The 40,397-nt window shown below is 70.6% G+C and carries 35 protein-coding genes and 1 pseudogene (1 of these 36 only partly in view); 10 read left to right on the plus strand and 26 right to left on the minus strand.

Annotation, left to right across the window (positions count from 1 at the left end):
• A protein-coding gene (locus ABD164_RS07405; RefSeq protein ID WP_344294998.1) for an ATP-binding protein crosses the window boundary here: on the minus strand, positions 1 to 323 show its 5' end (the start). The gene continues 1,009 nt to the left of window position 1, outside the view; the window shows 323 of its 1,332 coding nt (coding positions 1-323); it begins with the start codon at positions 321 to 323; the stop codon falls past the left edge of the window.
• Between the two features lie 115 nt (positions 324 to 438).
• On the opposite strand from ABD164_RS07405, the gene ABD164_RS07410 reads away from it, so the two are divergent.
• Entirely contained in the window at positions 439 to 2,043 is a 1,605-nt protein-coding gene (locus tag ABD164_RS07410; RefSeq protein ID WP_344295000.1) for a PspC domain-containing protein, read from the plus strand.
• Between the two features lie 2 nt (positions 2,044 to 2,045).
• Entirely contained in the window at positions 2,046 to 2,531 is a 486-nt protein-coding gene (locus ABD164_RS07415) for a tetraspanin family protein (protein ID WP_344295002.1), read from the plus strand.
• 205 nt (positions 2,532 to 2,736) lie between these two features.
• On the opposite strand, the gene ABD164_RS07420 is transcribed toward ABD164_RS07415, so the two are convergent.
• The 10 genes from ABD164_RS07420 to gabT form a co-directional block, all read right to left on the minus strand.
• Positions 2,737 to 3,927, minus strand: coding sequence for a UDP-N-acetylmuramate dehydrogenase (locus tag ABD164_RS07420; protein WP_344295004.1), 1,191 nt, complete (start codon positions 3,925 to 3,927; stop codon positions 2,737 to 2,739).
• Position 3,928: 1 nt separating this feature from the next.
• The gene (locus ABD164_RS07425) at positions 3,929 to 4,375 is read right to left on the minus strand and encodes a MaoC family dehydratase (RefSeq protein WP_344295006.1); all 447 of its coding nucleotides are present in this window, start codon (positions 4,373 to 4,375) and stop codon (positions 3,929 to 3,931) included.
• Positions 4,375 to 4,821, minus strand: a complete 447-nt coding sequence (locus ABD164_RS07430) for an FAS1-like dehydratase domain-containing protein (protein ID WP_344295007.1) — start codon at positions 4,819 to 4,821, stop codon at positions 4,375 to 4,377. Before ABD164_RS07430 ends, ABD164_RS07425 begins: the two co-directional genes overlap by 1 nt.
• Positions 4,822 to 4,844: 23 nt before the next feature.
• Positions 4,845 to 5,477 carry a DUF937 domain-containing protein gene (locus ABD164_RS07435; protein WP_344295009.1) on the minus strand — a complete coding sequence of 211 codons (633 nt, stop codon included), beginning with the start codon at positions 5,475 to 5,477 and terminating at the stop codon, positions 4,845 to 4,847.
• A gap of 200 nt (positions 5,478 to 5,677) precedes the next feature.
• Complete coding sequence (locus ABD164_RS07440) at positions 5,678 to 7,201, minus strand: APC family permease (protein WP_344295091.1); 1,524 nt, start codon at positions 7,199 to 7,201, stop codon at positions 5,678 to 5,680.
• Positions 7,202 to 7,274: 73 nt separating this feature from the next.
• A complete protein-coding gene (locus ABD164_RS07445; protein WP_344295011.1) occupies positions 7,275 to 8,153 on the minus strand; it encodes a universal stress protein in 879 nt (292 codons plus the stop codon).
• Positions 8,153 to 9,535, minus strand: a complete 1,383-nt coding sequence (locus ABD164_RS07450) for a flavin monoamine oxidase family protein (RefSeq protein WP_344295013.1) — start codon at positions 9,533 to 9,535, stop codon at positions 8,153 to 8,155. The genes ABD164_RS07445 and ABD164_RS07450 overlap by 1 nt, the downstream gene beginning before the upstream one ends.
• 178 nt (positions 9,536 to 9,713) lie before the next feature.
• Positions 9,714 to 11,183, minus strand: coding sequence for an NAD-dependent succinate-semialdehyde dehydrogenase (locus ABD164_RS07455; protein WP_344295015.1), 1,470 nt, complete (start codon positions 11,181 to 11,183; stop codon positions 9,714 to 9,716).
• A gap of 65 nt (positions 11,184 to 11,248) precedes the next feature.
• The gene (locus ABD164_RS07460; RefSeq protein WP_344295017.1) at positions 11,249 to 12,643 is read right to left on the minus strand and encodes a Glu/Leu/Phe/Val family dehydrogenase; all 1,395 of its coding nucleotides are present in this window, start codon (positions 12,641 to 12,643) and stop codon (positions 11,249 to 11,251) included.
• Entirely contained in the window at positions 12,640 to 14,010 is a 1,371-nt protein-coding gene (gene gabT, locus ABD164_RS07465; RefSeq protein ID WP_344295019.1) for a 4-aminobutyrate--2-oxoglutarate transaminase, read from the minus strand. The genes ABD164_RS07460 and gabT overlap by 4 nt, the downstream gene beginning before the upstream one ends.
• 383 nt (positions 14,011 to 14,393) lie before the next feature.
• Here gabT and ABD164_RS07470 point away from each other — a divergent pair, with 383 nt between their 5' ends.
• The 3 genes from ABD164_RS07470 to ABD164_RS07480 all read left to right on the plus strand — a co-directional run bounded on the left by ABD164_RS07470 (position 14,394) and on the right by ABD164_RS07480 (position 17,207).
• Positions 14,394 to 16,016: a PucR family transcriptional regulator gene (locus ABD164_RS07470; protein ID WP_344295021.1), complete on the plus strand. Its 1,623-nt coding sequence runs from the start codon at positions 14,394 to 14,396 to the stop codon at positions 16,014 to 16,016.
• A 172-nt stretch (positions 16,017 to 16,188) separates the two neighbouring features.
• On the plus strand, positions 16,189 to 16,383 hold the full coding sequence (locus ABD164_RS07475; protein ID WP_344295023.1) for a DUF1918 domain-containing protein: 195 nt from the start codon (positions 16,189 to 16,191) through the stop codon (positions 16,381 to 16,383).
• A 62-nt stretch (positions 16,384 to 16,445) separates the two neighbouring features.
• Positions 16,446 to 17,207: an SGNH/GDSL hydrolase family protein gene (locus ABD164_RS07480; protein WP_344295024.1), complete on the plus strand. Its 762-nt coding sequence runs from the start codon at positions 16,446 to 16,448 to the stop codon at positions 17,205 to 17,207.
• A 75-nt stretch (positions 17,208 to 17,282) separates the two neighbouring features.
• Here ABD164_RS07480 and ABD164_RS07485 read toward each other — a convergent pair whose 3' ends face one another.
• The 5 genes from ABD164_RS07485 to ABD164_RS07505 form a co-directional block, all read right to left on the minus strand.
• Entirely contained in the window at positions 17,283 to 17,780 is a 498-nt protein-coding gene (locus ABD164_RS07485; RefSeq protein WP_344295026.1) for an FBP domain-containing protein, read from the minus strand.
• Between the two features lie 28 nt (positions 17,781 to 17,808).
• The gene (locus ABD164_RS07490; RefSeq protein ID WP_344295028.1) at positions 17,809 to 18,642 is read right to left on the minus strand and encodes a hypothetical protein; all 834 of its coding nucleotides are present in this window, start codon (positions 18,640 to 18,642) and stop codon (positions 17,809 to 17,811) included.
• An 87-nt stretch (positions 18,643 to 18,729) separates the two neighbouring features.
• On the minus strand, positions 18,730 to 19,635 hold the full coding sequence (locus tag ABD164_RS07495; RefSeq protein ID WP_344295030.1) for a bile acid:sodium symporter family protein: 906 nt from the start codon (positions 19,633 to 19,635) through the stop codon (positions 18,730 to 18,732).
• A gap of 77 nt (positions 19,636 to 19,712) precedes the next feature.
• Positions 19,713 to 21,074 carry an aminotransferase class V-fold PLP-dependent enzyme gene (locus ABD164_RS07500; RefSeq protein WP_344295032.1) on the minus strand — a complete coding sequence of 454 codons (1,362 nt, stop codon included), beginning with the start codon at positions 21,072 to 21,074 and terminating at the stop codon, positions 19,713 to 19,715.
• The gene (locus ABD164_RS07505; protein WP_344295034.1) at positions 21,071 to 22,477 is read right to left on the minus strand and encodes an NtaA/DmoA family FMN-dependent monooxygenase; all 1,407 of its coding nucleotides are present in this window, start codon (positions 22,475 to 22,477) and stop codon (positions 21,071 to 21,073) included. Before ABD164_RS07505 ends, ABD164_RS07500 begins: the two co-directional genes overlap by 4 nt.
• Positions 22,478 to 22,688: 211 nt before the next feature.
• Here ABD164_RS07505 and ABD164_RS07510 point away from each other — a divergent pair, with 211 nt between their 5' ends.
• The 3 genes from ABD164_RS07510 to ABD164_RS07520 are packed head-to-tail and all read left to right on the plus strand — an operon-like array spanning position 22,689 to position 26,937.
• Positions 22,689 to 24,035: an MFS transporter gene (locus tag ABD164_RS07510; RefSeq protein ID WP_344295036.1), complete on the plus strand. Its 1,347-nt coding sequence runs from the start codon at positions 22,689 to 22,691 to the stop codon at positions 24,033 to 24,035.
• Positions 24,032 to 25,870, plus strand: coding sequence for a glycoside hydrolase family 2 protein (locus ABD164_RS07515; RefSeq protein WP_344295038.1), 1,839 nt, complete (start codon positions 24,032 to 24,034; stop codon positions 25,868 to 25,870). Before ABD164_RS07510 ends, ABD164_RS07515 begins: the two co-directional genes overlap by 4 nt.
• Positions 25,867 to 26,937 (plus strand): LacI family DNA-binding transcriptional regulator, encoded by a 1,071-nt coding sequence (locus ABD164_RS07520; RefSeq protein ID WP_344295040.1) that lies wholly within the window; start codon positions 25,867 to 25,869, stop codon positions 26,935 to 26,937. The genes ABD164_RS07515 and ABD164_RS07520 overlap by 4 nt, the downstream gene beginning before the upstream one ends.
• Before the next feature lie 26 nt (positions 26,938 to 26,963).
• On the opposite strand, the gene ABD164_RS07525 is transcribed toward ABD164_RS07520, so the two are convergent.
• From ABD164_RS07525 to ABD164_RS07550, 6 genes are all read right to left on the minus strand, one after another.
• Complete coding sequence (locus tag ABD164_RS07525; protein ID WP_344295041.1) at positions 26,964 to 28,853, minus strand: DEAD/DEAH box helicase; 1,890 nt, start codon at positions 28,851 to 28,853, stop codon at positions 26,964 to 26,966.
• A 109-nt stretch (positions 28,854 to 28,962) separates the two neighbouring features.
• On the minus strand, positions 28,963 to 29,505 hold the full coding sequence (locus ABD164_RS07530) for a hypothetical protein (RefSeq protein ID WP_344295043.1): 543 nt from the start codon (positions 29,503 to 29,505) through the stop codon (positions 28,963 to 28,965).
• Positions 29,506 to 29,618: 113 nt separating this feature from the next.
• The gene (locus ABD164_RS07535) at positions 29,619 to 31,271 is read right to left on the minus strand and encodes a cytochrome b/b6 domain-containing protein (RefSeq protein WP_344295045.1); all 1,653 of its coding nucleotides are present in this window, start codon (positions 31,269 to 31,271) and stop codon (positions 29,619 to 29,621) included.
• 3 nt (positions 31,272 to 31,274) lie between these two features.
• Positions 31,275 to 32,261: an electron transfer flavoprotein subunit alpha/FixB family protein gene (locus ABD164_RS07540; RefSeq protein ID WP_344295047.1), complete on the minus strand. Its 987-nt coding sequence runs from the start codon at positions 32,259 to 32,261 to the stop codon at positions 31,275 to 31,277.
• A 10-nt stretch (positions 32,262 to 32,271) separates the two neighbouring features.
• Positions 32,272 to 33,057: an electron transfer flavoprotein subunit beta/FixA family protein gene (locus ABD164_RS07545; protein ID WP_344295049.1), complete on the minus strand. Its 786-nt coding sequence runs from the start codon at positions 33,055 to 33,057 to the stop codon at positions 32,272 to 32,274.
• Between the two features lie 98 nt (positions 33,058 to 33,155).
• Positions 33,156 to 34,286, minus strand: a complete 1,131-nt coding sequence (locus tag ABD164_RS07550; protein WP_344295051.1) for an acyl-CoA dehydrogenase family protein — start codon at positions 34,284 to 34,286, stop codon at positions 33,156 to 33,158.
• A gap of 233 nt (positions 34,287 to 34,519) precedes the next feature.
• On the opposite strand from ABD164_RS07550, the gene ABD164_RS07555 reads away from it, so the two are divergent.
• Both ABD164_RS07555 and ABD164_RS07560 read left to right on the plus strand, forming a co-directional pair.
• Positions 34,520 to 35,104 (plus strand): TetR/AcrR family transcriptional regulator, encoded by a 585-nt coding sequence (locus ABD164_RS07555; RefSeq protein ID WP_344295053.1) that lies wholly within the window; start codon positions 34,520 to 34,522, stop codon positions 35,102 to 35,104.
• Positions 35,101 to 36,276 (plus strand): SGNH/GDSL hydrolase family protein, encoded by a 1,176-nt coding sequence (locus tag ABD164_RS07560; protein ID WP_344295055.1) that lies wholly within the window; start codon positions 35,101 to 35,103, stop codon positions 36,274 to 36,276. The genes ABD164_RS07555 and ABD164_RS07560 overlap by 4 nt, the downstream gene beginning before the upstream one ends.
• A 44-nt stretch (positions 36,277 to 36,320) precedes the next feature.
• Here the strand turns inward: ABD164_RS07560 and ABD164_RS07565 are convergent.
• The 4 genes and pseudogenes from ABD164_RS07565 to ABD164_RS07580 form a co-directional block, all read right to left on the minus strand.
• Positions 36,321 to 36,874: pseudogene (locus ABD164_RS07565) on the minus strand (amino acid ABC transporter ATP-binding protein); the annotation flags it as partial.
• Positions 36,875 to 36,956: 82 nt separating this feature from the next.
• Positions 36,957 to 38,720 carry a sulfatase gene (locus tag ABD164_RS07570; protein ID WP_344295056.1) on the minus strand — a complete coding sequence of 588 codons (1,764 nt, stop codon included), beginning with the start codon at positions 38,718 to 38,720 and terminating at the stop codon, positions 36,957 to 36,959.
• Positions 38,721 to 38,740: 20 nt separating this feature from the next.
• Positions 38,741 to 39,964 (minus strand): MFS transporter, encoded by a 1,224-nt coding sequence (locus ABD164_RS07575; protein WP_344295058.1) that lies wholly within the window; start codon positions 39,962 to 39,964, stop codon positions 38,741 to 38,743.
• Positions 39,961 to 40,397, minus strand: a 437-nt coding sequence (locus tag ABD164_RS07580; RefSeq protein ID WP_344295059.1) for a family 1 glycosylhydrolase, incomplete at its 5' end; no start/stop codon positions are given. The genes ABD164_RS07580 and ABD164_RS07575, both read right to left, overlap by 4 nt.

Genomic DNA, 40,397 nt, shown 5'->3' on the forward strand with positions numbered 1-40,397 from the left:
GGCGACCATGGCGTCAGTGCCCACAGCCAGAGATAGAGCAACAACCCCGCCCCAGCCGCGAGGCTCCCGACGATGAAGGCGGTGCGCACGATCCACACCGGCCAGCCGAGATGCTCAGCGAGGCCCGCCGACACGCCGGTTGCGACGCATGCGCGTGGTCGGGTCATCCGTCGCTCGGTCGCGGCGGTCGCGGCGGTCGCGGCGGTCGCGGCGGTCGCGGCGGTCGCCGCTTCACCTGCGCTCCCGCCGCCGGGCAGGCCCGATGCAGCGGGCGTGCCCGGCCCCGGGGCATCCGCCGCCCGTGCCGAACCGCTCGTCTCCATGCCTGCAATCCAAGCAGACGGCGCCGCGCGCGCAGCAGGCCGAGCACCCCACTCAGGGTCGAATCAGGGATTCACCCCATGGCGGGCGCCCGACCGACGCTGCCAGCATCGAGGCATGGAGACGAACCAGACCGCCCCCGGGGCAGGCCCAGTGCCGGAAGATGCGCAGGGGGACTCCGCGTCCGCCGGCCCGCAGGCCGAAGGGGCGGTCGGTTCGGCTTCACCGACGGATGCCTCGGGCCCCGGCTTCTACGCCTGGCTTCGCCGCCTCGGGGTGCCGCGTCGGGCCGGATGGCTCGGCGGGGTGTGCGCCGGCGTCGGCGCCCGACTGGGCATCGACCCGATCATCGTGCGCGGCATCGTGGTCGTGGTCGCGGTGCTCGGCGCCCCGCTCGTGCTGCTCTACGCCATCGCGTGGCTGCTGCTGCCCGACACCGACGGCAACATCCAGCTCGAGCGCCTCACGCGCGGCATCGTCGACCCCGCGATCGTCGGCATCGCCGTCATGGGCGTCATCGGCTTCATTCCGCTCGTGCAGGGCGGATGGCTCGGCTGGCGCTGGTGGCCCGACTGGCAGGTCTCCGACCCGATCTTCGGGTTCAACCTCACATGGCCGCTGCGCGTGCTCTGGGTGCTCATCGTGGTCGCGGCGATCATCGCGCTCGTCGTCTGGCTGGCCCGCCGCTCGGCCGCCGGCCCGCAGACCGCTGGGGCCTCGCCGGCTTCCCCGGCCTACGGTGCGACGGATGCCGCGGCGCCGGCGACGGCCGCGACCCCCGCCTTCACCGGGGCTGCCGCTGGCGCCGCGACGGCGCCGGCCGCGACATCCGCTGCGGCATACCCGACCACCGAACCGCCGGTGCCCGCCGTCGGAGCCGATGCCGATGCCATCGCCGAGTGGCGCGCCCAGCATGAGGCGTGGCGCCTTTCGCACGCCGAGTGGAAGGCCGGCCAGGCCGAGGCCGACCGGGCCGCCCGCGCTCGCGCCGCCGAAGAGAACAAGGCTCGGGCGCTCGAGCTCACCGCACAGGCCGAGGCCGCGCGCGCCGTGCGCCGGGCGAGCCGCCCGCGCACGAGCGCAGCGTATGTCGTCACCGTGCTCGGCGTCGCGATCATCGGCGGAGCCATCGCCGCGCTGCGGGCGCTCGGCGTGCCCGATACGGCCGGCTTCGCGATCCCGATCGCGTTCGCCGTCGCGACGCTCGCCATCGCGATCGGCATGCTGATCGCGGCCCTGCGTCGACGCCGTGCGGGATTCCTCGCCTTCACCGCGATCGTCGCCACGGTCGCGATGCTCACCGCCACCACAGTTGCCGCGATCATGCCGCAGGGCGTGCTCGTTCCGCCCGGATACGGCATCTCGCTCGACCGCTCGCAACGTCTCGTGCAGCCGTTCGGCGACGCCTACATGTACGCCTTCCCGACCGGCGCCGGTGACACACCCGTCGTCGAGCTGACCCAGGGCACCGGCGACACCTGGCTCACGATCGACGAGAACGCGAGTGTCGTGCTCTTCGCAGCCGATGCAGGGGATGTGCGCGTGTACTCGGTCGCCCCCGACGGCATGATCACACAGGTGCAGGTCGACCCCGACGACCGGGTGCTCACGCTCGGCGGCGACCCCATCTTCAGCGACCGGGCCGAGAGCGATGCCGACGTGCACCTCGTGCTGAACCAAGGCGCCGGTGACGTGCACATCGAGATCCACGAAGGAGCATGACCGTGACCGACACCACGAACCCGGGCGACGCGAGCTCGCGCGACACGAGCACCCGCGACACGACACCACCCGACTCGAGCGTCGGCAACGCCGACCGCACCACGACCGTGCTTCCCGAATGGGTCACCGCGGGACAGACGTCGACCGGCGAAACCTCGGCCGACGACGGCCCGTCCACGGCAACTCCGGCCACGACCGCGCCCGTGCCACCTCCCGCCCCTGCGCCCGCGCCGCCTTCGGCCGACGTGGTCGAGCGCCCGACCATCCGCTGGGGAGCCCTCGTCTGGAGCCTGCTCTTCGGTGCGACCGCCGGGTTCACGCTGTGGGTGCTCATCGACCCGTCCCGCCGGCTCGCCGTCGGCGAGTGGCTCACGACCCTCAACCCACTCGCGGCCGGGCTCTACGGTCTCATCGCGCTCGGGGTGATCCTGGCCCTGTTCGGCATCGTCGGCCTCATCCGCCGCGGCGAGCGCGCCCGCCACGCTTGAGCCCGCCACGCGCCCGCCCCGCTCCGGCGCCCGCGCGCCGCGCCCCGCGCCCCGCGCCCCGCTTCCACAGGCGCGTGGGAGCAAGGTTGTCGCGCCAGAGCACAGTTCGAAGGCTGCTCCGACGCCCGAACCTTGCTCCCACGCGCATCTGGAAGCGGCACGGCACGGCGGCGGGCGCGCGGCGCGGGCGGGCGAGCGGGCGCCGCTACAGCTCGACGCCCACGAGCACGGGCTCGGGCCGCAGCACGATGCCGAACTCGGCCTGCACGCGCTGCTGCACGAAGCGCGCGAGCTGTACGACCTCGTCGGCGCGGGCGTCTCCGCGGTTGGTGAGCGCGAGGGTGTGCTTCGACGAGATGGCGGCCCGCGATCCGGGCAGCGCGAATCCGCGACCGATGCCCGACTGCTCGATGAGCCACGCCGCCGAGAGCTTCACGAGCGGCTCGGCGTCTGCGGCATCCGATTCGATGACCGCGGTCTCGAGCGACGCCTGATGCTCGAGGAACGCGTCGAGGGGCGTGGCCGAGGCGATCGTCGCGAGCGGCGTGACCTCGTCGGGCGCCTCGGGGTCGAGGTACCAGCGTGGCGCCGCCGCCGGCAGCGTGCGGGCGGTGTGCTCGCCCACGATCGGGTTGGTGAAGAACGAGCCGGCGCTCACCGAGTCGGGGTCGGCGGGGTCGAGCACCATGCCCTTGCTTCGACGCAGGGCGAGCACCGCCTCACGCACCCGAGCGATCGGCACCCGGTCGCCGAGGTCGACGTGCAGGGCGTCGGCGAGCTGGGAGTACGCGATCGGCTGCCCGAGGGCCTCGCCGAGCACCGCGAACTCGGAGGCCGTGTCGTGCAGGTCGAGCTCGATCGAGACGACGATGCCGCGCATGCCCTGTTTCAGCACCGAGGTGCGGTAGCCGAGCTCGAGTTCGTCGGCGGTCATGCGGCGGGGCGCTTCGGCTCCCTCGTCGAGGAACTCGATCGCCACGAGCGTCGCCTCGAGCTCTTGACCGTAGGCGCCGATGTTCTGCACCGGCGCTGCGCCGACCGCGCCCGGAATGCCCGAGAGCGCCTCGATGCCCGAGTACCCGTGCTCGACGGTCCACGCGACGAGGTCGTCCCACGTCTCGCCGGCCTGAACCCGCAGGCGCACGGATGACTCGTCAGGGCCCTTCGGCAGCACCTCGATGCCCTTCGTGGCGATGCGGATGACGATGCCGTCGAAGCCCTCATCGCCCACGAGCAGGTTCGAGCCGCCGCCGAGGGCGAGCCACGGGACATCCGTCGACCAGGCCTCGCGCGCGAGATCGACGAGGTCACGCTGGGTGGTCGCGGTGACGAGCCGGTGGATCGGGCCGCCGACCTGCAGCGTCGTGAGATCGGCGAAACGGATGTCGCTGCCCATGTCAGCCGAGCGCGACGCGCACTTGCGCCTTGCCGAGCACGGTGTCGCCGCCGAGCTTCACCGTGAGGTCGATGCGCGCGACCGTGGCGGACTCGTCGAGCTGGCCGACCTTGGCGACGACGGTGACGAGCGCGCCCGACTCGGGGTCGACGACGACCGGGCGGGTGAACCGCACCTGGTAGTCGGCGACGCGGCCGGGGTCGCCCGCCCAATCGACGACCGGCTGCACGGCGAATCCCATGGTGAGCATGCCGTGCGCGAGCACGCCGGGCAGGCCCACTTCACGAGCGACATCGTCGCGGTAGTGGATGGCGTTGAAGTCACCTGAGGCCCCGGCGTAGCGCACGAGCGAGTCGCGGGTGAGCGCGAACTCGCGCTCGGCGACGACGTCGCCGACGACGAGCGCGGCGAAGTCGGGGGTGGTGGTCGCGGCGGTGGTGTCGGCCATCAGTCTTCTCCTCGGATGACGAGCGTCGAGATCGAGGTGACGACGTGCGCGCCCGATGCGTCGGTGATGGATGACTCGGCCGTGACCATCGAGTGCGCACCGAGGCTCTTCACGCTCGACACGGTGAGTGTTGCGGTGAGCAGGTCGCCCGCGACGATCGGCCGCGTCGAGGTGAAGCGCTGGTCGCCGTGCACGACGCGCGAGAAGTCGATGCCGGCATCGGGGTCGGCGAGCAGTTGCGCGAGCGAGAGCTCCTGCACGACGACCGCGAAGGTCGGCGGGGCGACGACATCGTCGTAACCCGCGGCACGCGCAGCCTCGGGGTCGAGGTTGATCGGATTCGTCGCGAACACGGCGCGCGCGAACTCGCGCACCTTCTCGCGACCGACGAGGTATGGCTCGGTGGGCGGGAAGACCCGCCCCTGCAGCTCGGGGTTCAGTGGCACCCCGACAGTCTAAGCGGGGGCCCTCAGCGCTTGCCGCCGCCGAGGAGTCCGCCGAGGATGTCGCCGAGTCCGCCGCCCGAGCCGCCCGAGCCACCTGCACCGCCGCCGCCGAGCAGCCCGCCGAGCAGGTCGCCGAGGCCGCCACCGCCGCCACCCGCGGCGCCACCACCACTGCCACCACCGAGCAACCCGCCGAGGATGTCGCCGATGCCGCCGCCGCCGCTCGCGTCGGCCTGGGCCTCGGGCGCCTGCTGCTTCTTCTGGAACTGCCCCGCGAGGAAGCTCATCACGATCGGTGCGAGGATCGGCAGCAGCTTGACGACGACCCCGCCGATGCCGCCGCCCGACTTCGTGTCGAGCGCGTTCACGACCTGGTCGGTATTGCCGCCGAACACGTTCTTCACGATCTTCTCGCCGTCGGCCTCGTCGACGTCGCCGAGGTTCACGCCGCCCTGCACGAGCTTGGGGTCGTGCTGCGCCACCGCCTTCTCGAGCGACGCCGCGCCGGCCGGGTCGGTCGCGTTCGCGCCCATGCCCGCGAGCAGCGCCGGCAGCGCCTCGTTCACCGCGCTCGACGCGGTCGCCTCGTCGACGCCGAGCTTCGCGGCGATGTCGCCCATCGGCAGATCGGCGATGATGTCATCGATTGCAGCCATTGCGAACTCCCCATTCTTCACGCCCCGCCATTGCGGCGCCCCGGGTTCACCGTATCGCCGCGGACCGGCCGGGCGGAAGGGACATCCGCTCATCTCACGCTCGGAGACCGCGAGCCATCGCTACTCAGGAGAATCGGCCCCATCCCTGCCTCACAGCGAGCATGGGGTCGAATCTCCTGAGGTACGCACGGTGACCCCGCTCAGTCCTCAGCGGTCGCCCGCGTCAGCGTCTCGCCGCGGAAGAAGCCGGGGCGTGTGCGCCACTGCCACAGCATCACGACGACACCGCCGAGCAGTACGACCATGCCGAGCACGAACACCAGGCCGAGGCCGAAGATGTTCGAGCCGCTGCCGTAGTCGGGGTTCATGCTGTCGATGAGCGTGGTGAAGAACAGCACGCCGAGGATCACGCCGCCGACGAGCGGGAACAGCAGGGTGAAGAATACGTTGCGCACGGAGCGCCACCACACCTTGCGGAAGAACCACACACAGGCGAAGGCGGTGATGCCGTAGTAGAAGCAGATCATCATGCCGAGCGCGGTGATCGTGTCCCACAGCACGTCTTCGCTGAGGAACCGCATGACGGCGTAGAACACCGACGCCACCACGGCCGACACGATGGTCGCGTAACCCGGCGTGAAGAACCGCGGGCTCACCTTCGCGAACTTCTCGGGCAGGGCGCCGTAGTGGCCCATCGCGAGCAGCGTGCGCGCCGGCGAGACGAACGTCGACTGCAACGACGACGCCGACGAGGTGAGCACGGCGAGCGAGACGAGCACCGCGAGCGGACCGAGGATGGGGCCGGCGAGGTGGAAGAACACGTTGTCTTGGATGTCGGGGTTGCCGAGTCCGAACTCGCCGGTGCCGACGCCGGCGTAGGCGATGAGCGCGACGGCGATGAGCAGGTAGAGCACCACGATCGTGACGACCGTGATGGTGGCCGCGCGACCGGGGGTCTTCTCCGACCCGCGAGTCTCTTCGTTCATGGTGAGGGTGACGTCCCACCCCCAGAAGATGAAGATCGAGAGCGAGAGCCCCGCGGCGAACGCCGAGAACGACTCGACCGCGAACGGGTTGAACCAGCTCAGCTCGATCGCCGTCGCGTCGAACGCGTTGCCGTTCGCGACCTCGACGAGCGCAGCGCCCGCGAAGAGTACGAGCACGAGCACCTGGAAGCCGACGAGCCAGTACTGCAGCTTCTGCGTGGTCTGCATGTCGCGGTACGAGACCCACGTCGCCGCGGCGACGAAGAGCAGGCACACGGTGACGTTGATGAGCGGGTTCGCCGCGAGGCCGGCGATCTCGGGGTTGCCGGTGAACTGCGAGATCAGCAGGAACAGGAAGTCGACGGCGATGCCCGCGAGATTCGAGAGCACGAGGATCGTGGCGGCGATCAGCCCCCACCCGGCCATCCAGCCGATCCACGGGCCGAACGCGCGGGTCGCCCACGTGAACGAGGTGCCCGAGTCGGGCATGCGCCGGTTGAGCTCGCGGTAACCGAAGGCGACGAGCAGCATCGGGATGAACCCGACGAGGATGATCGCGGGCACCTGCACCCCGACCTCCGACACGGTCGGGCCGAGGGCGGCCGTGAGCGTGTAGGCCGGAGCGATGCACGAGATGCCGATGACGATCGCGCCGATGAGGCCGACCGAGCCGGCCGAGAGCCCCTTCTTCGTGATGCCGTGCTCGGCGCCGTCGACGGCGAGGGTCGCCTCGGTCATCGGCGGCTGATTGTCGGGCTGTTGCGTCATCGCATTTCTCTTTCAGGGGGTCGTGGTGCGCGGCACCACGACGTCAGGGGGTCGTGGAGCGCGGCACCACGATGAGCGGCACCGGCAGTTCGCGAAGCATCTTCGCGGCGGTGGATCCGAGGAACAGGTGGTGCGGCGTGGCGAGCCGGCTCGAACCGACGAGCACGACCTCGCCGGCATGCCACTCGAGGTCACGCACCGACTGCTCGATGGTCGCGCCGGTCGCGGTCATGACGGTCGCGTCGACGCCGGCCGGCAGCGCGCGCTGCGCCTCGACGAGCACCTCGTCGGCGTGCGCGGTGCTGGTGAGGTCGGCGAGCTCTTCGTCCATGCCCGACGGGAGGTCGATGGGCACGAGCGACAGCAGGCGCAACGGCGCGTGCGCCGAGCGCGCGAAGCGAACGGATGCCTCGAGCACGGCACTCGACCCCGCACGCGTGCCGATCGCCGCCGTGATGCGGGTAACCCCCTGTGAGGGTGCGACCTCGCGAGCGCCCGCGGGCGCGAGCGCCACCGGCACATCCGACGAATGCAGCAGCGCACTCGCGACCGAGCCGACGCGCATGCGGCCGAGCAGGCCGCCACGGGCCGCGCCGACGACGATGAACGACGCGCCGAACTCGTGCGCGGCCGCGATGAGCCCCTCAGCGAACGAGTCTGCGTAACGGATGTGCAGCGACTGCGCGATGTCGTCGTCGAGCGTGGCCGAGGCCTCGGCGAGCCACGTGCGCGAGCGCTCCTTGACGTAACGCTCATAGCCGGTGTCGGGCGGCACGACGCCGCCCCGCGCCTCGATCGGCAGCACCATGACCACCTCGAGCAAAGCCTCGGTCGCGGCGGCGAGCCGGGCACCGAGGGCGAGGGCGTCTGCGCCCGACTCATCGGCCGTGTAGCCGACGACAATGCGGCCGGGCACGGCCATCAGCGACCCTCGAGGATCGTGCCGGCGACGAGACGACCCATGCGGATCGCGCCGTCGACGTGCTGGTAGCCCTTGCCGGCCATGTCGCTGCACGCGAAGTGGATCGGGCCGACGGGCGCGCGCAGGTCGGCGCCGTACCGCGCGAGGCCGCCCATGTCGAAGCTCGCGGCGTAGGCGCCGCGGGTCCACTCCTCGCTGCCCCAGTCGCTCTCGTAGTACACGACCGGGGTGAGTGCCTGCTCGCCGTAGTAGTGCGAGAGCGACTCGAGGATCTTCGCCTTGCGCTCTTCAGGCGTGAGCGAGAAGACGCCGTCGGCCTCTTCATCGGAGACGAAGCCGACGAGCGTGCCGCGCGGGTCGTCGTGGTTCGTGTTGTCGTAGGCCTCGTGCACGAGCTCGTACGGGCTGAACGCCGTGCCGCTGAGGCCCGAGTCGCGCCAGAAGGGCGTCTCGTAGACGGCGTGCACCTTGATGACGAATCCCATCGACAGGTGCTGGTGCAGCTGGTGCTGGCGGCGCGGCAGCGGTGGCTCGTACGAGATGCGGCTGATGAGGATCGGCGGGACCGCGAGGATGACCCGGTCGGCATGCACCTCGAGCGAGTCGGTCATTGCGACGACACCGTGGCCCGGGGCATCCGCTCGCCCGTCGGAAGGCTGCGCCCAGCGGATCGTGCGCACCGGCTGGTTCAGGCGCACCCGGTCGCCGAGGCGCTCGGCGAGGCCGAGCGGCACCTGCTGCAGGCCGCCGACCACGCGCTTGTCGAGGATGAAGTCGGCGTCGACGAGGTTCGAGAACGACCCGGCCGAGGCGGCCATGAGCAGCGCCTGCAGCGCCGAGAACGCGTGGTCGGGCTTGGTGAGCATCGCGCCGGCGATGAACATACCGATGTTCAGGCGCGCCTCGTCGTCGTCGGTCTGCGTCTCGAGCCAATGCGCGAACGAGATCTCGTCAAGCTCCTTGGCCTTGGGGTGCGCCCACGGCTGGTCGGGATCGATCTGCGCGACGAGTTCGTCGAGTTTCTCGATGAGGCCGACGATCTCACCCTCGGTCTTCGCCGGAACCGGGAAGATCTCGCCCTCGAAGAGCCGGCGCTCGCCGCTCTCGCTGATGTACACGTTCTCGCCCTCGCGGTAGCGCGAATAGGTCTCGAGGCCGAGGTCGTCGAGCGTCTCGATGAGGGCGTCTTGATCGGGCGAGACCCACTGGCCGCCGATCTCGAGCATGGCGCCCTCGATCGTGTCGGTCCAGAGGCGGCCGCCGACGCGATCGCGGGCCTCGAGCACGACGACGCTCTTGCCTGCGGCGACGAGCTTGGTTGCGGCGGTGAGGCCGGCGGCGCCGGCCCCGACGATGACGACATCCGTGTCGATGCGTTCCATGATTCCTGTCTCTTCGGTCTTCACCCGGCGAAGGGGTGGGGTGCGCAATTCAGGTGTGGAGGTGTGTCGCGGGCGCGACACGCCGGTGAGGGGCCGTGCGACACACCTCCGAACCTGAATTGCGTACGGGGGCGAGCGGATGCCGCGGCGAGAGGTCGGGGCATCCGCTCGCGCGATCTCAGCTCACCGGAATGAGCGTGTACTTGGTGTCGAGGTATTCGTGGATGCCTTCGAACCCGCCCTCGCGGCCGATGCCCGACTGCTTGATGCCGCCGAACGGGGCAGCGGCGTTCGACACGAGGCCGGTGTTCAGGCCCATCATGCCGGTGGCGAGGCGCTCGATCATGCGGTGGCCACGCGCCAGGTCTTGCGTGAACACGTACGAGACGAGCCCGTACTCGGTGTTGTTCGCGAGGCGCACGGCCTCGTCTTCGTCGGCGAACGTCGTGATGCCGAGCACCGGGCCGAAGATCTCTTCGCGCAGCAGGCGCGCGTCGGCAGGAACCGAGCCGAGCACCGTGGGCGAGTAGAACGAGCCCGCGCCCGAGATCACGGCGCCTCCGGTGAGCAGCGTCGCGCCCTTGTCGACGGCGTCCTTGACGAGCTCATCGGTCGTGGCGACCGCCTTCTCGTCGATCAGCGGGCCGATGGCGATGCCGTCTTCGGTTCCGCGGCCCACGCGCATCGCCGAGACCCGCTCGGTGACACGGCGGGCGAACTCGGCGGCGACGCCTTCGTGCACGATGAAGCGGTTCGCCGCGGTGCAGGCCTGGCCGATGTTGCGGAACTTCGCGAGCATCGCCCCGTCGACCGCCTTGTCGAGGTCGGCGTCGTCGAACACGACGAACGGCGCGTTGCCGCCGAGCTCCATGCTCGTGCGCAGAATTCCCTGCGCCGACTGCGCCATGAGCGCGCGGCCGACCTCGGTCGAACCGGTGAAGCTCAGCTTGCGCAGCCGCGGGTCGGCGATGATCGGCGCAGACACCTTCGACGAGGTGCTCGTCGCGATGACGTTGACGACGCCGGCGGGAAGGCCGACCTCTTCGAGCAACTGCACGAAGGCGATGGTCGTCAGCGGCGTGAGGGCCGGGGGCTTGATCACCACGGTGCATCCTGCAGCGAGCGCGGGCGCGATCTTGCGCGTCGCCATCGCGAGCGGGAAGTTCCACGGGGTGATGAAGAACGACGGGCCGACCGGGCGCTGCGACACGACCATGTGGCCGGTGCCCTCGGGGTTCAGGCCGTAGCGGCCTGAGATGCGCACGGCCTCTTCGCTGAACCAGCGCAGGAACTCCCCGCCGTAGGCGACCTCGCCGCGCGCCTCGGCGAGCGGCTTGCCCATCTCGAGCGTCATGAGCAGTGCGATCTCCTCTTTGCGCTCCTGCAGCAGGTCGAACGCGCGGCGCAGCAGCTCACCGCGCTGGCGCGGCGCGGTGGCCGCCCAGGCATCTTGCGCGGCAACGGCCGCGTCGAGCGCACGGATGCCGTCTGCCGGTGAGGCGTCGGCGATCTGCTTGATGGTCTCGCCCGTCGACGGGTCGCTGACGGCGAGGGTCTTGCCGCCCTCGGCGTCGATCCACTCGCCGCCGATGAAGAGGCCCCCGTTGACCTTGTCGAGCACGGTGGCTTCGAGTGTTGCGTTCGTCATGGGTGTCGTTTCCGTTTCGTATTCTCGGTGGCGATGGGATGTCCCGGCGGGGGTTCCCCCGTCGATCAGGGGTAGAGGCCGCGGAGCTTGTGCGCCTCGGCGACGCGTTCGACCGCCAGCGCGGTCGCCGCCGTGCGAAGTGACAGCCCCCGCGCGTCGGCGTAGCCGAGCACGCACTGCCAGGCGCTCAGCATCCGCTCTTCCAGTCTGCTCTCGACCTCGTCGGCGCGCCACCAATAGGCCTGGTTCGCCTGCACCCATTCGAAGTACGAGACGATCACGCCGCCGGCGTTCGCGAGGATGTCGGGCACGACGAGGATGCCGCGCTCGCGCATGATGCGGTCGGCAGCCGGAGTCGTGGGGCCGTTCGCGCCCTCGACGACGACCTTGGCCTGCACGGCCGCAGCGTTGCCGTCGTGCAGCACGCCCTCGACGGCGGCCGGCACGAGCAGGTCGACGTCGAGCGTCAACAGGTCGGCGCCCTCGATGGCCTCGGCATCTGCGAAGCCGACGACCGAGCCGGTGGCCCGTACGTGCTCGCCCAGCGCCGCGATGTCGAGGCCGGCCGCGTTGAACACGGCGCCGTACTGGTCGCTCACGCCGGTGACGGTGACGCCCGCCTCACTGAGGAAACGTGCCGCGTCGGCACCGACCTTGCCGAAGCCCTGCACCGCGGCCGTCGAGCGGGCCGGCTCGAGGCCGACATGCCGCAGCGCGGCGAGCGCGATGTGGGTGACGCCGCGGCTCGTGGCGCTCGCACGGCCCTGCGAGCCGCCGAGCGAGATGGGCTTGCCGGTGACGATGCCGGGCACCGTGTAACCGCTGTTGACGGAATACGTGTCCATGATCCACGCCATGGTCTGCTCGTCGGTGCCGATGTCGGGCGCGGGGATGTCGCGTTCGGGGCCGATGATCGGCAGGATCTCGCTCGTGTAGCGACGCGTGACGCGCTCGAGCTCGGCCATCGAGTGCTCGCGCGGGTCGATCGCGAGGCCGCCCTTCGCGCCGCCGTAGGGCACGTCGAGCAGGGCACACTTCCAGGTCATCCACATCGCGAGCGCGCGCACCTCGTCGAGGTTCACGTTGGGCGCGTACCGCAGGCCGCCCTTGGCAGGGCCACGCGAGAAGTTGTGCTGCACGCGGTGGCCGACGTAGAGCCGGCTCTCACCGGAGTCGAGGCGCAGCGGCACTGCGACCGTGAGCTCGCGGCGCGGGGTCGCGAGCATCTGGTGCAGGCCGTCGGTCAGGCCGAGCAGGCCCGCCGCCTCGGCGAGCTGGGAGCGGGCGTCGCTGAGCGGTGTCGCGATGTGGTCGGCGTGGACTGTTGCCGGATCAGGAGATTCGAGCGCGGTGCCGCGTGTCGCCCCGAGTTCAGACGGCGTGTCGCGAAAATCCCCGAATCCGGAAACACCAACAGCGGCGGATGCCTCGGGCGACGTCATTGTCGTCGTGTCGGTCATGCGTTCTTGAGTCCTTCTGCGATGACGCCGAGGCCCTCGATGAGGAGCTCGTCGCTGATGGTGAGCGGGGGGAGGAAGCGGATCACGTTGCCGTAGGTGCCGCAGGTGAGCAGTACGACGCCGTTCTGGTGGGCGTACTTGGCGACGGCGTTCGTGAGGGCGGCGTCGGGGGCGCCGGTCTCGGGGTCGACGAGCTCGATCGCCACCATGGCGCCGCGACCGCGCACGTCGCCGATGCGCGCATCGACGGTGCGCAGGGCGTTGAGGCGACCGATGAGCACCGTGCCGATCTCGCGCGCGCGCTCGATGAGGCCGTCGTTCTCGTAGGTCTCGATGGTCGCGAGCGCCGCGGCGCACGCGATCGGGCTGCCGGCGTAGGTGCCGCCGAGGCCGCCGGCCATCGCGGAGTCCATGATCTCGGCTCGACCGGTGACCGCAGAAAGCGGCAGGCCCCCGGCGATGCCCTTCGCGGCAACGACGAGGTCGGGCACGATGCCCTCGTGCTCGCTCGCGAACCAGGCGCCGGTGCGGGCGAACCCGGTCTGCACCTCGTCGGCGATGAAGACGACATCGTTCGCGTTCGCCCACTCGACGAGCGCCGGCAGGAAGCCCTGCGCGGGAACGATGAAGCCGCCCTCGCCCTGGATGGGCTCGATGATGATCGCGGCGAGGTTCTCGGCGCCGACCTGCTTCTCGATCACCGAGATCGCGCGGGCCGCCGCCTCGGCGCCCGACAGGCCGCCGTCGCGGAACGGGTAGCTGAGCGGCGCGCGGTACACCTCGGACGCGAACGGGCCGAAGCCGCTCTTGTACGGGATGTTCTTGGCGGTGAGGCCCATCGTCAGGTTCGTACGGCCGTGGTAGGCGTGGTCGAACGCGACGACGGCCTGCTTCTTCGTGTAGTGACGGGCGATCTTGACCGCGTTCTCGACGGCCTCGGCGCCCGAGTTGAACAGGGCAGAGCGCTTGACGTGGTCACCCGGGGTGAGCTCGTTGAGCTTCTCGGCCACCGCGACGTAACCCTCATAGGGCGAAACAGTGAAGCAGGTGTGGGTGAAGGCGTTCAGCTGCGCGGTGACGGCCTCGACCACGCGAGGGTTCGAGTTGCCGACGCCGGTGACGGCGATGCCCGAGCCGAGGTCGATGAGCGAGTTGCCGTCGGCGTCGACGAGCACCCCGCCGCCGGCGGCGACGACCGAGATGGGCAGGGTGTGGCCGACGCCCGCGGCGACCGCCTCGGCCTTGCGGGCCATGAGCTGCTGCGAGCGCGGGCCCGGGATGGCGGTGACGAGGCGGCGCTCCTGCGCGAGCGCGGGCCCTCCGGTCATGGTGGCGGTCGGCGTGGCCGAGGTGTCGACGAGGGTCATGGCTGCTCCGATGCAAGGTGGCGGCGGTGGCTGATGCGTCGATGCTAGGTCGTGGCGATCGGATGACTCAGCGCCCACGTGTACACTCGGGTAGTGGTTGTTGGACGTCGCGTATAAAATGTGTGTCCGCCGATCGAGTAGGCCCGCCAGGGCCCACCCCGCCGATCGAGTAGGCCCGCCAGGGCCCACCCCGCCGATCGAGTAGGCCCGCCAGGGCCCACCCCGCCGATCGAGTAGGCCCGCCAGGGCCTACCCCGCCGATCGAGTAGGCCCGCCAGGGCCGTATCGAGATCCCGCAACTGGTCTCGATACGCTCCTTCGTCACTACTCGACCGGCGAAACATGAGGAGTCGCCGTTCGACCGGCGGAACAGAGGAGAGGCGATGAAGCCCACCGTGCAGACCCTGCTCGACCGCAGCGAGCTCGCTCTGCGGCTGCTCACCGCCGCCGACGCCCTCGCGACGGGCGCACTCGACATCCCGGTGGTGTGGGCGCACACCTCCGACCTGCCCGACCCGACGCCGTTCCTCGACACCGGCCACGTGCTGCTCACGACCGGCACCCAGTTCGGCGACGCCTCGGTCGGCGAGGGCGCCGCCGTAGCGACATCCGATGACGCAGCCTTCGCCGACGCCTACGTGCGCCGCCTGCGCGAGGCGGGCGTCGCGGCGCTGGGCTTCGGCACCGAGGTCATCCGCGCGGGCACCCCCGACGCGCTCGTCGCGGCGTGCACCACCCAGGGCCTGCCCCTGTTCGAGGTGCCCTACCGGGTGCCGTTCATCGCGATCGCCCGGCTCGTCGCCGACCTGCTCGCCGAAGACGCCTACGCCCGCCAGGCCTGGGCGCTCGCCGCGCAACGCGCGATCTCGCTCGCCGCGCTGCGCCCCGACGGCCTCTCGGCCACCCTCGCCGAGCTCTCGCACCGACTCGGCACCTGGGTCGGCCTCATCGACGCGACCGGATCGCTCGACCGCGAGGCCCCCCGCGGCGGACTCGGCCAGCCCGCGCTCGGCGAGGTCGTCGGCGAGGCGCGGTCGATGCTGCGACGCGGCCAGCGCGCGAGTCGCACCCTGCTCGCGGCCGAGTCCACGGGCACCGCGCAGCGCCTCACCCTGCAGACCCTCGGCGGCGGCGGTGCGCTGCGCGGAGTGCTCGCGATCGGCGACTCCCCCGAGCTCGACCAGGCCGGCCGCGAGGTCGTCACCGCGGTCATCGCGCTCGCCGGGCTCGCCCTCGAGCAGAACCGCGACCTCGATCGAGCGCGTGGCCACCTGCGATCGGGGCTGCTGCGCAGCATCCTCGCCGGCGACACCGCACTCGCCGAGCGCGTGGCCGCCGAGATGTGGGGCGAGTTGCCGCATGCGCCGGTGCGCGTGATGGTGACGGATGCCCCGTTGGCCCACGTCGACCGCCTCACCGAGTTGCTCGAGCTGCGCGTCGAAGAGCGCGGCGGACGCCTCTTCTTCGGGCGCGACGGCGAGCAGTTCGTGTTGCTCGTCGAGCAGCACGACGCGGCGCTCGCCGACGAGCTCGCGAGCGAGTTCGACCTGCCGGTCGGAGTGTCTGATCCCGTCGGCGCGAGTGGCGGCGCGGGTGCGGGTGGCGGCGCGAGTGCCGGCGCGGGTGGCAGCATCGCACTCGCCCACGAGCAGGCCATGCGTGCGCTCGAGCGTGCCCGCGAGACCGGGGCGGGCGTCTCGTACTTCGAAGAGATCAGCCGCCAGGGCGTGCTCGCCTTCCTCGCCCGCACCGACGCCCGCGCCGTCGCCCTCGCGACGCTTGCCCCGCTGACCGAGCACGACGCCGCCAACGGCACGACGCTCGTCACGACGACGCGCACGTGGCTCGAGCACGGCGGCCAGTTCGACGCCACCGCGCAGGCCCTCGGCGTGCATCGGCACACGGTGCGCAGCCGCATCGCCCTCGCCGAACGGCTGCTCGGCCGTGACCTCTCGGGCTTCCATGCCCGCGCCGACCTCTGGGCCGCCCTGCTCGCCGTGGGGTAGCGCGGGCCCGCTCGCCCCGTCCCACTGTGCGCGCCACAACCTCGGAGATCGCCACGGTGCCGGAGGACTTTCGGCAACCTGGCCCGAATCCGTGCAGATCTCCGAAGTTGCGGCGAGCACCCTCACAACTGGGTCAACGGGCGTACGCTGGAAACCGTCGAAGGGGGTTGCAATGCAAGCGAACGTCGGCGAACGCCTCGTCATCCACGGCAAGCAGGTCGGCCAGCCCGACCGGCGCGGAGAGATCCTCGAGGTGCGCGGTGAGAACGGCGGGCCGCCATTCCTCGTGATGTTCGACGACGGTCACGAGACCCTGCTCTACCCCGGGGCCGACTGCGAACTCGAGCGCCAGCACCAGACCGGCTGATCTCGCCCGAAGGACGGTCAAGCGACGGATGCTCCGCCGCGGCGCCGCGCTAGCGTGGAGGCATGTTCAACTCCTACGCGGCGATCGGCGACAGCTTCACCGAGGGCGTCGGCGACGAGTTGCCCGACGGCACGGTGCGCGGCTGGGCCGATTTCGTCGCGCTCGGACTCGCTCGGGCTGCACGTGAACCGATCGGCTACGCGAACCTCGCCATCCGCGGCCGCAAGCTCGGCCCGATCATCGACGAGCAGCTCGATGCGGCGATCGCGCTGAAGCCCGAGCTGCTGAGCTTCAACGGCGGCGGCAACGACATGCTGCGCCCCCGCATGGACGAGCAGGCCACGGCCACGAGGTTCCGCGGCGCGATCGAGCGCATCAGGGCGGCGGGCATCCACGTGCTCATGCTCAGCGGCGCCAATCCCACCGATCACCTTCCCATGGGCGGCGTCTTCGACGCGCGCGGTGCGCGACTCACGGCCGCCCTCGTCGACCTGGCCGAGGTTCCGGGAGTGACGTTCGTCGACAACTTCAACGACCGAGGGCTTCGCGACATCCGTTACTGGTCTGCCGACAAGCTGCACCTGAACTCGCTCGGGCACGCTCGCGTGGCGAGCAACGTGCTCACCGCGCTCGGCGTGCCCGTGCCCGACGAGTGGGGTGTCGCCGAGGTGGCGGCCGCTCCCCCGGGGCCGCGCAGCCGCAACACGGCGGCCTACTACCGCGAGTTCGTGCTGCCGTGGATCGGCCGCCGGCTCACCGGGCGGTCTTCGGGCGACGGCCGCACGGCGAAGCGCCCCACGCTCGAGCCGACGCCGGCCGCCTGAGCCGCGGCGCCGAGTCGGCGATGTGCTCCGCTCCGCCGTGAGTGCGCGCCGCCCACTCGGCAGGGTGCTCGGCGTCTACGCGCCGTTGAGCACCTCGGCGACGAACGCGCGCGTGCGCCTGGCCAGCCCCTCGATGCGCTCGAGCTCGTGCGTGCTCGGCTGCACCTCTGAGGGCGCGGGCGGGCGACCGAGCCGCACCGTGTCTTGACAGGCGAGGTCGCTGCAGATGTAGGTGCCGACGCTGTCGCCGCGCTCGCCCGCGGCGCCGCCCCGCCGCGCCGAGAACAGCACGACCTGATCGCCGGGCTGCTGCGTGTGGCAGAGACTGCAGATCGCCGCCCGATGGTGCGAGCCGGTGCGCTCGGCCGCGCGCAGCACGACGCCCGCGGCTGAGCCATCGAGTTCGGTGACCAGGTAGCCGCGCTGCGGGATGCGCGGATCACGCCACGCGAATGCATCGAGATGCGCCCACTCGGTGACGAAGAATCGCACGGGCAACGCGAGCTGTGCGAGCTCGGCGTCGTTCGCATTGCCGAGTGCCGAGCGGATGTCGCTCTCGACCAGCGCCTGCATGCATCCCCTCCCGTGCGACTCCTCCAGTCTACGAACCGCCCCCGTCGTCGGCGATGCGCGACGACGACCACTCCCCGTAGGTCATCGGCGGCACGTCGCCGACTCCGAACGAGGGCCCGCCCGCCGGTTCGCGATCGCTCCCGTACCCCGAACCCGGCACGATCGACCATTCGAGCTCGATGGAACTGGCACGCCAGTTCACGATCACGGCCTCGCCGTATGAGATGTCGAGGGTCGACCTGACGCGATCAGTGAGCTCGCCGGCCTGGATGACGCGCCCGAGCCCCGACGTGGCGAAGTGGTCGACGGCGACGCACTCCTCGACCCATGCGAACCAGAACTCGCGGCGCGAGAGCAGGCACACGCGGCCCTCTTCGCGGTAGGCCCAGAACTCATGACCCAGCACCCGGCCCAGCGATCGCAACGCCTCGGGCGACGTCGACTGCAGGCCCGCCGTCTCGACGACCTTGCGTGCGAGTCCACGCTCATATGCCGGCGGGAGCCGCTCGAACACCTCGAGGCCGCGCGGCGGTGACATGGCGTCCCGAAGGGAACCGAGCACGGGCATCGCGGCCATCAGCGCGACCGCCAGCGAACCCACGAGCACCCAACGCGGCATCCGGATTCGCCCGGTGCGCACCGCGTCGTCGCCGGATCCGGACTCGGGATCGCCGGCCCGTGGCAACCCGATCGATGCGTGTGCCGCACGTTCTCGGTCGACGATGGCCTCGCGCGCCACGAGTTCGGCTTCGACCGCGACCAGTTCGCCGATCACCGCCTCCGACGGATCGGGCGTGCCGTAGACGATCCGTCGCAGCGTGTCGCGACGGCGTTCCAGCGGGTCATCCGCCTCTGTGCGCATCTCCTCGCCCCATGCGCCCAGTGTCGCGCACCCGGCACGCGGCCGTCAGAGAACCGTGCCAGGCGTTCAGGCGAGCGGGCGCAGGCCTCAGGGCGTGGCGGAGGTGGGGCTGACCTCGGCGTCGGCATCGGCCCCGGAAGCAGTGCCGGCCGCGCCGCCGCGCCCGCGGATCAGGAATCCGAACGCGAGGGCGACGAAGAACATCAGCACGCCGTAGACCGCCGCCGGCAGGCTCATCTCGACGCTGCCGATGACGGTCTGGGCGATCACGATCGCGAGCGTCGCGTTGTGGATGCCGATCTCGAACGAGCTCGCGATCGACTGGCGGCGGTCGACCCTGAGCAGGCGCGGCACGAGGTAGCCGATGCCGAGCGAGATCACGCAGAACAGAACCGTGATGCCGGCGAGGCGCCCGGCGTTCTCGATGAGCAGGTCGAGGTTCGCGGCGATCGCACCGGCGATGACGACGACGAGGATGACGACCGAGGCGATGCGCACGGGCTTGTCCATGCGATCGGCGAACGCGGGCTTCCACCAGCGCACGAGCATGCCCGCCACGACCGGCAGCAGCACGATCGCGAACACCTCGAGAACCTTGGCGAGCTGCAGCCCGAGTCCGTCGCCCTGGGGCATGAAGTACAGGATCGCGAGGTTGGTGATGAGCGGCAGCGTGACCACGGCGATCACCGAGTTGATGGCGGTGAGCGAGATGTTGAGCGCGACGTCACCGCGGAACAGGTGGCTGTAGAGGTTCGCGGTGGTGCCGCCGGGCGAGGCGGCGAGCAGCATCATGCCGACCGCGAGCACGGGCGGCAGCCGGAACAGCAGCACGAGCCCGAAGCAGATCGCGGGCAGCAGCACGAGTTGGCAGATGAGGGCGACGATCACCGCCTTCGGATGCTTCGCCACGCGCGAGAAATCGCGCGGCGTGAGGCTGAGGCCGAGCCCGAACATGATGATGCCGAGTGCGACGGGCAATCCGATGGTGGTCAACGCTGATCCCATCCGCTCAGTGTGGCGGATCCGAGGCGTTCTGGGAATGGGCAGTTTGCGACTGCGGGTCGGGCAGGTCAGCCGTGGTCGAATGCGGGTGGCGGCCGATCATCGACGCGCGGGCACCACCCGCCCGGGGCGCGGTCGTAGGCGTATGCCGGTCCGTCGGCGATGAGCGCCGCGAGTGCGGTGAGAAAGCGGTCGATGTCGTCGACGGATGTCCCGGCGCCGAGGCTCGCCCGAAGCCCGTTCGACCTCGTGGCGAGGCGGTCGAAGAGCGGGTGGGCGCAGAACCGCCCGGCGCGCACCGAGATGCCGTGCTCGGCGCCGAGTGCGGCGGCGAGGAGCCCGATCGATCCGCGGTCGAGCTCGATGGTGGCGATGCCGAGCCGGTCGTCGACGTCGTCGAAGCCCCGGATGACCCGCACGCCTGCCTGGGCGACGAGCCCGGCGTGCAGGCGCTGGGTGAGTGCGTGCTCGTGCGCCGCGCGTGCCTCGTCGCCGAGCCGCTCGAACTCGGCGAGCGCCCGGGCGAGCGCGACGATGCCGATGACGTTCGGCGTGCCGGCTTCATGCCGGTCGGGGCCGGTCTTCCACGAGACGTCGTCGATGCCGACCGATTCGACCGCACCGCCGCCCGCGAGGTGCGGCGGGGCCGCGTCGAGCCAGTCGGCGCGGCCGACCAGTGCGCCTGCGCCGTATGGGGCGTAGGCCTTGTGGCCCGAGAACGCCAGGTAGTCGACGCCGAGCGCGGCGATGTCGACCCTTCGGTGCGGCAGCAGCTGGGCGCCGTCGACGGCGAGCCGCGCGCCATGCGAGTGGGCGAGGTCGGCGAGGTCGGCGATCGGCAGCACCTCGCCGGTGACGTTCGACGCGCCGGTGACCGACAGCAGCGCGGCCCGACATCGACCGAGTTCGGCATCGAGCGCGTCGAGCGTCGTGGCGAACGACGAGCGGCCCACGACCACCCGGCGGCCACCGTCGCGCCACGGCAGCAGGTTGGCGTGGTGCTCGATGTCGAGCACCACGGTGTCGCCGGGCACCGCGCTTGCGAACAGATTGAGCGCGTCGGTCGTGTTGCGGGTGAACACGACGAGGTCGTCGTCGCGCGCGCCGACGTGCCGTGCGACGGTCGCGCGCGCGCCCTCGACGAGCGCCGTCGTCTGCTGTGACGGGTACCCCGTTCCCCGGTGCACGCTCGCGTAGTAGGGCAACACGCGTTGCACGTGCTCGGCGACCGACTGCAGCGCAGGCGCCGACGCGGCGACATCGAGATTGACGTGCCGCATGCGACCGCCCCCGAGCACGGGCACCTCGAGGCCCGCGTCGGCGAGCAGCGCGAGCGGTTCGAGCGAGGCCGGGGCCGGGACATCCGCTCGCCCGATGGGCGCAGCCGACCCGACCGTCGCGACCGACGAGATCACTCGCGCGCCGCTCACGCGCCGAACCCCGCCGTCTCGAACTCGCTGCGCGCGACGTGCACGTTGTCGGGCCGCTCGAGCCCGAGCGAGTCGCGCAGGGTCTCGCCCTCGTACTCGGTCGGGAACACGCCCCGGCGCTGCAGCTCGGGCACGACCCCGAGCGCGAACGCGTCGAACTGCGCCGGCTGAACAGCCGAGAGCACGTTGAACCCGTCGACCGCGCCCGCATCGGCCCACGCCTCGAACTCGGTGGCGATGTCGTGCGCCGTGCCCACGATGACCGAGGCGTTCACGGATGCCGCGACCACGAGATGGCGCAAGGTCGGCGGCCGTTCGCCATTCGGACTGCGGCCGGTGCGCTCGGCGACGATCTCGACGAGCTGCTGCCCCACGGCACTGAACTCGGCGACGAGCCCTGGCGTCACGGCACGATCGGGCGACACGCCCGAGAGGTCGAGGCCGACGAGCGTCGAGAGCTGCGCGAGCGAGCGGTTGGCGGGGAACGCCGCGGGCGGGCCGTCGGGCCAGTCCTCGGCGATCTGCACGAGCTCCGACAGCTCGTCGGCGATCGCCTGGGCGTGCTCGCGGGTCTCGCCGACGATCGGCAGCACGGGCGCGATGACCTTCAGGGTGCGGTCGTCGCGGCCCGACTCGAACGCGAGTGACCGCAGTTCTTCGCGGATCGCGACGGCGTGCTCGAGGTCGCTCACCGCGACGAGTGCGAGGTCGGCGTGCTGCGCCGCGAACACCCGCGCGCGCGGCGAGGTGCCCGCGTGCACGATCGGCAGGTGTCCCTGCACCGGGCGTGCGACGTTCAGCGGTCCGTCGACGCTGAGGAATTGCCCCCGGAAGTCGGTGGGGTGCAGCTTCGACGGGTCGAGGAACACGCCGGATGCGGCATCCGCCACGATCGCGTCGTCTTCGAACGAGTCCCACAGGCGCCGCAGAACCTGGTCGAACTCCGCGGCGCGCTCGTAGCGCGAGGCGTTGACGACGGCGAAGTCCTGCCCGTGGTTGCCCGCCGCTCGCGGCTCGGAACCGGTGGCGAGGTTGAGCCCGGCACGGCCGCCCGAGAGCAGGTCGATCGACGCGGTCGTGCGCGCGAGCGCATAGGGGTCGGCGTACCCGGTGTTGGCGGTCGCGATGAGCCCGATGTGCTCGGTGACCCCCGCGAGATAGGTGATCGCCGAGAGCGGGTCGATGCGCGCCACGAGGTAGGGGTCGCGGAACTCGAGGTCGTGACCGGTCGCGAGCCAGTCGCCGAAGAAGAGGTAGTCGAGCCGCGCCGCCTCGGCGATCCGGGCCGCATGCCGCAGCACCGCGCCGTCGCCACGAGGGTCGCGGTGCGCTCCCGGGTACCGCCACCCCGACGGGTAGGCGCCGATGGCCCGCACCATGGCGCCGATGATGAGTCGCGTCATCGCGCGAACCCCCTACCAGGCGACTCCGACGGGGAGTGCAGGATTCCCGAGACGGCGACGATTGAGACGGCTGGCGACATGTGCTCACGTTAGGCACGGTGCCCGGCGCACCGCACCGGGCCGCGTCGCAATCGGTCACGGCGTGACACATTTCGTCGTCGGGCGATGCTAGCGTTGAGCGATTTCAACGTTGAAATCGGAGCGAGGACCGATGACCACCACCCGAACCGACTCCCGCGGCGTGCCAACGCCGGCGCGTGCCGCACTCGGCGCCCGCACGTGGACCGCGATCCTGCTCGTCGGCCTCGCCGGCCAACTGGCGTGGGTGATCGAGAACATGTACCTCAACCTGTTCGTCTACGACACCATCTCGACCGACCCTGCGGTGATCGCCGTCATGGTGGCGGCGAGCGCCATCGCGGCGACGGTCGCGACCCTCATCGTCGGCGCCTGGTCCGACCGGCTGGGCCGCCGTCGCGAGATCATCGCCGTCGGGTACCTCGCGTGGGGCGTCGTCACCGCCGGCTTCGGCCTGTTCGGGTCAGCGGATGCCTCGGCGCAGGCCGCGCCCGTGATGATCGCCTCGATCGTGGCGATCATCGCGCTCGACTGCGTGATGAGCGTCATCGGGTCGGGTGCGAACGACGCCGCGTTCTCGGCATGGGTCACCGACTCCACCGTGCCCGCGAACCGCGGACGCGTCGACGGGTGGCTCGCGATCATGCCGCTCATCGCGATGCTGCTCGTGTTCGGGCTGCTCGACCCGATGACCCAGGCCGGGCAGTGGACGGCCTTCTTCGCCATCGTCGGCGCGATCACCGCCGCCACGGGCATCGCCGCCTGGTTCCTCGTGCGCGACCGCCACGTGCCGCGGCCTCGCTCGGGGGTGATGCGTGCGGTCGTCGACGGGCTGCGCCCGGCGACGGTGCGCCGCGAGCCCGCACTGTTCCTCACGCTCGCGATCTGGTCGGTGGTCGGCATCAGCTCGCAGGTCTTCCTGCCCTACGTGCTCATCTACCTGCGCTATTCGCTGCAGCTCGAGGCGTACGCGATCGCCCTCGGCATCGTGCTGATCCTCGCCTCGGCACTGAGCGTCGTCGCGGGCCGCGTCATGGACCGCATCGGCAAGGCGCGCTTCCTGCTGCCCGCGGTCGGGGTGTTCGCGGCCGGCCTCATGGCCATGGCGTTCGCCCACGAGTTCGCCTGGGTGATCGCAGCGGCGACGATCATGATGGCCGGCATGATGGCGTCGATCGCGACCGTCTCGGCGATGACCCGCGACCACACGCCGGCCGATCGTGCCGGCGGCGTGCAGGGGGCGCGCATGATCATGGCGATCATGCTGCCGATGGTGATCGGCCCGGCGATCGGCGCCGCGGTGATCTCGGGCGCCGCCCACACGTATGTCGAACTCGGGCAGAGCCATCCGGTGCCGGGGCCCGAGATCTTCCCCGTCGCCGCCGTCGTGCTGGTGTTCGTGCCGGCGCTCGCGATGCTGCGCACGCGCGTGCTGCGCCGAGCCGGGTCATCCGACGCAGCAGAAGCGGGCACCGCGTGAGCCGCCGCACCCCGTGGGCCGACGCGATCGACCCCGAACGCGTGCTCGCCGAGTACCCGCGCCCGCAGCTCGTGCGCGACAGCCACCTGAACCTGAACGGGTACTGGCAGTACGCGATCAGCGCCGACGCGCGGCGCCCCGCGAGCTGGGACGGGCGCATTCTCGTGCCGTTCTCGCCCGAGGCCGACCTCTCGGGCGTCGGGCGACAGCTGCAGCCGGGCGAGCATCTCTGGTACCGCCGCGACGTGAGGCTGCCTGACGGGTTCCTGCGCGAGCGCGTGCTGCTGCATTTCGGCGCGGTCGACCAGAGCTGCCGGGTGTACGTCGACGATGCGCTCGTCGGTTCGCACAGCGGCGGGTACCTTCCGTTCTCGATCGACGTCACCGAGGCGCTCGCCGACGGCGACGTGCACACGCTCGTCGTCGACGTCGTCGACCCGAGCGACACGTCGTTCCACTCGCGCGGCAAGCAGTCGCTCGAGCGCGGCGGCATCTGGTACACGGCGCAGTCGGGCATCTGGCAGACGGTCTGGCTCGAATCGGTGCCCGAGCTGCACGTGCGCGCGCTCGAGCTGCGCCCCGTGCTCGCCGACGAGACGATCGAGGTCGTCGTCGAGGCATCCGATGGTGCTGGGGCATCGGGTGATGCCAGGGCAGCCGGTCCGTCTGAACGAGGCGACGCACCCGACGCGACCGTCGTCGTCTCGGCCGACGGCCACGAGGTCGCCCGGGCGGTCGGCCCGGCCGGACGCACCCTCGTGCTGCCGGTGCCCGATCCGCGGCTGTGGAGCCCCGACGACCCCTTTCTCTACGACGTCGAAGTGCACCTCGGCGACGACCGCGTCGAGAGCTACGTCGGCATGCGCTCGGTGGGCATCGCCCCCGACGCCGACGGTCGGCAGCGGCTGATGCTGAACGGCGAGCCCGTGTTCCACGCCGCCGTGCTCGACCAGGGCTACTGGCCCGACGGGCTCTACACCCCGCCGTCAGACGAGGCGATGGTGCACGACATCCGCACCATGAAGCAGCTCGGGTTCAACGCGCTGCGCAAGCACATCAAGATCGAACCGATGCGCTGGTACCACCACTGCGACCGGCTCGGCATGCTCGTGTGGCAGGACATGGTCAACGGCGGGCGCCGCTACCACCCGGCGGTCATCACCGTGCCGGTGAAGGTGCCGGTGCGCCTCGACGACCGGCGGCACCGGCTGTTCGGCCGCCACGACCGCGAGGGCCGCGAGGAGTTCCTGACCGAGCTCGATGAGACCGTGCGGCTGCTGAAGAACTCCCCCTGCGTCGCCGTGTGGGTGCCGTTCAACGAAGGGTGGGGTCAGTTCGATGCGCTCGACGCCGCCGAACGCGTGCGTGCGCTCGACCCCGACCGGGTCATCGACCACGCCAGCGGCTGGCACGACCAGGGCGGGGGCGACCTGCGCAGCCTGCACGTCTACTTCCGCCGGCTGAAGGTACAGCGGGCTCGGCAGCGCGAGCGCCGCGCCATCGTCGTCTCGGAGTACGGCGGCTACAGCCTGCGACTGCCGGGGCACGAGTTCGGCCCGCGCGAATTCGGCTACCGGCGCTACCGCAGCATCGCGGAGCTCACCGAGGCGTTCGTGCGCCTGCACCGCGACGACGTGCTGCCCGCGATCGACGACGGCCTCGCCGGCATCGTCTACACGCAGCTGGCCGACGTCGAAGACGAGCTGAACGGCCTGGTGACCGCCGATCGCACCGTGCACAAGGTCGACCCCGATCGGGTGCGCGACGTCAACGCAGACCTGGTCGCGCGGTTCGCCGCGGCGACCCGCCCGACGCACGTGGGGAACCGCGCATGACCGCTCCATCCGCCCGCCGCTCGGCGGGCCCCACCCTGAAAGACGTCGCCGCGATCGCGGGCGTCTCGTACCGCACCGTCTCGAACGTGATCAGCGGGCGTACCCCGGTGAGCCTGCCGACGCGCGCCCGGGTCGAGGCGGCGATCGCCCAGGTCGGCTATCGGCCGCAGCTCGCCGCGCGCCAGTTGCGTGTCGGCCGCAGCAACCTGCTCACCCTGTCGGTGCCGTTCCTCTCGCTGCCGTACTTCGCCCAGCTCGCCCACGCGGTCGTCGGCGCCGCCGAGCAGGTCGGCTACGACGTCGTCGTCGACGAGACCCACGGCGACCCCGAGCGCGAACTGCGGGCGGCGTCGGGGTACGGCGCCCTGCTCACCGACGGCATCGTGCTCTCGGCGATGTCGATCAACGACACGCAGATCGTCGCGGCGCGCGGCCGCACCCCGCTCGTCGTGCTGGGCGAGCGCATCCGTGCCGCCCGCGTCGACCGTGTCGTCGTCGACAGCGTCACCTCGACGCGTGATGCGACCGCGCACCTGATCGCGTCGGGTCGCCGACGGCTTGGCTTTCTCGGCACGGTTCCGGATGCCTCGAGCGGGGCCTCTGCGGCCGACCTGCGGCTCGAGGGGTTCCGCACCGCGCTGCGCGCCGCCGGCCTCGACGCCGACCCCCGCCACATCGTCGCGGTCTCGGCGTGGGATTCGAGCGCACCCGACGGCGACTACTCGCGCGAAGAGGGCTACGCCCGAACGCTCGCACTGCTCGACGGAATCGACGGAATCGACGGGCTCGACGGGCTCGTGTGCGCCAACGACATGCTCGCTGTGGGCGCCCTGCGCGCCTTCCGCGAGGCCGGCATCGACGTGCCCCGACGTGTGGCGGTCGTCGGCTGGGACGATTCACCCGAGTCGGCGTTCACCGCTCCGGCCCTCACGAGCATCGCGCCCGATATCGCCGGCATCGCCCGACTCGCCGTCGCTTCGGTGCTGCGGCTGGTCGACGACCCTCGCTCGCCACCGCGCGTGGAGCAGGCGCCGTACCGTCTCGTGCGCCGCGAGTCGGCGCCGTAGGTCGACGGCCTGGATCGGCCGCCGGCTCACTCGTCGCCGGCGCGGCCGCTCTTGTGGCGTGGCTTTCGAGCCGGGGCGTCGCCGCGGTCGTCACGCTCGTCGCGCCGGTCGCGGTCATCACGGCCGTCACGATCGTCGCGCGGCGGGCGGCTACGGCGGTCGCCGCGATCGCCGCGGTCGGTGCGACGATTCGGCGCACCGCGGTCGGGCCGCAGCTCGATGAGCCGACCCGAGATGCGAGTGCCGTCGAGTCGCTCGAGGGTCTCTCGCGGCAGGTCGGCCGGCAGCTCGACAAGCGAGAACTCGGGGCGGATCTGGATGGCGCCGAAGTCCTCACGGCTGAGGCCGCCCTCGTTCGCGAGCGCGCCGACGATCTGGCGCGGCTCGACCTTGTGGCGCTTGCCCACGGCGATGCGGTACGTCGCCATCGGGCCGGTGCTGGGCCGCTGACGACGATCGGGACGGTCGCCGCGGTCGCGACGATCGCCGCGTTCGGGTCGTTCGCCACGGGCCGGTCTCTCCGACCACTCGCGCTCCGCGCGGCGGGGCCGGTCGGGCTCGGGCTCGAGCAGCAGCGGCGTCTCGCCCTGGGCGACCACGGCGAGCGCGGCGGCGACGTCGACCTCTGGCACGTCGTGGTTGCGCACATAATGGGCGACGATGTCGCGGAACCCCTCGATGCGCTCGGCGGCCGAGAGCGCCTCGGTGATGCGGTCGTCGAACCGGGCGAGCCGGGTGACGTTGACCTCGTCGACGCTCGGCAACTGCATCTGCGTCATCGGCTGCTTCGTGGCCTTCTCGATGCGGGCGAGCAGCCCGCGCTCGCGCGGCGTCACGAAGCTGATCGCGTCGCCCGTGCGACCCGCGCGCCCGGTGCGCCCGATGCGGTGCACATAGGGTTCGCTGTCGGTGGGGATGTCGAAGTTCACCACGTGGCTGATGCGCTCGACGTCGAGGCCGCGGGCCGCGACATCCGTTGCCACCAGAATGTCGAGCTTGCCCGACTTCAACTGGTTGACGGTTCGCTCGCGCTGCACCTGCGCGATGTCGCCGTTGATGGCGGCGGCCGAGTATCCGCGGGCGCGCAGCTTCTCGGCGAGCTCTTCGGTGACGTTCTTGGTGCGCACGAACACGATCATGCCCTCGAAGTTCTCGACCTCGAGAATGCGGGTGAGCGCATCGACCTTCTGCTGGAACGACACCACCAGGTAGCGCTGGGTGATGTTCGCCGAGGTCTGCGTCTTCGTCTTGACGGTGATCTCTTCGGGGTCGTGCAGGTACTGCTTCGAGATGCGGCGGATGGCCGCGGGCATCGTCGCCGAGAACAGGGCGACCTGCTTGTCGTCGGGCGTGTCGGCGAGGATGGTCTCGACGTCTTCGGCGAAGCCCATCTTGAGCATCTCGTCGGCCTCGTCGAGCACGAGGTACTTGAGCTCCGAGAGGTCGAGCGTGCCCTTGTCGAGGTGGTCCATGATGCGGCCGGGCGTGCCGACGACGATATGCACGCCGCGGCGCAGCGCAGACAGCTGCACGCCGTAGCCCTGCCCGCCGTAGACCGGCAGGATGTGCACGCCGCGCAGGTGCGCCGCATACCGCTCGAACGCCTCGCAGACCTGCAGGGCGAGCTCGCGGGTCGGCGCGAGCACGAGCGCCTGCGGCGTCTTCTGCGACACATCGAGGCGCGCGAGGATCGGCAGCGCGAACGCCGCGGTCTTGCCCGTGCCGGTCTGCGCGAGGCCCACGACGTCGCGCCCGCCGAGCAGCGTCGGAATGGTCGCGGCCTGGATCGCCGACGGCGTCTCGTAGCCGACGTCGTCGAGCGCCTTGAGCACCGGGCCGTCGAGTCCGAGGTCGGAGAACGTCGTGGCGGGCTGCTCGGCAGCCGCTGCCTCGACGGGTGCGTCGTCAGTAGTCACGCTTCAGGGTAGTCCGCGCAAGCTGTGAGCGAGCGGATGTCGCGTGCCTCGCCTCGACCGCCGGCGCGGGCCGGCCCCAGCCGCGGCAGGTGCGGCGGGCCGTGAGGGGCTAATCGGGCTTCTTCGGCCCGCCGGGCGTGCCCTTGCCCTTTCCGTTGTTGCCGGGGTGGTCGGTGGAGGGCTCGGGCGTGTCGCTCGGCTCGGGCTCGGTGGTCGGCTCGGGCAGGTCACCCGGCTCGGGCGTGGGTGCCGCCGTCTCGGACGGGCCGGTGGTCGGCTCGGGAACGCGCAACGGCGGGGCCGGGGTCGGCAGGATGGGGCCGGACGGGCCATCGCTCTCGGTGCCGCCCGGCTCGGGGGCCGCCCGGCCGTCGCGAACCGACGTCTGGGAATCTTCGCTGAACGCCGTCTCGCTGACGGTGCGCATGAGTGCGGCACCGCTGCCGATCGCGATGACCGCGACGATGACCGAGACGGTCAGCAGGGCGCCCAGTCGATGCGCCGACAGCCACGCGGCGACTCGCGCGACGAGCGGCGCGGCTGGATCGAGGAGCGCAGCGAACAGCAGCGTGAACCGCGACTTCGGCGCGGCGCGGCGACCGCGGGTCGGCAAGGTGTCTTCGTCGATCTCGTTGTCGTCGATGCCGGTCATGCTCACCCCGCTTCAGTCTCTCCGCACGAGACCCCGCCCATGGGGGTCATCGGGCATCGATATCGAGGATACGTCAGTCGGGCGGCGACGGGCAGACCCGCTCGCCGTCGGACCTACCGACCGACCTTGCCGAACAGTCCCGCGATCGGCGCGAGCACCAGGGGGCGGGCGGCGACCCACGCCGCCCCGATCACCACGAGCGAGGCCACGAAGATCCAGAAGCCCAGCCAGCTGACGGTGTCTTGAGCGGCGTACATGTGGTTGAGGTTGCGCAGCGCCCCGGTGAGGAGCACCAGCGCGACGTGCACCACGATGAACGCGACGAAATAGAGCATCACGGGGAAGTGCACGGCACGCGCCCATTCCACCGGATAGATGCGGTTCAGGGTCTTCGCGTTCTTCGGCCACAGCCCCGACATGCGCACGCCGGTGACCACCGCGAGCGGCGCCGCGATGAAGATCGTCACGAAGTAGGCGAGCACCTGCAGGCTGTTGTAGTTCACCCACCCGTTCTCGAGCGGCCAGTCGAGCGAGACGTACTGCAGGGCAGCCGACACCGCGTTCGGGATGTAATCCCAGCTCGTCGGCACGACCCGCATCCACTGCCCCGTCACGAACAGCAGCACGACGAAGACGACGCCGTTCACGAGCCACAGGATGTCGAGCGACTGGTGGAACCACAGGTTCAGGCTGATCTTGCCCGTGCCGCCCTTCGCCCACTTCGGCGTCCAATAGGCCGCCGGCCGCTTCTCGGTGCGCACCTGCAGCCCAGAGCGGATGATCAGCACGATCAGGAACACGTTGAAGAAGTGCTGCCAGCCCAGCCACGCCGGCAGCCCCACAGGAGCCCCCTCGGGCAGGTGCGTCTCGCCGGGATAGGCGGCGAGGAAGTCCTGCATGAAGTCGAGCCTGATGAACCAGTTCACCGCGACCACCGCGAACGTCGCCGCGAGCAGCAGCGCGAACCCGCCGATCACTGCCGAGCCGACCAGTTGCCCGGTCGTGTAGTCGCCGAAGCGTCCGGGTTTCGGCGCGGGGGCGGATGCGGGTCGGCGCTGCGCGGGGGCCGGGCGGGCAGGGGCCGGGCGGGTGGGTGCGGGGCGCGTTGCAGCGGCGAGCGGGACTCGCGCGGGTCGCGCCGGCGGGGCGGTCGTAGCGGATGTCGCGGGCACGGGTTGCTCGATGACGACGGGTTGCTCGGCGACTGCGGGCAGGTCGACGACTGCGGGTTGCTCGGGTGCCGCCGGCATCGCCGCTGCCGCAGGTGCCTGGTGCGCGGCGACCGCGAGCGCCGGAGCGAACCCCGCGGGCGGCCACGGCTCGGCACCCTTGACGCGCGGCAAGCCGCGACGGAGCGGACGATCAGAGGTCTCAGCCGCGGCGGCGGGTGTCGCCGTGGCCGTCGCGGCGGCGGCAGCGATCGGTACTGCCGGCTCGGCCGCGGCCGGCACGACCGCGGCCGGCGCGACAGCGACCGGCGCGGTGCCCTCTGGCGGCCACGGGTCTCCCCCGGCAACGCGCGGCAGCCCGCGCCGGATCGATCGCGCGGGCCCAGCTGCAGCGGCAGCGACGCCCGAGCCGTCGGGAATGGCCGCGGCCGCGGCATCCGTCATCTCGACGCTGGGCGCAACCGGCGGCGCCGCAGCCTCGGCGACGGACCCAGCCGCTGCATCGACGGCGACGGGCGCCGTGCCCAGCGGCGGCCACGCGTCGCCGCCGGGCTCGCGCGGCAGTCCCCTGCGAAGTGTCGGCGGGTAGGTGGCCACCGCTCAGCGCTTCCGTTCGGCGAGCGCGCTGATCAGCTGCGGCACGACGGTGAAGACGTCGCCGACGACGCCGAAGTCGGCGACCTCGAAGATCGGCGCATCGGGATCTTTGTTCACGGCGACGATGTTCTTGGCGGTCTGCATGCCCGCCTTGTGCTGGATCGCACCCGAGATGCCGAGGGCGACGTACAACTGCGGCGACACCGAGACACCCGTTTGGCCGACCTGGTGGTTGGCCGGGATGTAGCCCGCGTCGACCGCGGCTCGCGATGCACCGACGGCGGCACCGAGCGCGTCGGCCAGTTCTTCGACGAGCACGAACTTCTCGGCCGAGCCGAGCCCGCGGCCGCCCGACACGACCTTCGTCGCGCCCCGCAGTTCGGGCCGGCTCGAGGCGGCTTCGACGGCCTCGACCGACTCGATGGTCGCCGAGGCCGCGCCCGAGGGCGGCACCTCGAGCGTCTCGAGGGCGATGGGTCGCGCGTCGGCGCGTGCTTCGATCGCGCCCTGGCGAACGGTGACCACCAGCGGGCCGAACGTCGCGGCGGAGTCGAGGTTGTAGGCGCCGCCGTACACCGAGTGCCGGGCGACGACGCCCTCGGCGTCACGTGCGAGCCCGATCGCGTCGACGGCGATCGCGGCGCCAGTGCGTGCGGCGAAGCGACCCGCGACGTCGCGCCCCTCGATCGAGTTCGAGATGAGCGCCGCGTCGGGCGCGACGACCGCGGCGGCCGCGGCGAGCGCATCGACCTGCGGCACGGTGAGCTGGGTCTTCGCGGCGTCGGTCTCGGCGACGAGCACACGCTCGGCGCCGGCTGCGGCGGCTTGCTCGGCGACCGCCTGCGCCTGCCCGGGCGCCGTGACGGCGAGCGCCACCGGGGTTCCGATGAGCGCGGCGGCGCCGAGCAGGCCGGCCGTGCTCTTCGCGAGCTCTGCGGTCGGCGACGTCTCGAGCAGGACGAGGATCGAGTCAGCGGGATAGTCGGTCATGATCGTCCTCTCAGGCCAGCCGGTTCTCGATGAGGAACTCGGCGATCTTCGTGCCGCCGTCGCCCTCGTCGGTGATCTTCACACCCGCCGCACGCGGAGGCTTCTCGGCGATCGCGGTCAAGATCGACGCCGCCACCGAGAGGTCGTGCGGCTCGATGCCGAGGTCGGCCGCGGTGAGCGTCTCGAACGGCTTCTTCTTCGCCGCCATGATGCCCTTGAAGTTGGGAAGCCGCGCATCGGGAAGCGCCTCGGTGATCGAGATCACGGCCGGCAGCGGGGCGCTCACGCGCATGGCCGCGTCGTCGGTGCTGCGCGTGCCGGCCACCGTGTCGGCGGTGATCTCGACTGACGACAATGCGGTCACGTTCGGCACCTCGAGCAGTTCGGCGAGCATGGCGGCGAGCACGCCGCCGCTGCCGTCGGTCGAGAGGTTGCCGGTGATCACGAGATCGAACCCGGCACGCCGGATCGCGGCGGCGAGCGTGCGCGCGGTCAGCCCGAGGTCGGCTCCGGCGAGGTCTGGGTCGGCGATGTGAATTGCGGATGCCGCTCCCATCGCCAGCCCCTTGCGGATCGTCGCCGCAGCGCTCTCGGGCGCCATCGACAGCACGACGACCTCGACGTCGCCGGCCGAACCGGCCGAACCGGCGTGCGCGAGGGCCACCTCGAGGGCGCGCTCGCTGATCTCGTCGAGCACCGATTCGCTCGCGGCGCGATCGGCGAGGCCCGTCTCGAGGTCGAGTTTGCGCTCGCCATACGTGTCGGGGACCTCTTTCACGAGGACGATGATCTTCATCGGGGCCCGGGTCCTTTCGCTCTGCCGGTGAGCAGCATCGCTCACCGGCACCAGTTAATCATGCCTAACTCAGCGCGGCCGCGTGGATTGTGCCGACCCTACAACTTGCTCACGAGATCGCGGCCGACGATCAGCCGCATGATCTCGTTCGTGCCTTCGAGAATCTGGTGCACGCGCAGGTCGCGCACCACGCGCTCGATGCCGTACTCGTGCAGGTAGCCGTAGCCGCCGTGCAGTTGCAGCGCCGAGTTCGCGACATCGAAGGCGGCATCGGTTGCGAATCGCTTCGCCATCGCGCACGCCGGTACGACATCGGATGCCCCGTCGTCGAGCTTCGCCGCGGCGCGCTGCAGCAGAGCCCGTGCGGCCTGAAGATCGGTCTCCATGTCGGCCAGCGTGAACATGACCGCCTGGTTCGTCGCGAGCGGTGCCCCGAAGGTCTCGCGTTCGCTCACGTAGCGCAGCGCGCGCTCGAGCGCCCATTGGGCGCCGCCGATCGAGCACGCCGCGATGTTCAGGCGGCCACCGTTGAGTCCCTTCATCGCGATGCCGAACCCTTCGCCTTCGGCGCTGAGGCGGTTCGCGATGGGCACCCGCACGTCTTCGAAGACGACCTGCCGAGTGGGCTGGGCGTTCCAGCCCATCTTCTGCTCGTTGCGCCCGAAGCTCAGGCCGGGAGTGCCGTCGGGCACCACGATCGCGCTGATGCCCTTTGGACCTTGGTCACCGGTGCGCGCCATGACCACGTAGACCGCCGACGAACCCGCACCCGAGACGAACTGCTTGACGCCGTTGATGACGTACTCGTCGCCCTCGCGACGGGCCGACGTCGTGATCGCCGCGGCATCGGACCCCGCGCCCGGCTCGGTGAGGCAGTAGCTGCCGAGGTCGGTCATCGCGGTGAGGCCCGGAATCCAGCGCTCGCGCTGGGCGACGTCGCCGAACGTGTCGATCATCCAAGCCACCATGTTGTGGATCGAGATGTACGCGGCGATCGCCGTGTCGCCCTTGGCGAGCTCTTCGAACATCGCGACCGCATCGAGCCTCGAAAGGCCCGAGCCGCCGAAGTCCTCGCGCACGTAGACTCCGCCGAGGCCCAGCTGGCCTGCTTTGCGCAGCGTATCGATCGGGAAGTGCTTCTCGGTATCCCAGCGCGACGCGTTCGGCGCGAGCTCTGCATCGGCGAACTCGCGCACCGCTTCGACCAGGGCGTCGCGCTCTTCGGTCATGATCCCGTTTCGGCCGGTCGCCTCACCGGGATGGAGAGGCTGCCTCTTCTCTTCATACCGGATGACGGCGGCGATGGGCTTCTGGCAGCACGAAATCGGCGGAATCGATCCACTGCGTGTTCGGTGCCCCGGGAGCGCATTCCCCGCTCCACGTGATGCCGCGCACAGACACCCCATCGGTCACTCCGCCTACGGTGCATAGGTCTAGACCTACATGCTGTAGGCTTCAGATCATGCCCCGCGCCAACCTGACCACCGCCGTCATCCAGTCGGCGGCCGCCGACATCGCCGACGGGGACGGGTACGACGCGATCACCATCTCGACCATCGCGCGCCGGTTCGGCGTGCAACCCGCCAGCCTGTACTCCCACGTGCGCGACCTCGCCGCCGTGAAAGAAGGCGTCCAAGAGCTCGCGCTCGGCGAGCTCGCCGACCGGGTCGCCGTTGCGATCGCCGGTCGCGCAACCACCGACGCGCTCCATGGGTTCGCCGACGCTCACCGCCGATACGCAACCGACCGGCCCGGCTGCTGGACTGCCGTCCAACGACCCGCCACTGAGACCACCGTCAAATCTGATGCCGCGGCACGACTATCCGCACAACTGTTGGCCGTCGTCAGCGGCTACCGCCTCCCCGCGTCCGAACTCGTGCATGCCGCACGGTTCGTCGCCGCCTCCGTCAACGGCTACCTCGCCTTGAACCGGGTCGGCGCATTCGACCACCGCACTCCAAACCCCGACACATCCTGGACCCGCACCATCGCGGCCGTCGATACCGCGCTCAGCGCCTGGCCAACCGAAGAAACAGAGAACCCATGATCTCTACCCCGATCACCGCAGACCTCATCCACGGCATCGCCGAACTCGAAATCACCGAACGCGGCGTACGCCCTCACCGGCTGCCCGAATGGGTACGCCGGCAGTTCCCCGACGCACAGCTGATGGCCATGGAATCTCAACCGTCCGGCGCGCGCCTCGCCGTCCGTACGACTGCGACAACCATCGAACTGGTCACCCACGCGGTACGTATCGCGTACCAGGGCGCCGATCGGCCACGCGGGTGCATCGACGTGCTCGTCGACGGGCAACTGTTCCTGCATGACCTCCTCGACGGCGGCGACGTCATCGAACGAGACCTGCAGACCGGCACCGCCACGTTCCGCGACGGGAATTCCCACACAACCACGATGACCGGACTGCTTCCGCACGAGAAGCTGGTCGAGATCTGGCTCCCGTACAACGAAACACTCGATCTCGTTTCCTTGCACTCCGACGCGCCGCTCGCCGCGCATGACGCGCAAGCACCGGTCTGGATGCACCACGGCAGCTCGATCAGTCACGGCACGAACGCCGCCTCCCCGACTGAGATCTGGCCTGTCATCGCCGCCCGCGCCGCCGGCGTCGAGCTCCACAACCTCGGCTTCGGCGGCAACTCACTCATCGACCCGTTCGTCGCCCGCGTGATCCGAGACCGTCCGGCCGACATGATCAGCGTCAAACTCGGCATCAACATCGTCAACATCGACGCCATGCGGCTCCGTGCGTTCACCCCGGCGGTCCACGGGTTCCTCGACACGATCCGAGACGGGCACCCTGACACCCCGCTACTCCTCGTCTCGCCGATCTACAGTGGCATCCACGAAACGACGCCCGGGCCAGCAGCCGTCGACCCTGCGTCGCTCGGCACCGAACAGGTACGGTTCATCGCCACCGGCGACCCGGCCGACGTCGCGCACGGCCGCCTCACCCTCGAAGTCATCCGCCGCGAACTCGCCGGTGTCGTCGAACAGCGCGCCGACCCCAACCTCTACTACCTCGACGGCACCACCCTCTACGGCGAAACCGACGCCGCCGTGCTGCCGCTGCCCGACGCCCTGCACCCCGACAACGCGACCCATCACCTGATCGGGCAACGCTTCGCCGAGCTCGTGTTCGCCAACCAGATGTTCGCATGGTCTGACGCCTGTACGCGAGTCGACCGCGGGACTTGACCTCCGATCTGGGACACGCTGAATCCAGCACGACGCTGGAATCCTTTGCGACTGGGTTGGTCGATGACGTCCTCGGGGCGGCCTGCCTCGACGATCACCCCGCCGTCGAGGAACACCTCCTGGTCGGCGACGCCGCGGGCGAACCCGATCTCGTGTGTGACGACGATAATCGTCGTGCCGTCGTTCGCGAGCTGGCGCATGACGTCGAGCACGTCGCCGACGAGGTCGGGGTCGAGCGCCGACGTGGGCTCGTCGAAGAGCATGAGCTTCGGATCCATCGCGAGCGCCCGCGCGATCGCAACGCGCTGCTGCTGCCCGCCCGAGAGCCCTGCGGGGTAGTGGCCCGCGAAGTCCGCGAGGCCGACGCGGTCGAGGAGCTCTTTCGCCCGCGTCTTCGCCCACGTGCGCCGCATGCGGGCGATGCCGACTGGAGCTTCGGTATGTTCTCGAGCGCGGTCAGGTGCGGGAACAGGTTGAACCGCTGGAACACCATGCCGATGTTCCGCCGCTGCCGGGCGATCTGCCTCGGAGTCATCTCGTGCGTGTTGTGCCCGGCCTGCCGATACCCGATGAGGTCGCCGTCAACGATGATGCGATCGAGTGACAGCCGTGTGGAAGGGTGGGACTCGCGTCGCGCGTTAGCAGCTTCGCCGACCCGTGACGGATCCTTCCCGCCGCCATCAGATCCGCTGCGCGATTCGGTGCAGCGCCGCAGCCGGCACGAGACCCGCGGTGACCGTCGCGATCTGCACGAGCGTCATGCCGAGCGCTTCGTCGGGCAGCGGCCCATCGACGATCGCGCCGAGCTCTTCGCGCAGCAACGCCAGCACCGCGGCATCCGCGAGTAATTCACGTACCGTGCGCGTGGCGAGCACGCTGCCTTCCAACGACGCGAGATCGTCGACGTCGCTGACGGGGGCCGTCTGGGCCGTGTCGCGCCCGAGCACCAGGTGCTCTTCGCCCGGTTCTCCGCGTTCGGGGAGGCCGAGCCGCACGTACTGTTCGGCCGGGGCATCCGCCTCTCGCATGAGATCGACGAGCAGGCGCAGCATCCGCAACTCGAGCTCGTCGTCGACGATCGGCGCGTTCTGCCCCGGGTCGTTCTCGAGGTCGAACAGCAGCGACCCGAACGCAGCGGGATTGGTCGGCGCGAAGGCCGGGAGCTTCAGCACCGGCATCCCCTTCGTGAACGGGCGAGGTTCGACGAGTTCGGCTCGGCTCAGCACCTCGGGTCCGATCCGCCCCCGCATGTTCATCGGCATGAGGGTGTACTCGGCGAGCGGCTGGTTGTCGGGGGTGACACAGGCCCGCATGTACACGTACCGACCGTCGGTCACGTTGGCGTGGCCGCCGTGGATGCCGAAGAGTGCGGCCTCGCGTATCGGCGTGTCGTCGTGGATGACACCCGCGAGCGAGTGCCCTTGCATGTCGCGCGTGCGGGAGACCCCGAAGAAGTCGAGCAGGGTCGGGCCGAAGTCGATCGTCTGCACCAACGCATCGCGAACCTCGCCTGCGGCCGGATGCCGCGGATTCCACACGAACAGCGGGGTGTGGATCGTCTCGTCGTAGAACGGCGGCACGTTCTTGCCGAGCCAGTCATGCTCGCCGAGCAGTAGGCCGTGGTCGGTGCAGACGATGAGCATCGTGTCGTCCCACATCTGGTGCTCGTCCATCGCGTCGAGCACGCGGCCGAGCGACGCGTCGCACTTCGACAGCAGCGCGAGGTAACGGTCGCGCAGGTGGTCGATCTCACCGGATGACTCGGTGACCTGTTTGTAGTCGGGCCAATCGAAGTCGGGGACCGACGTGACCGTCGGCGTGCCGTACAGCTCGTGGTACTGCGCGTAGCTGAAGAACGGCTCGTGGGGATCGAAGGTCTCGATCTGCAGCATCCACCCGTCATTGTCACGGTTGACTTCGATGAACTCGAGCCCGGCGTCGAACGTCAGCGTCTGCGGGTGATCCGCCTCGTCTTTCAGGTACTGCCGGTTGACCGCATCCTGCCTCCGCAGCTCACGGTTGGAGGCGTAGGGGGTCACGTTTGCGAGATCGGGGTCGGCGACCTGTCCCTTCCACTCGTCGCCCTCCTGCCCGCGGAAGAACTCGAAGGTCCGGAATCGCGGATGGTACGTGGCACCGCCGTCGAGCCAGTAGTGCTGGTGGTCGGTCACGAGGTGCGTGTGCACTCCCGCTTCGCCCAGCAACTGCGGCACCGAGTCGTCGAACGGCTCGAGCGGCCCCCACCCGCGGTGCAGGAAGTTGACGCGCCCCGTGTGCATCTTGCGACGTGTGGGCATGCAGGGCATGCTGCCTCCGTAGCAGTTCGCGAACTGCACGGTGCGCCGAGCGAGCCGCTCGAAGTTGGGCGCGTGCACCCCCTCGGCACCGTAGGGCGGCAGGAAGCGCCGGTTCAGGGTGTCGAACATCACGACGATGGCTTTCATCGATTCTCCTGTGGAACGGGTCAACGGACCGAACGGATACGGGTCACGGCGAGCCCACCCAGCGCCATGATGACCGCGGCGATGACGTAGAGCTCCGTGTAGCCCGCGACCGCGAGCACGAGCCATCCGACGAGCGGGGCGATCGGCAGATGCTGAACCGAGTTGACGATGCCGAGATCGCGTGCCCTGGTGGTCTCGTCGGGCAGCACGTCGGTGAGCAGCGCCTGATCGACCGCGAGGAACAGGCCGTAACCGAGCCCGAGCAGCACCGCGGCGACGAGGCTCGACGTCCAGGCCGGCGAGAAGGCGAGGGTGAGCGCCGCGGCGACCTGCAGACCCGCGGCGACCACGACGAAGACCCGGCGCGAGCGCAGTCGGTCGGTGAGCGCTCCACCCGCCCATGAGGCCAGCGCACTGGCCACGAGGTAGACGAGGATCAGCACCATCAGCGCACTGTCGGCATCGTCGAGTCGGAGCACGTCGACAAGGAAGTAGAGCAGATAGGTCGTGCCGACGAGGTTGCCCGCGTTGACGAGCACCCGCGAAACGCCCGCCCAGGCGAAGTCGCGGTTCGCGCTCGACCATTGGAGCCTGCGCCGCACCGGCCGCGGAGAGATGTCGATTCTCGGCTCGGAGAACCCGAGGAGGAACGGCAGCGGCGCGAGCATCGCCAACGCCGCGATGACGAACCAGCTCGGCCCCACCTGCGGTACGAGCTCGGTGACGATGACCATGCCGAGCGCGAGCGCGATCACCTGGGGAATGCCCATGGCCGCCGAAGCGCGGCCCCGTTGCTCGATTGGCACCTGGTCGGCGATCATCGCCGCCAGCGAGACGAGCACCGAGGACTGCCCGATCGCAACCACGCCCAGCAGCACTGCCGCAGCCTGCCATGACTCCTGGATCCCCACCAGCGCGAACGCGGAGGTCGCCGTGACGAATCCGCCGAGCGCCCAGGTGCGGCGGCGACCGAACCTCGGGTTGCTCCGGTCGCACCACCACCCGATCAGCGGCACGGCGAGCACGACGACGATCGACATCTCCGCGATGAGGAACGATGACACGCCCACCTTCTCAGATGGGTCGATCAGGCTCGCGAGCTTCACCACCATGAATTGGCCCGGCAGCATCATCAGCAGCCAGAAGCCGAACCACGCCCCGGCGAACCCGAGCAGCCACCCGCGCGTCACCGGTGTCTGCACCAAGGCGGCTGTGGTGTCCGCCGGCACGGCGGCCGCGCTCATGCGCTCAGCGACGCGTCACCGCGCGCGGCGAGGATGCTGCGGAGCCAGTGGAACGAGGTCTTGGGCGTGCGTGTTCCGGTGGCGAAGTCGACGTGCACGAGACCGAACCGTTGCGTGAACCCTGCGGCCCACTCCCAGTTGTCCATGAGCGACCACACGAAGTAGCCACGCAGCTCGAGTCCGGCTGCGGCGCCGCCCGGGGCGACCGCATCCAGCGCAGCCTCGAGGTGATCGCTGAGGAAGGCCACTCGTTCGGGATCGGGGACCGAGCCATCGGCAGCGATCACGTCGTCGAAGCTCGCGCCGTTCTCCGTGATGTAGACCGGCGGCAGCGACTCGCCATAACGTTCCTGCACCTCGGCGAGGGAGCGGGCGAACCCGCCGGGCACGATCGGCCAGCCGAACGCCGTCGTCGGCACACCCTCGAACTCCT

Source organism: Agromyces neolithicus (assembly GCF_039529735.1).
GTDB lineage: Bacteria > Actinomycetota > Actinomycetes > Actinomycetales > Microbacteriaceae > Agromyces > Agromyces neolithicus.

Bases quoted from the DNA above. Each gene is read 5' to 3' on its own strand.
- ABD164_RS07410 (WP_344295000.1), top strand. From the start codon at position 439: ATGGAGACGAACCAGACCGCCCCCGGGGCAGGCCCAGTGCCGGAAGAT.
- ABD164_RS07420 (WP_344295004.1), bottom strand. From the start codon at position 3,927: ATGGGCAGCGACATCCGTTTCGCCGATCTCACGACGCTGCAGGTCGGC.
- ABD164_RS07425 (WP_344295006.1), bottom strand. From the start codon at position 4,375: ATGGCCGACACCACCGCCGCGACCACCACCCCCGACTTCGCCGCGCTC.
- ABD164_RS07435 (WP_344295009.1), bottom strand. From the start codon at position 5,477: ATGGCTGCAATCGATGACATCATCGCCGATCTGCCGATGGGCGACATC.
- ABD164_RS07440 (WP_344295091.1), bottom strand. From the start codon at position 7,201: ATGACCGAGGCGACCCTCGCCGTCGACGGCGCCGAGCACGGCATCACG.
- ABD164_RS07445 (WP_344295011.1), bottom strand. From the start codon at position 8,153: ATGGCCGTGCCCGGCCGCATTGTCGTCGGCTACACGGCCGATGAGTCG.
- ABD164_RS07450 (WP_344295013.1), bottom strand. From the start codon at position 9,535: ATGGAACGCATCGACACGGATGTCGTCATCGTCGGGGCCGGCGCCGCC.
- ABD164_RS07455 (WP_344295015.1), bottom strand. From the start codon at position 11,183: ATGACGAACGCAACACTCGAAGCCACCGTGCTCGACAAGGTCAACGGG.
- ABD164_RS07460 (WP_344295017.1), bottom strand. From the start codon at position 12,643: ATGACCGACACGACGACAATGACGTCGCCCGAGGCATCCGCCGCTGTT.
- gabT (WP_344295019.1), bottom strand. From the start codon at position 14,010: ATGACCCTCGTCGACACCTCGGCCACGCCGACCGCCACCATGACCGGA.
- ABD164_RS07470 (WP_344295021.1), top strand. From the start codon at position 14,394: ATGAAGCCCACCGTGCAGACCCTGCTCGACCGCAGCGAGCTCGCTCTG.
- ABD164_RS07475 (WP_344295023.1), top strand. From the start codon at position 16,189: ATGCAAGCGAACGTCGGCGAACGCCTCGTCATCCACGGCAAGCAGGTC.
- ABD164_RS07480 (WP_344295024.1), top strand. From the start codon at position 16,446: ATGTTCAACTCCTACGCGGCGATCGGCGACAGCTTCACCGAGGGCGTC.
- ABD164_RS07485 (WP_344295026.1), bottom strand. From the start codon at position 17,780: ATGCAGGCGCTGGTCGAGAGCGACATCCGCTCGGCACTCGGCAATGCG.
- ABD164_RS07490 (WP_344295028.1), bottom strand. From the start codon at position 18,642: ATGCGCACAGAGGCGGATGACCCGCTGGAACGCCGTCGCGACACGCTG.
- ABD164_RS07505 (WP_344295034.1), bottom strand. From the start codon at position 22,477: ATGACGCGACTCATCATCGGCGCCATGGTGCGGGCCATCGGCGCCTAC.
- ABD164_RS07510 (WP_344295036.1), top strand. From the start codon at position 22,689: ATGACCACCACCCGAACCGACTCCCGCGGCGTGCCAACGCCGGCGCGT.
- ABD164_RS07520 (WP_344295040.1), top strand. From the start codon at position 25,867: ATGACCGCTCCATCCGCCCGCCGCTCGGCGGGCCCCACCCTGAAAGAC.
- ABD164_RS07530 (WP_344295043.1), bottom strand. From the start codon at position 29,505: ATGACCGGCATCGACGACAACGAGATCGACGAAGACACCTTGCCGACC.
- ABD164_RS07540 (WP_344295047.1), bottom strand. From the start codon at position 32,261: ATGACCGACTATCCCGCTGACTCGATCCTCGTCCTGCTCGAGACGTCG.
- ABD164_RS07545 (WP_344295049.1), bottom strand. From the start codon at position 33,057: ATGAAGATCATCGTCCTCGTGAAAGAGGTCCCCGACACGTATGGCGAG.
- ABD164_RS07550 (WP_344295051.1), bottom strand. From the start codon at position 34,286: ATGACCGAAGAGCGCGACGCCCTGGTCGAAGCGGTGCGCGAGTTCGCC.
- ABD164_RS07555 (WP_344295053.1), top strand. From the start codon at position 34,520: ATGCCCCGCGCCAACCTGACCACCGCCGTCATCCAGTCGGCGGCCGCC.
- ABD164_RS07560 (WP_344295055.1), top strand. From the start codon at position 35,101: ATGATCTCTACCCCGATCACCGCAGACCTCATCCACGGCATCGCCGAA.
- ABD164_RS07570 (WP_344295056.1), bottom strand. From the start codon at position 38,720: ATGAAAGCCATCGTCGTGATGTTCGACACCCTGAACCGGCGCTTCCTG.
- ABD164_RS07575 (WP_344295058.1), bottom strand. From the start codon at position 39,964: ATGAGCGCGGCCGCCGTGCCGGCGGACACCACAGCCGCCTTGGTGCAG.